This is a genomic window from Pseudomonadota bacterium (assembly GCA_023229365.1).
Classification (GTDB): domain Bacteria; phylum Myxococcota_A; class Polyangia; order JAAYKL01; family JAAYKL01; genus JALNZK01.
The window spans coordinates 54,174-105,939 of sequence record JALNZK010000009.1 but is presented as its reverse complement, the minus strand read 5'-3'; the positions used below and the strand labels follow the sequence as shown (position 1 = coordinate 105,939).

Here is a 51,766-nt window from a genome sequence, read left to right as displayed (position 1 = left end):
CCGCGGCAGGTAGTGCGCCTCGTCCTGCACGTCCTGCATGATCGCCAGCAGCGACGACGCCTCCGACCCGTACCTCTCCACGATGGCATCCACTTGCTTCAGCTCCATCAGGTGACCTCCTCGCGTGACCCGAACCCGCGCGCCATCAGGGCTTCTTTCCCTTGAGCTTCGCACCCTCGACGTACCCCGCCTTGAACGCCGCGACGTTCGCCGCGATGAACTTCGCCTTGCTCGCGAACTCCTTCTCGATCTCCTGCACGCACATGTCGTGCGACACGACGTCGGACCAGCCGACGTACGCGCCGAACATGACGAGGTTCGCGGCGCGCGCCGTGCCGGCCTTCGCGGCGATCCCGGCGGCATCGATGTACAGCACGGTGCAGTCGTCGCGGTTCGCCTGGATCGGGATGAGCGACGTGTTGACGACGATGAAGCCGCCCCCCTTGACCTTGTCGCCGAACTTCTCGAGCGACGGCTGGTTCATGACGAGCAGCGCGGCGGGCTTCGTGATGTACGGCGACCCGACCTTCTTGTCTGAGATGCACACCGTGACGTTGGCCGTGCCGCCCCGCATCTCCGGCCCGTAGGAGGGCAGCCAGCTGACCTCCTTGCCCTCCTCCAGGGCGGCGTGCGCGAGCAGCTTGCCGCTCAGCAGCATCCCCTGGCCGCCGAACCCCGCCATCAAGACCTCAGTTGTGGCCATGGGCGCCTCCCTTGATCTCGTCCGGGCGCTTCTTGATGCCCAGCGGGTAGTAGGGAACCATCTCCTTCTCGAGCCAGGAGGACGACTCGCGCGGCGAGAGGCCCCAGTTCGTCGGGCAGATCGAGAGCACCTCGACGAACCCGTAGCACTCGCCCGCCACCTGGTGCTCGAACGCCTCCTTGATGACCTGCTTCGCGCGGATCGTGGCCTCCGGCGTGTGGGACGCGACGCGCGCGACGAACGCGGGCGTCCTGAGCGACGCGATCAGCTCGGCCATGCGGATCGGGTAGCCGACCTCGTTCACGTCCCTCCCGGCCGGGCACGTCGTGGCCCGCTGGTTGGGCATCGTCGTCGGCGCCATCTGGCCGCCGGTCATGCCGTAGATCGCGTTGTTGACGAAGATCGTCGTGAACTTCTCGCCGCGGTTCGCCGCGTGGATGATCTCCGCCATGCCGATCGACGCGAGGTCGCCGTCGCCCTGGTAGGTGAAGACGATGATCTCCGGCCGCGCGCGCTTGGCCCCGGTCGCGACCGCCGGCGCCCGGCCGTGCGACGCCTCGAACATGTCGCAGTTGAAGTAGTTGTACGCGAGCACCGAGCAGCCCACCGGCGCCACGCCCACCGTCCGTTCCCGCAGGCCGAGCTCCGAGATCACCTCGCCGACCACGCGGTGGATCACGCCGTGCGTGCAGCCCGGGCAGTAGTGGGTCGGGAGCCTCGTGAGCCCGTCCGTGTAGGCGAAAACCTTCCTCATGCGTCCCTCCTCACTTGCCCTTCTTCCCGAGCGACTCGCGGATCCGGGCGACGACGTCCTCGACCGCCGGCACGATGCCGCCGGCCTTGCCGAAGAAGTCGATCGGCTTCGTCCCCTCGCCCGCCATGCGGACGTCCTCGAGCATCTGGCCCATGTTCATCTCGACGCACAGCACGCGCTTCGTCTTGTCCATGGCACCGCGCAGGTGCTCGTACGGGTAGGGCTTGATCGAGATCGGGCGGAACAGGCCGACGTCGATCCCCTCGGCCTTGAGCTCGTCGATGGCGGTCTTGCAGATGCGCGCCATCATGCCGAAGGCGGTGACGAGCAGGTCGTACTTGCCCTCGCAGTTGTACGTCTCCCACCTTTGCTCCGCGGCCGCGATGCGCCGGCTCTTGTCCTTGAGCTTCACGTTGTGCTCGTGGAGCTTCTGCGCGTCGAGGTACAGCGAGTTCACGATCCGGGTCGGGCGGCCCTTGCAGCCGGTCAGCGCCCAGTCGCCCGGATCGAGCGGCGGGCCGATCTCCTGGGCCGGGAACTCGACCGGCTCCATCATCTGGCCGATCATGCCGTCGCCTATCACCATCACCGGGTTGCGGTACTTCTCGGCGAGCTGGAAGGCGAGGATCACGAGATCGACCGCCTCCTGCACGGAGGACGGCGCGAGCACGACGAGATCGAAGTCGCCGTGGGCCGTCCCCTTCGTCGCCTGGAGGTAGTCGCCCTGCGACGGGAGGATGCCGCCCAGGCCCGGGCCGCCGCGCATGATGTTCACGATGACGACCGGGAGCTCGCACGCGGCGATGTACGAGATCCCCTCGGCCATCAGGCTGATGCCCGGCGACGACGACGTCGTGAGCACGCGCACGCCGACGCCGGCCGCCCCGTAGATCATGTTGCTCGCCGCGACCTCGCTCTCGGCCTGGATGAACTTGCCGCCGACCTCGGGGAGCCGCTTCGCGAGGTACTCGGGCACCTCGCTCTGCGGCGTGATCGGGTAGCCGAAAAAGTGGACGCACCCGGCGCGGATCGCGGCCTCGCCGATCGCCTCGTTGCCCTTCATCAATACCTTCGACATTCGGGCTCCTCCTAGTACGAGAAGAACTCGTATTGCGCGCCCTCGACCGACACCTCGATCGCAACGTCCGGGCACGAGATCGCGCACAGGCGGCACCCGAGGCACCGCGACTGGTCGACGACGGTGGAATACTTGTAGCCCTTGGCGTTGAGCCCGCTCGACATCTTCACGATGCCCTGCGGGCAGGCGTCGTTGCACCGCTCGCATCCCTTGCAACGCTCGATCATCACCTGAACTTTGGGCATGTCCTGACTCCTACGGCCTGAAGATCGGCTTGGTTCGCGCGGCGGGCAAAGGCTCGCCCTGCTCAACCGCATTATCGTCTTTTGTTGCCCGCTGCAACCACGGAGGCAACATGATCCGCTCGAGGCGGAGGACCGGCACCCCGAGGCCTAAAACACGGGGACTTTCGGCCAGTTCGCCCATCGCCGCGACGACCACGACCGGCCGTCCGCTCGCCCTCGAGACCTCGGCCGCGAGATTCACCCCTTCGACGACGATGTCGTCGGTCGTCTGCTCGATGAGGTGCGTGTTCACGATGTAGCCCGTGACCTCGAGCCGCGACGACTCCTCGATCCTGCGCTGCATCTCGAGGCACCCCGCGACCGTGCCGGTGAACGGCCTGCGCGCGTTGATCACCTGGAGGAGCGAGTACCTCCCCGCGCCGAGCGCCTCGTGGAAGGACGAGAGCATCTTCGCGCCCACGTCGTCGCCGCCCACGTCGAAGATCGAGAAGTCGTCGCCCTGGGGCTCGAGCATCGCCTTGATCTGCGGCACGACGATCGGGAGATCGGCGAACGCCTGGTCGCCCGGCGGGATCACGACGCGGATGCCGTGGGCCTCCATCGTCGCGCGCGCCTCGCGGCTGCGGAAGTACGGGTTGACGATGTCGAGGTCCGCGATCTGGACGCGCTTGCCGGACCGCGCGAGGCCGACCGCGAGGTTGACCGCGACCTCGGTCTTCCCGGAGCCGTAGTTGCCCACGATGATGACGAGCCTCTCGGGCGGTATCCAGGCGAGCGGTGACACGTCGATTGAGCTCCCGAGGTCGAGTTCGTGAAACGGCCCACGGGTGGCGTACGACGCCGCACGGCGCGGTTCCATGACAGGCATCATAAGCCGCGCCGATCCGGGGAGCGCGCCCGGCGCTCGCAAAGAAAAAGCCCGCGAAGTCTCCTCCGCGGGCCGGGGTGGGTATGCGGGGCGGGACGGGGCGTTACGCGGCCTCGGACTCTTCCTTGGACTTTCGGTTCCGACCGCTCGGACGCTTGAAGCGCTCGAGCTCGGCCAGCACCGCCTTGTCCTTGCGGAACGCCATGCGCGCCGCGTTGAGGACCGCCACGAACCGCGCGTAGCGCTCCTCCTGCCTCAGGCCGAACGTCTCGTGCAGGGCGAGGAACTGGCCCATCAGGGCGTCGTGCTCGGTGCGCTCGGCGAGCTGCGACTCGGCGTCGGATTTGAGCTGCTCGGTGCTCGCGCCCGGGAAGCTCCAGCCCTTGGCCAGGAGCAGTTGCACTAGGGCGAACAACATGTCCTCGAATGTCTTCGAGGGATAGAACGTTTTCTTCATCACAGACTCCTTCTTCCTTCTGTCCGCCCGCAGCGAACGATTCGAGAATCGCTCCTGCGGGCGGGGTTGTTCCGACCTTCCGGTCGGGTCTTTCTGCGGCCGCGCGCGTTTGGCCGTCGCTCAGGCCCTATTGCAATCGCGGTGCCAATGCGCTGTGCGCCCGATGAGCGCGACTGATCGGACTTGCATCACCGGCTGTTCCGCGTTGCAGTAGTAGATGTGTCGCGATGCAGTAGTGGCTGTTCCGCGTTGCAGTAGTGGCTGTGTCGCGATGCAGTAGTGGCTGTTCCGCTTTGCCACGCGACTGTTCCGAGTTGCAGTAGTGGCTGTTCCGCGCTGTAGTACTGGCTGTTCCGCGTTGCCATGCGACTGTTCCGCGTTGCAGTAGTGGCTGTTCCGCGATGCCACGCGACTGATCGGATCTGCCACTCTGTCTGTTCCGCGTTGCCACGCGACTGTTTCGCGTTGCAGTAGTGACTGTTCCGCGTTGCCACGCGACTGAGTGCCCGCGCTTCGCGTTGGATGATCGTCACCGTCGTCTCGTTCGGCGGATCGGCCCGGCATGTTCGGCGGTTCAGTGTGGTGGATCTTCACACGGTGTGGTGTGAAGACGACACCGGATCCTTTGAAATTGCACTGATCCTCATCCCCCTGTCTTTCCTTTTCTTGTATACTGACCCGCAATCGAACCCTTGAGAGCTTCTCGCAAAGGAGGAAGGAAATGTCCCAGCTCGTCAGACTGACGCTCGCTCTGTCCCTGGCGTTCGCGCTCGTCGGCTGCGGCGACGACGACGACTCGAACGGAGACGGCGGTACGGACACGGACACCGACACGGACACGGACTCCGACACGGACACCGACACGGACACCGATACCGACACGGACACCGACACGGACACCGACACGGACACCGACGGCGACTACTGGGTCGACGGCACCTGCCCGGGGCGGGTGTCCGAGTCCAGCCCGTGGACCCCGGCGTCCGCCGACTGCCAGGACGTCGTCTATGAGGGATGCTGCGACGACCAGCAGAACGTGATCTGGTGTGACGGCGACGTCCTCTACTGCAACCCCTGCGCGACGTTCGATCCGGCCCTGACCTGCAGCTGGGACGTGAACACGGACGGCTCCTACTACTGGTGCACCGAGACCGATCAGGGCGAGGATCCGAGCGGTATCTTCGAGGAGGAGTGCGGCGCCACGGACACGGACACGGACACGGACACCGACACCGACACCGACACCGACACCGATACCGACACCGACGCGGACGGCGGCGCGGCCGACGGCGGCACGGCGGACGGCGGCCTGGACGCCGGGAACTGAGATGCTCTCGAGGCTCGCACTCTCCCTGGCCCTGGCCGCGGCGCTCTCCGGCTGCGGCGACGACGACGGCGCGGACGGCGACGGCGGGGCGGACACGGATACGGACGCGGACTCGGACACGGATTCCGACTCGGATGCGGACACCGACACGGACACCGACACGGACTCGGATTCGGACGGTGACTACTGGGAGGACGGCACCTGCCCGGGCGGCGACGAGGTCGGTTGGATCCAGGCGTCGAGCGACTGCCAGGACGTCCCGTACGAGGGGTGTTGCGACGAGAGCGACAACGTCATCTGGTGCGAGGACGGCGCCCTCTACTGCCGGCCGTGCGCGACGTACGATCCGCCCTACACGTGCAGCTGGGACGTGAACGACGACGGCTCCTACTACTGGTGCACCGAGACGGACCAGGGTGAGGATCCGGCCGGGATCTTCCCTATAGAGTGCGGCGCCACCGACACGGACACGGATACGGATACCGACACGGACACGGACACGGACGCCGACGGCGGCGCTCCCGACGCCGGAGCGGATGCGGGCGACTGACCTCGGCCCCTTTTGTTTTGCGTTCGAAGGTCCGAGACCTTAAATTCTCACGCGATGATGCACGCAGTGACCAACGGGGCGTCGCCGAAAACCGGAACGCCCGCGATCGCCAGCCGCAAGCTGTGCGTCAAGTACGGCGATTTCGTCGCCGTCGACGGGCTCTCCTTCGAGATCGGCGTCGGCGAGTGCTTCGGCCTGCTCGGCCCGAACGGCGCCGGGAAAACGACGACGGTGGAGGCGTTCGAGGGGCTGCTTCGGCCTGCGGGGGGCGAGATCGAGATCCTCGGGACGCGCTGGCGCGGCGGCGGAGACAGGAAGCTCAGGCAGCGGATCGGCGTGGCGCTCCAGGAGACACGGTTCTCCGAGATGTTGACCGTGGAGGAGACCGTCCGCCTGTTCCGGAGCTTCTACGATTGCGGCCGCGACGTCGCCGAGGTGATCGCGCTGCTCGGGCTCGAGGAGAAGCGTCGCGCCCGCGTAGGCAAGCTCTCCGGCGGGCAGCGGCAGAGGCTTTCGCTCGCGTGCGCCCTGGTGAGCTCACCCGAGATCCTGTTCCTCGACGAGCCCACGACCGGGCTCGATCCGCAGGCGCGGCTGCGCATCTGGGAGGTCGTCGAGCGGTTCACGGCGGGCGGCGGCACCGTGCTCCTCACCACGCACTACATGGAGGAAGCGGCGCGCCTGTGCCAACGCGTCGCGATCGTCGATCACGGGAAGCTCGTCGCGCTCGACTCGCCCGAATCGCTCGTGCGAGCGCTCGGGGCCGAGGAGGTCATCGAGCTCGTGCCCGAGGGGAACGTCGACCTCGCGCCGCTCGAGGCGGTCGCGGGCGTCCGGCGCGCCATGCGGCGCGGACCGGTCATCGCGCTCGCGGTCGACTCGGTGACCGCGGTGCTCCCGGCGGTGCTCGCGGCGGCCGAGGCCGCGGGGATCCGGATCTCCTCGGTCTCGACGCACCAGGCGTCGCTCGAGGACGTGTTCGTCCACTTCACGGGCAGGGGGTTACGAGATGGCTGAGCCGCGAACGCCACGGCTTTTCCCCCTCTGGGAGCTCACGAAGGCGCGGATCCTCGAGTTCGTCCGCGATCCGTCGGCGATCTTCTGGGTCTTCGGCTTCCCGGTGCTGCTCGCGATCGTGCTCGGCGTCGCGTTTCGCGGGCAGGAACCCGAGCGACCGCGAGTCGCCGTGACGGGCCCGGGAGCGGCGGACGCGGCGCGCCGGCTCGAGGCGGACGGGCGCGTCGAGGTCGTCGACCTCGCGGACCGGGCGGCGGTGGACGCTTTGCGGCTCGGCCGCATCGATCTGCTCGTCGAGGCGGGCCGACGGGAGGCCCGAGCACCGGAGATCTCGTACCGCTTCGATCCCACGCGGCCAGGCGCCCGAGGCGCCCAGATGCTCGTCGACGACTCGATCCAGCGCTCCTTCGGCCGCGCGGACGTCGTGAAGGCCTCGGAGTCCCACGTCTTTGAGCCGGGAGGGCGATACATCGACTTCCTCCTGCCCGGGCTCATCGGACTGAACGTGATGGGCAGCTGCTTGTGGGGCATGGGGTACTCGATCGTCGACGCCCGGCGGCGGAAGCTCCTCAAGCGGTTCGCGGTCACGCCGATGCGGCGCGCGCACTTCCAGCTCTCGTTCATGCTCTCGCGGCTCGTGTTCCTCGCGGCGGAGGTCGCGGTGATCGTCACCTTCGGCTGGCTCGCGTTCGGCGTGAAGGTGCACGGCTCCATCGCCGCGCTCGGCGCGGTCGCGCTGCTCTCGACCTTCGCGTTCTCCGGGCTCGCGCTGCTGATCGCGGCGCGCACCGAGAGCACGGAGGTCGCGTCCGGCTGGATGAACTTCGTGCAGATGCCGATGTGGCTCTTCTCGGGGTCGTTCTTCGACTACTCGCGCTTCCCGGACGCCGCGCAGCCGTTCATCCGGGCGCTGCCGCTCACCGCGTTCAACGACGCGGCGCGGGCGATCGTGAACGAGGGCGCGTCGATCGTCGCCGTGGCGCCGCAGGTGCTCATCCTGTGCGCCTGGGCGGCCGTGAGCTTCGTCATCGCGATGCGGATCTTCCGCTGGCAGTAGGCGCTGAAAAGGTATAATAATTATCCCATGGGCGTGTTCGAGTTCGACGAGCGGAAGAGCGCCTCGAACAAGGCGAAGCACGGAATCGATTTCGTCGAGGCGCAGGCGATCTTCGAGGACGAGCGCAGGCTCGAGATCCCGGCGCGCACCGAGGACGAGCCGAGGTTCCTGGTCGTCGGCGTCGCCGGAGGGAAGCACTGGTCCGCGGTCGTCACGTACCGCGAGGGGAGGACGCGGATCATTTCGGTGCGGCGATCCCGCGCGGAGGAGGTCGGGTGGTATGAAGGCTAAGGAGTTCGACAAGCGGTTCGACGCGGGCGAAGACGTGAGCGCGAGCCTCGACCTCGCGAGGGCGCGGCGGCCCGGCGAGGATCAACGGCGCGTCAACGTCGACTTCCCGGAGTGGATGATCGACTCCCTCGATCGCGAGGCGCGTCGCCTCGGCGTCACGCGCCAGTCGGTCATCAAGATGTGGATCGCGGAGCGGCTCGAGCATCGCGTGGCATGAGGAAGCGGGGATTCGCGGCGCTCGGGGCCTTCTCGCTTGCGGCGATCGCGTTGGTTCTCGCGTGGTCGGCGTTTGCGGAGACTCTGCCTGCGGCCGACAGGAGCCCGCTCGAGCGGCTGGTCGCGGCGTACGGGGAGTCCATCGGCGCCGTGGAAGGCGCGGAGTGCGCGGCCACCGTCGTGATGGCCGACGGCACGCGGATTTCCTGGAACGACGGGCTCGAGAAGAGCTTCGAGGAGCGCCTCGCGAAGCCGGATCTCGAGGACATGTTCTACAGCCCGTATCCCAAAGGAGAGCTCGCCGCGCCTCCGGCCGAGAACGCCGATCCGGGGCGCGTGCGCGTCTTCGACTTCTTCGCGGCGGTGTACGGCGGATCGCCGAAGGCGGTGAAGGCGAACCTCGTCGCCGTGCCCTGGCTCCCGTCGCGGGGCGGGAAGAAGGTATGGTTCAACACGAAGAACGGCGCCGCCGACGCGCTCGCCCGGGTGAGCGCAGAGCTCGAGGCGCTGCCCGAGGAGATGATGCCGTACGTCGTCCGCCGCGGCGGCACGTTCAACTGGCGCAAGATCGCCGGGACCAACCGGCCGAGCGCGCACGGCTTCGGCATCGCCATCGACATCGCTACGAAACGCGCCGACTACTGGCGCTGGGCCAGGCGCGTAAACGGGCTGTTCGTCTACCGGAACCGCATCCCGCCGGAGATCGTCGCCGCCTTCGAACGCAACGGCTTCATCTGGGGCGGCAGGTGGTACCACTACGACACCATGCACTTCGAGTACCGCCCGGAGCTGCTGTAGGGCTTCTTTTCCCGATCCGGAACTGAAGGAGAGGCCGCCGCCGATGCTCTTCCGAGCGCTCGGCTCAGTCCGCGCGCGCTCCCCGGGTCGCGGGGGAGGCGGGGGGATCCACGTCGAGCATCGGCGGCTGCGGCTTGTCGGGCTGGATGCCGCCGATCGGCTGGACGGGATCCGGGGGAACCGGGACGTCCGGGCGGATGCCCGCGGGCGGGGGCGCCGGCTCGGCGAACGGCGGCTGCGGCTCGGGTGGGACCGAGGCGTCCGCCGCCACGTCGGACGGCCCGAGGAACGGCGCGCCGCCCTGCGCCTGCGGCTCCGAGGCCGGGGCGGAGCAGGCGCCGAGCGCTGTGCCCGCGGCGAGCGTGATCACCGAGCTCGCCACCGCCCGCATGAAGCCGCGTCGCCGGAGGTTCTCCTGCGACACGTCGAGCCTGTCGATCATCGCCTCGAGTTGCGCGCCCGGGAGGTGCCGGAGCACCGCGCGCTCGGAGGCGGTGAGCTCGATCCCCCGCGCCGAGAGCGCGGCCTCGCGTTCCCCGAGCAGCTCCGCCCGGAACCCCGGCTCGGCCGCCGCCGCGTACAGCGCCCGTTCGAGGCCGATGGGAACTCGCTGCCGCGCGCCGCGCCGCGTCTCGCTCGGTTGCCCGCCCACGATCGTGGTGCCCGCCGCGGCGTCGCCCTGAAGAACGCCCATTCCCATGTACGGTCGATCCTTCGTCTTGTCGCTCACGCTCGCTCTCCTCTCCCTACTCGATCGGGACCGTGCCCTGCTCCGGATCCTTGAGGAACTCGAACGCGTCCAGGATCACCTCGGAGTCGAAGACCCCGTCGCCGGTGTCGTGGATGTGGAAGGTGAGCGAGAACATCTCGCCGCCGTCGATCGGCCACGACGTCTGCAGCCACCCGGTCGACGAGCCGTACATGTCGCTGTCCTCCATGTCGCTCGCCGCGCACTCGAAGCCGGTGCCGCCGATGTCCGTGGTGCCTGGCCCGTCCGGGCAGCCGTCGTACCAGCAGCAGTCCGAGAGCGCCGAGTTGATCGCCACGTAGCAGTACTTCTCGCCCTCCTCGCAGCCGGGGTAGCCGGGCTCGCAGACGAAGTCCCAGTAGACGCCCGGCTCGCGGCAGCCGGTGAAGTTGATGAGGGTCAGCGCGCCGTCGTTCGTGCTGCCCGCCTCGAGGAAGACGTAGAGCTTGTCGTTGAACGTGCTCGAGATGTAGTCGTCGTACTCCTCGGAGAAGAACACGTACTTGAACCGGAACGCCTTGGCCTCCTCCGGGGCGACGAACGCGAGCCGCCACTCCATCCCGTCCCACGTGAGCGCGGTCTCGCTCTCCGCCCACGGATCGGCGATGCCGGCCGTGTACCCGCCCTGCGTCGAGTGCACCGTGCCGACCGCGTGCCCGGTGGCCATGAGGGCGTACGAGCCGTTCTTCTTGGGCGCGAGGTCGTTCGTCACCGTGCCGAACCTGTCGACCGCCTCGTACGCGTCCTCGACCGTGAAGTACTCGAGCGCGAGGAGCGACTCGAACTCGTTCTGCACGAGGTAGGCGTCGTCGCACATGTCGAACGCGCAGATCATGTTCTCGAGCGAGGGGCCGACGCCCGTGCAGGTCGAGCAGTCCATCTCGATCACGCCGGCGTCGCCGTCCGCGTCGGTGTCGGTGTCCGTGTCGGAATCGACGTCGGTGTCCGCGTCGGTGTCCGAGTCGGCGTCGGCGTCGGTGTCGGCGTCCGGCCCCGCGTCGCCCTGCTGGTGATCGTCGGTGTCGATCCCCTCGCACGCGGCGAAACCGAGCGCCAGGGCCGCAAACAGAATGGCCGTCGCTCTCATGTCGATCTCCTTCCCCGCGCGGATAGCGGGCGTCACTCGATGGGTACGGTACCCTGATCCGCGTCCTTCGTGAACTCGAAGGAATCGAGGATCACCTCGGAGTCGAAGATCCCGTCGCTCGTGTCGTGGATGTGGAACGTGAGCGAGAACATCTCGCCGGCCGTGATCGGCCAGGAGGTCTGCAGCCAGCCCGTCGACGAGCCCTTGTCCGAGCTGTCCATGTCGTAGCTCGGCGCGCACTCGAAGCCGGTCCCCGTGATGTCGGTGCCGACCTCGTCGCTCGTGCCGTCCGGGCAGCCGTCGTACCAGCAGCAGTCCGGGAGCGCCGAGTTGATCGCCACGTAGCAGTACTTCTCTCCCTCCTCGCACCCGGTCTGTCCCGGCGCGCAGATGAAGTCGTAGTAGGCGTCCGGTTCGCGGCACGCCGCGTAGTTGATGAGCGTCATCGCGCCGTCGTTCGTGCTGCCCGCCTCGAGGAGGACGTAGAACTTGTCGTTCACGGTGCTGCCGATGTAGTCGTCGTACTCCTCCGAGAAGAAGACGTACTTGAACCGGAACCCCTTGGCCGCCTCGGGCGCGACGAGGGCGAGGCGCCACTCCATGGCGTCGTGCGTGGGGTAGCCCTCGCTGGACCAAGGATCGCTCGCGCTCCCGGACGTGCAGTACCCGGAGTGCATCGTCCCGGTGGCGATCCCGCTCGCCATCAGGGCGTACGAGTCGTTCTTCTTGGGCTCGAGCCCGTTGCTCGTGGATCCGAACCAGCTCACGGCCTCGTACACGTCCTCGATGGCGCACCCGGAGAGCGGGATCAGGCTCTCGAACTCGTTTTGCACGACGACGTCGAGGTCGCAGATGTCGAACGCGCAGATCATGTTCGAGAGGGACGGTCCCACGGCCGGGCACTCGGTGCAGTCCATCTCGATCACGCCGCCGTCGCCGTCCGCGTCGGCGTCGGAGTCGGCGTCGGAATCGGCGTCGGCGTCGGAATCGGCGTCGGCGTCGGAGTCGGAGTCGGTGTCGGCGTCCGTGTCCGTATCCGTGTCGGAGTCCGCGTCCGAGCCGGGGTCCGCCTCCTTGATGCCCTCGCAGCCGAAGGCGAGCGCCGCCGCCAGCCCGAGCGCCCCGAACGAGAACAGGAACGGTAGTCTCGTGCTCATGTGACCTCCCTGGTCTACTCTATTGGCACGGTGCCCTGATCCGCGTCCTTGGTGAACTCGAACGAGTCGAGGATCACCTCGGAGTCCCAGACCTGGTCGCTCGTGTCGTGGATGTGGAACGTGAGCGAGAACATCTCGCCGCCCGTGATCGGCCAGGACGTCTGGAGCCAGCCCGTCGAGGAGCCGTAGTTGGAGCCGTCGGTTCCGACCGGGGACCCGCATTCGAAGCCGGTCCCGCCGATGTTCGTGCCCACGTCCGTGCTGTACCCGTCCGGGCAGCCGTTGTACCAGCAGCAGTCCGAGAGCGCGCTGTTGATGGCGATGTAGCAGTACTTCTCGCCCTCCTCGCAGCCCGAGTCCTCCGCGGCGCAGATGAAGTCGTAGTAGGCGTCCGGATCGCGGCAGCTCGTGAAGTTGATCACCTTGGCCGCGCCGCCGTCCGTGCTCGCGGCCTCCAGGACAACGTAGAACTTGTCGTTGACCGAGGTGCCGATGAAGTCGTCGTACTCCTCGGAGAAGAAGACGTACTTGAACCGGAACCCCTTGGCCGCCTCGGGCGCGACGAACGCGAGCCGCCACTCGAACGCATCGTAGGTCGGATATCCCTCGGTGGAGAAGGGATCCTCCGCGCTCGTCGAGTACGACGTGCAGCCGCCGGAGTGCATCGTCCCGGTGGCGATGCCGCTCGCCATGATCGCGTAGGAGTCGTTCTTCAGCGGCGCGAGATCGTTCGCCGTCGAGCCGAAGCGGTCGACCGCCTCGTACGTGTCCTCGAGGGTGCAGCCCTCGAGCGGGGTCAGGCTCGCGTACTCGTTCTGGACCACGACGTCCATGTCGCACATGTCGATGGCGCACAGCATGTTGCTCAACGTGGAGCCCACGGCCGGGCACTCGGTGCAGTCCATCTCGATGACGCCGCCGTCGCCGTCCGCGTCGGAGTCGGAGTCGGTGTCGGTGTCCGAGTCGGAGTCCGTGTCCGAGTCGGAGTCCGTGTCCGTGTCGGAGTCGGAATCCGCGTCGGGGCCCGTGTCGGCCTCGCGGACTCCCTCGCAGCCGAAGGCGGCCAGCGCCGAAGCGGCGATCGCGGCGGTGACGGTGACAGCCCGAAGGTGCGCGTTCATGGTAAAGGCTCGCCGTACCCCGTCTTGCGATAGCTGACCATCCCGAGGACGATCCCACCTCCGACGAGGAGGTGCGCGATGCGCGTGACGGTCGACCAGTTCCGGAAAGAGGCGATGAAGCGGAAGCGCGGGGTGCGGCGCGGGGCGAGCGAGTACCCGGCCGCGCTGCGGGAGTTCGCTGTGGCGTTCGTCCGCAAAGCCGTCGACGGCGGTGGGTCGAAGGCGGCGGCGGCGCGCGCGCTCGACGTTTCCGAGGTGACGCTCGCGAAGTGGCTCGGCGACGGTGAGGTCGAATTGGAGCCCGCGTTCCGCGAGATCGTCGTGGAGCCCGAGACAGCGACGCCGAGATCGCTCGTCCTCGTGACGCCGACCGGGATGCGCGTGGAGGGGCTCGACGTGGAGGCCGCGGCCGCGCTGCTCGTCAGGCTGCGATGATCGGCTGGACGCGGGCGGTGCGCGTGTTCGCCTTCGCCTCGCGGGTGGACATGCGCAAGTCGTACGAGGGGCTGCACGCCATCGTGCGCAACACGCTCGGGCAGGAGGTGACGCGGGGCGATCTGTTCCTCTTCGTCAATCGAAGGCGCAACCGGGCGAAGGTGTTGTTCTACGACGGGACGGGCCTTTGCATCCTGATGAAGCGGCTGGAGCGCGGGCAGTTCGCGGCGCCGTGGGAGGGCACGGAGGGGCCGACGCTGGCGCTCGCGCCGAGCGAATTGGGGCTGTTTCTCGACGGGAGCCGGGTCGTCGGAAAAATTCCGCTCGTCCCGCCGCGGATCGAGGTTGATTGTCCGAGATCGCCACTTGCGCCGCGCTGATGGATGATCACTTTTCTCACATGCTGAGCATCGAGCGCATCGACGACGTGAAGACGGCGAAGCAGGTGGCGCTCCTGCTGCAGGGAGAAAACGATCGTCTGCACAAGCGCAACCGCGAGCTCGTGGCGCGCATCGCCAAGCTGGAGGGACTCGACGAGGCGAAGCAGCTCGAGCTGGAGGTGATGCGCCTGCAGGAGCAGATGGACGCGCTGCGACGGCGGCTGTTCGCGGCGTCGTCGGAGAAACGCCCGGGGGACAAGGGCGACGAGGACAAGGAGAAAAAGGCGCCGCGGACCGGGCACGGACCCAAGGAGCAGCCGGAGCTGCCCATCGTGGAGCAGACGCACGAGCTCCCTGCCGACGAGATGACGTGCTCGTCGTGCGGCGGGACGCTCGCGGAGTGGGAGGGGCAGTTCGAGGAGTCGGAGGAGGTGACGGTCGTCGAGAGGCGGTTCATGCTCCGCAAGCACCTGCGCAAGAAGTACCGCTGCACGTGCGGGGCGTGCGTGAAGACCGCGCCGGCGCCGGAGCGCCCGATCCCGGGCGGGCGGTACTCGACGGAGTTCGCGGTGGAGGTGGCGGCGCAGAAGTATCTCGACCATCTGCCGCTGGAGCGCCAGGCGCGGATCATGAAGCGCGAGGGGCTCGCGGTGGACTCGCAGACGCTGTGGGACCAAGTGTGGGCGCTCGCGCGGCTGTACGAGCCGACGTACGAGCGGATCCGCGAGCACGTGCTCGCGCAGGAGGTGGCGCACGGCGACGAGACGCCGTGGTATCTCTTGAAGAAGGGCGGCCGCGAGAGATGGCATGCGTGGGCCGCGGCGTGCCACGACGCTGTCTACTTCCACATCGACAGGCGGCGGAGCGCGGACGCGGCGGAAGAGCTGTGGTCGGGGTACGCGGGGTGGCTCGTGGTGGACGGGTACCAAACGTACCTGTCGCTCGCGAAGCGCAAGCCGCCGGGCGCGCTCAAGCTCTCGTATTGCTGGGCGCACGCGCGGCGGAAGTACATGGAGGCCGAGCCGCACTACCCGGCGGAGTGCAAGGTCGCGCTGGATCTGATCCGCGAGCTGTACCTGGTGGAGCGCGAGGCGCCGGACCCGATGCCGCTCGCGGGCGAGGAGCGGACGCAGGCGCTCGAATTGCGGGCGCGGCTGCGGACCGAGCGGTCGGCGGTCATCGTCGAGCAAATCCGGGAGTGGGCGGCGGCGCAGCGTGCGCTGCCGGAGAGCTCGCTCTTCAAGGCGATCCGGTACATGACCGACCACTGGCACGGGCTGACGCGATTCCTTCACGATCCGCGGCTACCTCTCGACAACAATCTGGTGGAACGCGAGATCCGCAGCCTGGCCGTGGGCCGTAAGAACTTCTACGGCAGCAAGTCCGAGCGTGGGCTCAAGGCCGCCGCGATCCTCTACACGCTGATCGGCACCGCGAAGCTGCAGGGCGCCGAGCCGAAGGCGTACCTCCTGGAGCTGGCCCGCGCGGCCTTGCGCGACCCGGCGACGGCGTTGCTCCCGAACGAGATCGGCTGATAACGATCAACCGGCGACGAGATCGCGCCCTGGTGTGACCACGGGGTACGGCGAGGCTTTACGCTCCTTCCACGTCGACTACTGCGGCGGGCTGAGCCCCTGCATCATGGCGAGGCGGCCCTCGTACCCGCTCGTCGCAGGCTCGTTCCGCGAGGGCTGGGACGGACCTTTGCTGGAGACCATCTCCCAGCCCGCGTCCCCCGAGGCGCGGTGCGGCACCTGCCGTCTGCTCCCCCTGTGCCCGACGTGCGCCGGGTGGGGGATGTGGGAGCACGGCGACCCAGAGGCTGTGGAAGGATATTTGTGCGAGGTGGCGTCCTGCCGGGATGATAGTATTGTCATGCGACGGCTCGAGCTCGAGCGGAGACTTGCGGGTACGGAACATGGATGACACGAAGAAGACCAAGCGAAAGGCCTACCGCAAGCCCGCCGTCGAGCGCGTGAAGCTGGCGCCCGAGGAGACCGTCCTCGGCGCCTGCAAGAACCCTGGTTGGGGCGGTTGTCCGATCCCTCCCAGCCCCGGTGCGAGAAAACCGGGATCCTAGGCCGATGGCTCGGCCCGAAAGCACGCGCGCCGGGATCGTCATTGCGGACGGCGCCTCCGCGTTGCTCGACATCGCCGGGATTCGGATGAAGATCTCCTGCGATCGCCCGCTGGCGGCCGTGGGCCTCGATCCCGCCTACGGGAGGTTCGTCTCGTCCGGTCAGCCGCGTCTCAGCGTCGAGTGCTCGTACGTCGACGGCCCGCTCGAGTCACCGGCGGACGCGCGCCGCCTGTTCGACTCCCAGGGCCTGTGGACCCTCCACGAAGCGGGAGGCGACCTCGTGTTCGTGCTCGAGGATCTCGACGGCGGAGGCGGCCCGTATCGGATCGCCCGTTTCGACAGGGGCTTCGTCCGAGGGGAGATCACGAGCCGCGCCTGCGGTCGGGCGAGGGTCCGCGGCCCGCTGCTGCCGGATCCGTTCGAGTACCCGCTGGGCGAGGCCGTGACGATGTCCCTGCTCGGCCTCGGCCACGGGCTGATGGTCCACTCCTGCGGCCTCTCGATCGACGGCGACGGGGTGCTCCTCGTGGGTCACTCCGGGGCCGGCAAGTCCACGATCGCGAGGCTCGCCGCCGGCGCGGCGATCGTGCTGAACGACGACCGGATCATCGTGACGATGGAGGACGGCCGGCCGCGCATGTACGGCACTCCCTGGCACGGGGATCATCCCGGCGTGGATCCGCGCGGGGCGGCGATCCGGGCGATCTTCTTCATCGAGCACGCACGAGCGGGCTCCGTGACCCCGATCCGCGGGGCGGCGGCGGCGGCCGAGCTGATCGCGCGCAGCTTTCCCCCGGTGTGGAGCGCTGGCGGGATGGGCTTCTCGCTGGGGCTGGCCGCGGAGCTCGTGGCCGCTGCCCCCTGCTTCCGGATGGGCTTCACGCCCGACCGCGGCGTCCTGGAGTTGATGCGATGCGCCGTTTGAGGGCGCCCATCGGCGACATCCGCGCGCTCTCCCGCGAGGTGACGGAGCGGGGAGGGAGCATGCGCTTCGAGTGCAGGCTGTGGGGCACGAGCATGTCGCCGGGCATCCGCCCGGGAGACGTGCTGGTCGTGGAGACGGCGAGCCTCGAGGCGCTGAACGTCGGCGACGTGATCGTCTACCTCGGCGACGGCGGGCGGGAGGTGGCCCACCGCCTGATCCGACGCGAGGGCGGCGGCGGGACGCCCCGGATGATAGCGAGGGCGGACGTCCCCGGCGCGCGGGAGGAGGTCGTCACTCCGGGGGATCTGATCGGGCGCGTCGTGTCGGTCCGGCGCCTGGACCCTTTGCGCAGGGCCGTCGACCGCGCGGTCGCCGCGGTGCGCAACCGGCTGTCGCGGAGGCGGTGGTCGAGCGGCAGGACCGAGACCGGCTCGTGATCCGCGCCGGGCGCGCTAGCGGAGGTAGGCCTCGAACAGCGCGGCGAGCCCCTCGAGCGGCTCGTCGAGCTGCATCGGCAGGAGCTGCGCGAAGACGTCGAGGAGCACGACCGCGTTGAGCGGCGAGTCCTTCTCGCACGCGGCGCGCAGCCGCTCCGTCAGGTGGCGGTTCACGACGTTCAGCTCGCCGTAGATGGCGACGAGCCCGCCGAGCCCGTCGTCCGCGGCGAGCCCGCGGGAGCGGCGCAGGTGTTGCGCGAGCCGGAACATGGAGGTCGCGCGGTAGAGCGTCTCTTCCGGGCCGGAGAGCGGCGCGTGGAACCGCGCCATGGGTCGGAAGAACGCCGTGTGCGGGCAGCCGCTCGCGGGGATGAGCATGCCGATGAGCGATCGCAGCGCGTCCTGGGCGGGGACGGCGGCGGTCGTCGTGCGCCCCTCGATCGTCGCCGCGACCTCGACCGGCGTGTGCGAGACGAGCGCGCGCGTCGCCTCGACGACGTCGACGAGCCCCGCGGCGAGCGGGCAGAGCGCCGCGGCGTCCGTCGGGAGCGGGCAGTTCGCGCACTTCTCGAGCTCGAGCCGGGTCCAGGCGGGCCAGGCGCCCCGCTCCTTTCGCACGAGCGCGAACGCGTCGTCGAACTCGAACGCGAACTCGAGCCTCTCCCCGCCCTGCGGCGTGATCGCGTAGCGCACGGTGTGCATGGGGTCCCCCTTCGTGGCTTCGAGCCTATCATAGTAGAACAAGGAACAAGGACAAGGTGGACAAGGTGTCGTAACCTTCCAATTTCCAATTTCCGACGGTATGCTCCGCTCATGCCCAGACCACCCCGAGACGATTTCGCCGGCGCTCGTCACCACGTCATGAGCCGCGGCGCGAGGCGCCAGCCCGTGTTCCGCGACCCGAGGCACTGCGAGCTGTTTCTCGCGCTGCTCGGCGACCTGCCGCGTCGCTTCGCTGTGCGGATACACGGCTACGCGCTGATGCCGAACCACTTCCACCTGATGCTCGAGTCCGACGAAGGGCGCCTGAGCCGGGCGATGTCGTTTCTCCTCGCGCGCTACACGGTGGAATCGAACCGTCTCCACGACTGGGACGGTCCCGTGTTCCGCGGCCGCTTCCACAGCCGTCCGGTGTATGCGGACCAGCACTGGATGCACTTGCTCGCCTACGTGCACCTCAACCCCGTGCGCAGCCGGCTGGAGATGCGGCTCGGCCAGTACCGCTGGACGAGCCACCGGTTCTACGCCGGAACCGGGTCGCCACCCGCCTGGCTCACGACCGCCGAGCTGCTCGAGATGCTCGAGCCGTTCGGGGGCTACGCGGCTTACCTCAAGGGTGTTCGCGCGCGACGCGAGGAGGAGCCCGAGGGCTTCGATGCGGTGGTGTTCGCCGGGCGGCGCAAGGCCGACGCCGCGACGCCCGCGCCGAAACCGAGGCGGGCGCCGACGCCCGTTCCGGCCGAGGTCGTGTTGCGACGGGTCGCGGCCGTGGCCGGGTGTCCGGTGGCACAGCTCAAGGTGGTTGCGCGCGGGAGGAACGGGAACCCGGCCCGCACCGCGGCGGCCCACGCGCTGGTGCAAGACGCGAGGCTTTCGCACGGCGAGATCGCGGCGCTACTGCACATGTCGCCGACCGACGTGAGCCGCGCGCTGCTCAAGGTCCGCAACCGCACGCCTGGGCAAGAACAGCTCTGCCGGATCGTGGAGGAGCTGGAGGAGCGGGGGAGCTGATGGCCGCAGCAAGTGATCGAAAATTGGAAATTGGAAGGTTACGACACCTTCTTTCTTTCATCCTCGCGACGTTGCTCGCGTCCTGCTCGGGCTGCGGTGGCGACGGCGGGAACAAGGACACGGACACCGGCACGGACACGGGGCTCGACACGGACACGAGCTGGGATGGTGGCCCGCTGACCGACTGCGATGGAACAACGCCCCATACCGGGATGGTGTGCGTCAAGGGCGGGAAGTACCTGATGGGCTGCATGCCGTACGACCTCCAGTGCAAGCAGAACGAGACGCCGATGGTGGAGGTGGCGCTGTCGCCGTTCTGGATCGACGAGAAGGAGGCGACGCTCGAGGAGATCATCCCGTACCTGAACTGGCTGCTCACTCAGGAAGAGTACGTTTGGGACGGGTATATCTACCGGGTGGAGGGGCACGTGCCGATGTGGGTCGGGGGAGACGGCGGCGGTTCTTCGCCGATCGGCCTCGACGGGGAAACCGGCGATCTCGTGTACTACCCCGGCGAGGAAAACTGTGGCGCTCGTCCTATCGAGGCGGCGACTGGCGGATTGGGCTGGGAAGCCGCGAAGCTGTACTGCGAATATCGCGGGAAGCGTTTGCCCACGGAGGCGGAGTGGGAGGCAGCCGCGCGGGGGCAGACGAAGTGGATCTACCCCTGTGCGTGGGAGCACAAGGACTGCTGGTACGGTAGGTACGATTGCTGCGACCCCGAGCCGAGTTGTCCAGGCGTGTGTCAGGACCCGTGCTGCATCCCGTTTGCGCCATCGCAGACGGGATCGTGCGAAAGCCCCAACGGTGTTGTGAACATGTACGGCAACGCCGTAGAATGGGTGCTGGATCACAAGGACGCGGACCACTCCTGGTGTGCGGACGGCTGCACGGATCCTCCGCCGAGGATTGGTGATGGACCTTTGCTCAAAGGTGGCGGAATCAGCACAGAAGCGAGGACGACGCGCATTTCCGATCGCATGGGCACACTCGGTAGTCCCTGCTCTTCCTGTGGCGTCCGCTGCGTTTCCTCCCCGGTCGACTTCGTCCTCTCCGACGGCGGGGTCGTGTGGGGGGAGTGAGCTTCGAGGGGCGAAGGTGTCGTAACCTTCCAATTTCCAATTTCCAATTTCCGCCGCGCCTCGCACCGCTGCGCGCCCCGTTTGGCCCAGCGCCGAGTTTCGCGGTGTTGATCGCGCCCTCCCGTCAAGGGTCGGTCCTGCTCACTTGTCACTTGGGTTGGAAAGAACGCGCTATAAGGGGTCATGAGAACGTGCGCCTTTGTGCTGGCGTTCCTCCTGACGGGGTGCGACGCGCTGACGACGTTCCACGGACGAGTGCGGTCGGCGGTGGATTGCGGAGGTGCGGCAGCCGGGCCGGTGCGCGGAGCGTCGATCGTCGTCGAGTGCTCGCGAGGCGAGCCGAGTGGCACCGTAACGGATGGCCAGGGCGAGTTCTGGGTCAAGCGCCTGAGCGTGTCGTCCGGAGAGTGCGTGGTGCGAGCCGAGGCTGCAGGCTATCGACGCGCGACCGTTCGCCCGGAGAGCACTTGCGACGCGTGCACCGTTGAGGTTCCTATGACTCTCGAGTGCGCGGCCGAGCCGGCGCCGCCCCTCGGTCCCTGAGCGCCCCGCCCCATCCCCCTCTCGCCTCCCACGGGTTTTCGTGATAGTGATCGCGCCCTCCCGTCAAGGTCCGGCGCAGATGCCCGGAGTGGAAACCCATGTTCGAAACGCTGCAGAAGGGCTTTCGCAAGGCGCGCCAGCGGATGGCGGGCGTGGCCGAGATCGACGAGAAGGTCGTCGACGAGGCGCTGCGCGACATCCGCCTCTCGCTCCTCGAGGCCGACGTCGACCTCAAGCTGACCAAGGACTTCCTCGGCCGCGTGCGCGAGAAGGCGCTCGGCGAGATCGTCAAGACCACGGCGACCGTCAAGGGCAGGAAGCTCCAGATCTCGCCGACCGACGCGTTCGTCAAGATCTGCCAGGACGAGCTCGTCGCGATGATGGGGCCGGTCGACACCGAGATCGCGCTCGCGCCCAAGGGCACGCCGACCGGCATCATGATGGTCGGCCTGAACGGCGTGGGCAAGACCACGACGACCGGCAAGCTCGCCCGCTTCCTCGAGAAGAAGGGGATGAAGCCGCTCCTGTGCGCCGCCGACGTCTACAGGCCCGCGGCCATCGAGCAGCTCCAGGTGCTCGCGGGCCGGCTCAACCTGCCGATCCACGCGGACTTCGAGAGCAAGGACCCGGTCGCGATCTGCGAGGCCGCCATGCGCGAGGCGCGGCGCCTGCGCCGGGACGTCGTGCTGTTCGACACCGCCGGGCGCCAGACCGTCGACGAGGCGCTCATGCAGGAGCTGTTCGACATCAAGAAGACGGTCAAGCCGAAGAACATCTTCCTCGTGGCCGACGCGATGATCGGGCAGGACGCGGTCAAGACCGCGGGCGAGTTCCACAAGCGGCTCGACCTCTCGGGCGTCATCCTGACCAAGCTCGACGGCGACGCCCGCGGCGGCGCGGCGATCTCCATCAAGGAGACCACGGGCGCGCCCATCAAGTTCCTCGGCATCGGCGAGGGGCTCGACAAGCTCGAGGAGTTTCGGCCCGAGGGGCTCGCGTCGCGGATCCTCGGCATGGGCGACGTCGTCGGGCTCGTCAAGGACTTCGAGGAGGTCGTGGACGCCGACAAGGCCGAGCGCGACGCGCGGCGGATGCTCCGCGGCAACTTCACGATGATCGACTTCCTCGATCAGATGCAGGCGATCAAGAAGATGGGATCGTTCGGCGATCTGCTCGACAAGCTGCCGTTCTTCCCGGACGGCCTGCCGGACGGGATGAAGGTCGACGATCGCGAGATCGTGAAGATCGAGTCGATCATCCACTCGATGACACGCGGCGAGCGGATTGACGTCGGGCTGTTCGACAAGCAGCCCGGCCGGATCGAGCGCGTGGCCAAGGGCTCGGGCCGCGAGGCGAAGGACATCCGCAGCCTGATCGACCGCTTCAAGTCCGTGCGCGACATGATGGGCGCGATCGGGCAGCAGGCGGGTCTCCTGTCGAAGATCCCGGGCATGAAGCAGCTCGCGATGGCGCGCAAGCTGAAGGGCGCGATGGCCCAGGGCGGGATGCCCGGGCTCCCGGGGATGCCGGGGATGCCGGGGATGCCGGGCGGGCTGACCCAGGAGATGCTGCAGGCGGCCGTGGCCGACGCGCCGCCGCTCGGCAAGCGCCGGGCGCAATCGGCGGGCTCGAAGGCGAAGGCCAAGGCGAAGCGCAAGCAGGTGAAGAAGGCTCGGAAGAAGAGCCGCCGTTGAAGGAGGGGATGCCATGAGGGAGACGATGGCCCGCTCGGCGGGCGTGTGGATCGCCGCGGCCCTGGTCGCGACTTTGACCGCGTGCATCGAGAAGAGCTCGTACGTCACACCCGACGAGAGCGACAAGGTCGCGAAGATGATCCTCGGCAAGGCGCCCGAGAAGATCGAGCACCGCTTGGACGTCGAGCTCGAGGGGAAGATCGCGCTGCTCGGCTACGACCTCGAGCCGGAGTCGGTCGCGCCAGGCGGGACGCTCACCGTGACGTGGTACTGGCAGTGCAAGGAGGCGCCGGGGCCGGGGTACCGGCTGTTCACCCACGTCGTCGACGGCGACGGCGTCTCGCGCGTCAACCGCGACGGTGTCGGCGCGATCCGCAAGCACTACCAGCCCGAGCACTGGAAGGCCGGTGTCGTCGTGCGCGACACGCAGAAGATCTCGATCCCGAAGTCGTGGGACTCGAAGGTCGCGGATCTGCGCGTCGGCGTGTGGGGACGGAACGGGCGGCTCAAGGTGACGGTGGGCGCGGCCGATTCGGAGAACCGGATCAAGGCCGTCCGCGTCCCGATCGAGGAGGCGATCGCCGTCCCGCCGGTCACGATCCCGCGCGCGCCGCAGCCGCCGGCGATCGACGGCGCGTTCGAGGACGAGGCCTCGTGGAGCGGCGCGGTCAGGCTGGACGCCTTCGCCGACACGCTGACCGGCGAGAAGGCCCCGCGGCGGACCGACGTGCGCCTCATGTGGGATGACGCCGCGCTGTACGTCGCCGTGAAGGCCGAGGACGACTTCCTGCAGAGCAAGTACGAGAAGAACGACGACGAGCTCTGGCACGAGGACGCTTTCGAGATCTTCCTGGATCCGCGCGGCGACAAGAAGGACTACTACGAGATCCAGGTCAGCCCGGCCGGGCTCGTGTTCGACTCCTACCTGCCGCGCTACCGCAAGAACGACAACGCGTGGTCGTGCGGCGCGAAGGTCGCGGCGAAGCTCGACGGGACGCTGAACGACGGCGAGGGCGGCGACAAGGGCTGGACCGCGGAGCTGGCGATCCCCTGGAAGTCTCTCGAGAAGGGCGGCGGCGTCCCGCCCGGATCCGCCGAGGGGCTCAAGATCAACCTCTTCCGCGTCGACGTCGTAGGCGACAAGACCGAGTACTCGGCGTGGTCGCCGCCGCTCCGCGGGGACTTCCACGCGCTCGACAGGTTCCGCGCGGTCGCGCTCGCGAAGGCTCCGAAGCCCGCCCGCGCAGCGGACGCCGGGGTCGCTCGGTGAGAGCTCTTCTGGCGGCGGCCTTCGCCTGCGCGCTCGCGGCGGCGGTCCGCCCGGCGGCCGCCGAGGATCCCGCGATCCCGACCGACGCGCAGAAGGAGGAGGCCAAGCGCCACTTCCTCGACGGCCGGGCGCACTACGCGTCCAGGGAGTTCGCGGAAGCGGCCGAGCACTTCATCGAGGCGTACGAGCTCACCCAAGCGCCGGAGCTCCTCTACAACCTCGCGCGTTGCTACGAGCGCCTCGGCGAGGAGGAGCGCGCCGCGGAGCAGTACGAGATGTACCTGCGGATGAGCCCGGACGCCGAGGATCGCGTCGAGGTCGAGCAGCGGATCGCGGAGCTCGTCGGCGGGCCCGAGCGGAAGCCCGCGGAGGGGGGCGAGGTCCGGGAAGCCGCGCCCGCGGCGCCGGAGGAGGAGGGCAGGGAGATCCGGCTCCGCGTCGCGTCGGGCGTCGACTTCCCGATCACGGGCGAGTGGAGCCGCAAGTCGGTCCCTCTCGACGTCGCGCTCCTGTTCGGGATGAGCGACTGGCTGCAGCTCGGCTTCGGCCTCGCGTTCGTCGGGTTCGTCGGCGACGAGCCGGCGGGCGAGACCGGCTTCCCGACCGGCGAGTTCGCGTTGCAGGGCGAGCTCGCGGTGCGGGCGACGATCAAGGGCAGGTTCGCGTTCGCGGCCCGCATCGACGTCGCGCCCACGTGGATCTTCCGCGACCACCGCGACTCCGTCTTCTGGCTCGCCGGGCGCGGCGGGGTGGGGCTGCACATCGACCTCTGGAAGTCGTTCGGCGTCGTGATCGAGGGCGTCGCCGCGGTGGGGCCGGTGTTCAACCGGGACGCCGAGATCTGGGACGACTGGCCCAAGGTCTCCCTCGCCGTCGACGCGGGTCCGAGGATCGGGATCACGTATGTGTTCTGACGCGTCGACCCGCGCGTTCGTCGGCCTCGGCGCCAACCTCGGCGATCGCCGGGCCACGATCGAGGCCGCGCTCTCGCGCCTCGCCGCCCAACCCGGGATCTCGCTCGTCCGGCGCACCGCGCTTGTCGAGACGCCGCCGTGGGGAGTCGAGGATCAGCCGCCGTTCCTGAACGCCGTGGCCGAGCTGCGCACGACCTTGGAACCCTTGGCGCTCCTGGAATCGCTTCAGCGCCTGGAGCGGGAGCTGGGGCGGAGGCCGACTCGAAGGTGGGGACCGCGCGAGATCGACCTCGACATCCTCCTCTTCGGCGACCGCGTGGTCGACGCGCCGACGCTGGTGGTGCCGCACCCGCACCTCACCGACCGGCCGTTCGTGCTGTCGCAGCTCCTCGCGCTCGATCCGAGCCTCGTCCACCCGCGATCCGGGCAACGATTGTCCTCTTTTCAATCGAAAACCGAATTGCTGGCCAGGTAGAGATTCTCGACGATAACAACGGTGTAACTGTTTGATTTTGCTGATCGGAGTTCTTCAAGGTTGAAATTTCAGTTACAAATTTATTGTAACTACCAAAAAAATGACCTGATGATAAGATAGCAGGTTGAATCATTGTCAAGTCGTGTTATACAAATCCGACGCGGACCGAATCGGGCGTGCAGCCCGGTCGCCCCAGGTGCAGGGGAGGAAGGTGCGCGTCGAGGGAGAACCATGAATACGCCGAATGAAAACACGATGGAACCCGTCGACCAGATCGAGGAGCTCGCGCAGGAGCTGATGAGGCGCCTCGACCTCTTGAGCGGCAGCAAGGTTCAAGAGGACATCTCCTACGGCCAGTACAAGGTGCTCTCCGTGATCCACAACCACGGCCCGATCTCGGTCGGGAATCTCGGGAGGCTCGTCGGCTCGGCCCAGAGCACGACCTCCGAGATGGTGGCGCGGCTCACGAAGTCGGGCCTCGTCACGAAGGTGCGCGGCCCCTACGACGGGCGCGTCGTCATGGTCGAGCTCACGGATCAGGGGCGCCAGCTCCTCCGGCGGCGCCGCAAGCGCGTTCGCGAGGGGTATCAGACGCTGTTCAACCGGTTGTCGGTCGGCGAGCGCGACACGTTCATGAACGCCGTCAAGCAGCTCGACGAGATCCTCCGCAAGGCCACCGACTAGCGGTTCGCCGCCGGGCCCGACTCCCGAGGAGACGATCCCGTGCGCCGCAGGGCGCGTCCCAGCCAGCTGCGCGCGAGCCACAGGTAGAGCCGCGGCGCGAGCCAGTAGAGGGTCCACAGCGGACGCGCGGGTCCGGCGCGCACGACGAGGGTGCGGCGCTTGCGGACGGCGCGGACGATGTCCCGCGCCACTCTTTCCGGAGGCATGGCGCCCCGGGTGATGAGGTCGATGACCTTCTCGCGGGCGTTGCCGGGGAGCGTCATCGGTTTCGCGGTGTACAGGGCAGTGCGCACGGCGCCCGGGCACACCGCGGTCACTGTCACACCGCGGTGCGCGAGCTCCATGCCCATCGACCCGGACATGCCGACCAGCGCGTGCTTGGTCGCGGTGTACGGCGCGACGAACGGGAACGGGACGAGGCCGGCGAGCGACGCGACGTTCACGACGTGGCCGGTCCCCCTCTCCAACATGTCGGGGACGAACGCGAGGATCGTGTGCACCGCCCCGAAGACGTTGACGTCGAAGACCCTCCGCCACTCGCCGAGCTCGATCTCCTCCGCCGGCCCGGTGGCGAGGATCCCGGCGCAGTTGACGAGGATCCCGATCCGCTCGCCGCCGTCGCGCAGCGCGTCGGCCAACGCCGAGACCGCGGACGGGTCCGCGACGTCGACCGCGTGGCTCGTCGCGGTGCCGCCGGCCTCGGTGATCTCGCCGGCGACCGCCTCGGCGCGCGCCCGATCGACGTCCACCGCGTGGACCCGCACCCCTTCCCGGGCGAAAGCGAGCGCCGTCTCCCTCCCGATCCCGGCTCCGGCGCCCGTGATGAGCGCGGCGAGTCCCCTGAGCGCCAGCATGGGGACCGTGTTATCATCGGCGCCGGTTTTTCGTAAGCTCCCTTTCCCGGAGGTGGCATGATCGATCCCACGGCGCCGTCGCACCCCGACACGATCGCGTCCGACCCGCCGCCTCGCGGGTTCGCCTCCCGCGCCGGGAAGCGCGCCGTGCTGCGCGCCGTGCTGATCGTCGGCGGCGCGCTCGTCGCGATCCAGATCGTCCTGCCGCTCGTCTCGATGGTCGCGATGCTGCGCACCGTGTTCGACGGGTTCGGCCAGACGGTCCGCGTGGATCCCGAGCGCGGCGCGCTCTGGCGCGGCTCGCTGTGGCTCGTGGAGACGACGGAGACGCTCTCGCTCGGGAGAAGCTCGCTCGACGCGCCGCCCGAGGTCCGTTCGCGCCTCCTCGAGTGGTCGCCGAAGGCGAAAGGCGAGCCCGAGCTCGCGCCGCTCCACGACGTGGACGACGCCCGGCTCGTCGCCGCCGGCGACGCCCTGTGGGCGATCGGCCGGACCCGCTTCGTCAAGATGACCCGCGCCGGCATCGAGCAGAAGGCGATCGCGACGGAGCTCGAGACCCGCTTCTCCGCGCTATACTCCGACCGCGGCGGTCCGGCGGCGATCGGCACGATGGGCGATGCGGTGCTCGACGTCTACTCTCTGGGCGAGGACGGTGCGTGGAGGCCCGCGAGCGAAGGAGGGGCCGCGTCGGTCGTCGGCGCGTGGACCAACTCGGACGTCGTGGGCAAGGTCGTCGTCCTGCCGCCGCCGGATGGGGACCCGGGCGGGAGCTTGGTCGTCGGCCTGTGCCCGGACGGGATCGCGGTCGAGCGGCTCGCGGGGTTCGCCGCGATCCCGTGCGCGGACTGGACGCCCGTCGGCGCACGCGGCGCGGCGATCACGGCCTGGACCGCGGCCCGCGTGGCAGGGAGGGTCGCGGTGTTCACCGCGCAAGTGGACGGGCTCGACTTCCTGGTCGAGGGGTTCGCCGCGGACGATCGAGGCGCCTGGTCGCGCTTCTTCGAGACGCGCGCCGGCATGGTGTCGTCGCTCGCGGCGTTCGACCTCGGCGACGGGCGGCGGTTCCTGCTCGCGATCGAGGGGATGCCGGGCTCGGTCACGGTCCACGAGATCGCGGGCGCCGAGATCGCGGGCACGACGAAGCTGACGACGAGCGCCGAGGCCGAAAAGATGCGGAAGGTGAACGCCCTCTCCTGGGGGTCGAACCTCGCCGCGGTGCTGACACCGTTCGCGTTGCTCCTCGCCCTGGCGGGCCTCCTGCGCCGGCACAGGATCGCCGAGTACGCGTTCGGGGGCCGCGCGGCGAGCTTCGCGCCCCTCTGGCGCCGCTGCCTCGCCGGCGGGATCGACGTGCTCCTCGCGTACGGCCCGCTCACCGCGGTGCTCGTCGGCGCGTTCGTGCTGAGCGACATGCAGGAGGAGGGGGCGGTCGGGATGCTCCGCTGGATGGGCTGGATCGGGCTCGCGAGCCTGTGGTCGGTCCTGTGGCTGTTCGCGCTCGCCTACACCGAGGGGCGCTTCGGCTCGAGCCCGGGCAAGCGGCTCACGGGCCTGCGGGTCCTCGGCGTCGATCTCGCCCCGTGCGGCTTCGGGCGCGCGCTCCTGCGCAACGTCATCGAGCTCGTCGACGCGGTCTTCGGGTACGCGGTCGGGATCGCCCTCGTGGCGCTCACGCCGAACCAGCAGCGGCTCGGCGACCTCGCGGCCCGGACGATCGTCGTTTTTTCGCCGCGAGGACGGGATTGAAACTTGTCTTTTGACCTCGGGCATGGAAGGGATTATAGGAAGCAAACACGCAAACACAGGTAAGCGAGGCCAGCGGGATGAAGAACTTCGTCAAGACGCGGGAGATGGAGTTGGGGCCGGTCCGCGTGCCCGTGATGATCCAGAAGAACGTCGCCAACGAGCTCGCGACGTTCCTGCGCGAGCACGACCATGGCCAGGCCAAGTACGACGCGGCCATGGAGCGCATCATCCAGCTGGGCATCGAGGCCGCCAAGCGCGAGCGCGCCTACTGACGGCGCGATCTTCCCCCCGGAGAACACCAGCATGACGCGGCCGAGCGAGAGGGCCATGGGAATGCCTCCTTTCCTCGTGATGGAGGTGCTCGAGCGGGCCGCTGCGCTCCAGCGCGAGGGGCGATCGATCATCCACATGGAGGTCGGTGAGCCGGACTTCGACACGCCCGAGCCGATCCGCGACGCGGGCGTCCGGGCGATGGCCGAGGGGCACACGCACTACACGCACTCGCAGGGGCACCTGCAGCTGCGCGAGGCGATCGCGGCGTGGATGGATCGGCGGTACGGGGTCGAGGTGTCGCCCGCGCGGATCGTCGTCACGATGGGGACGTCGGGCGCGATGCTCCTCACCTGCGGCGCGCTCCTCGATCCCGGCGATCGCGTGCTGATGACCGACCCGTGCTACGCGTGCTACCCGAACTTCGTCCGCGCGTTCCACGGCGAGTCGGTGCGGCTCCGGGTGCGTGAGGCGGACGGCTTCCAGTACGACGCCGGCGAGGTGCGGCGCCACCTGGGCGGGAAGACCAAGGCGCTCCTCCTCAACTCGCCGGCGAACCCCACCGGCATCGTGACCTCGGAGGAGCGGCTGCGCGAGCTCGCGGACGCGACGCGCGGCGAGATCCAGGTGATCTCCGACGAGATCTACCACGGCCTGACCTACGGCGACCCCGCGCACTCGATCCTCGAGTTCGATCCCGACGCCGTCGTCGTGAGCGGGTTCTCCAAGCTCTTCGCCATGACCGGGTGGCGGCTCGGCTACGCGATCCTGCCGGAGGTCCTCGTTCGCCCGGTGCAGAAGCTGCAGCAGAACCTGTTCATCTCCGCCCCCGACTTCGCGCAGTTCGCGGCGATCGCGGCGCTCGAGAAGGCGGACGCGGACGTCGAGCGCATGCGGCGGTGTTACGACGAGCGGCGCACGCTCGTGCTCGCGCGGCTCAAGGGGATGGGGCTCGACGTGCTCGTGGAGCCGACCGGCGCGTTCTACGTCTTCTTCAACGTGGCGCGGTACACGGACGACGTGCTCGCGTTCGCGTTCGAGATCCTCGAGACCGCCGGCGTCGCGCTCACGCCGGGCGTGGACTTCGGCCCGGGCGGCGAGGGGTTCCTCCGGCTCTCCTACGCGAACTCGCTGGGAAACCTCTCCGAGGGGCTCGACCGCCTCGAGCGGTTTCTCGCCGGGCGGTAGGGCTCAGAACCCGAGGGCGTCCTTCGCGATCTCGAACTCCATGACCCGCCCGGGCTCACCGTCTCGCACGAGGCGCCAGGTGTACGTCCTCCCGGCCTCGAGGCCGTCGACCTTCCTGCCGGCGCCGCTCACGACCTCGTCGACGACGGGCGTCGCGAAGCCGGGATCGTCGGGCGCGACCTGCAGCCGGATCTCGCCGCCGCGCGTGCCGCGGCCCCACCTGAGCTCCGCGCTCGGGCCGTAGAGCGTCGCGCCGAACGGCGGGCTCTGCGGCGCCGGCGGAGTCCCGACGGTGTAGACCTCGACGGCCGACCACGCGAGCGTTCCGACGAGCGCCGCCGCGACGAGGTACCTGCGCGCGAGCCACGCGACGGAGACGGCGCCGGCGCCGCGCCGAATGGCGGTCGATCCCCCCGGTCTCCCGCGGATGCACAGGATGAGCACGATCGCGAGGGCGACGAGGCTCGCGAAGAGCGCGGCCAAGTGGGGCGCGGGCATCCGCCACTGGAAACGCAGCACGTGGGATCCCGCGGGCACCAGCGCGCCGACGAGATCCGGGCCGGAAGGGAAGAGATCCAGGTCTCGCCCGTCGAGCGTCGCGGTCCAGCCGGGGACCGCCTCGGTGGGCAGGATCGCGAGGAGCGGCTCTTCGGCGCGCACCTCGAAGCCGAACCGCTGGTTGGAGCGCCCCGCGTCGTCGAGGTGGACGGCAGCCGCGCGGGGGTCGGCCGCGCGCCAGCGCGCGGTGGCCAGCGCCCTCCACAGGCGCGCGCCCAGGCCTGCCGGCGCCGTCCGCACGCCGGGGAAAGGCCGCGTCGCGAAGACCGCTTTGCCGCCCGCTGCGAACTCCGAGATCGCCCGCGCATCCGCGCCGTCCGCCTCGCCGGCGTAAGCGATCGCCCGCGCCGCGCGGAGCAGGCCGCTCGACGCGAGCCCGCCGCGCGCGACCCGCACCGGCATCGGCGTGTCGGCCCCTCCCGCGCGACCGCCGTGCTTCGAGAGCCACGACCGGACGAGCCAGATCCACTGTGCGTCGTCGCAGACCACGGCGACGACGGCGCCGGCCGGCCGCAAGGCGACGCGCGCGTCGCGACCGGAGTCGAGGACGACGTAGCGCGAGTTGTCCGCCCCGGCGCGATCCTTCCCGTTCTCCATCCGGAGGTACAGCGCCCTTCCTCGTCGATCCGCGGCCTTCCGGAAGCCGTCGATCCGCTCGCCCTTGCCGGTGAACCAGCGGACCCCCGCGAGGGCGAACAGGTCGATCCGCTCGGGGTGCCGCTCCATGGACGAGCAGAGCTGCAGCCCCGCGCTCGGCCCGACGCCGAACCAGTGCGTGCAGACCGGCCGGAGGCCGCCCGACGCGAGCCAGTCCTCGAACACGTTCCACCGCTCGGTCGAATAGAGGCGGAAGGGGTAGCCGCGGTTCGGGATCGATCCCACCGCGTCGAGCGCCTCGTCGACGATCTTCTGATCGTGCGGGCGGACGAAGCGCGCGCCCAGCGACGCGATCTGCGCGCACGCGGCCGCGACGCCGGCGGCGAGGATCGCCGTCCAGGCGACCGCGAGGATCGCGCGGCGTGTCCCCCGCCTTCCCCGGACGAACGCGAGCGCGTGGCGCAGCAGAGCCTCGACGCCGACGCCGACGAGGCCGTAGGCGAAGAGCTCGAACAGGTAGGTGGATCGGAACGTCTGGAGGTGCTCGACGAACGGCAGGTGCCGCAGCCAGGCGAAGTCGTCCGGGCCGGCGAACAGGATCAGCGAAAACGCGAGCCCGGCCGAGAGGAAGCGGTGCCCCGACCGGCGGAAGCGGACGAGCGCGATCGCGAGGCCGATCGCCGCGAGGATCGTCATGACCGGCGGCCGCCCCCCGGTGCTCTCGATGCAGCTGATCTTGTCGAGCAGCGCGTCGAGGCGCGGCTTCGGCCCGGCCGCGATCTGGCGCGAGTCGTCGAGGAGGCGGCCCGAGGCGGCGAGCTCGATCATCTCGTCCTCGTCCACGCTCGTGAACCACCACAGCTTGGCGTCGCCGCGGAACACCGAGTCCGGCACCGCGCGCATCTCCGCCGTGTGAGAGAGGAACGGCAGCGCCCAGAACGCGACGAGCGCCCCGCCGAGCACGCCGAAGAGCGCGAGGCGCCGAAGGCCTGCCCGCAGATCCGAGGGCACGACGAGCAGGTACAGGACGGCGGCCAGCACGGAGTAGACGGCCACGGACGCGTGCGAGAGGAACGCCGCGGCGAAGGCGAGCGCGGCGGGCGCCCAGCCGTTGCGGCCTTGGAGCATGCCGGCGAACGCGCCGAGGAACAAAGGAAAGAACAGCGCCCCCATCGCCTGCGTCGCGATCCCGATGCCGTGGTACGCCTCGAAAGAGTTGCCGAAGGCGCCCACGGAGGCGAGCGCGGCGAGGGATCCGAACCCGGCCGCGAACCTCCGCAGCCCGAGCCGCTCGAGGCAGAAGCAGAGCGCGAACGGGGAGAGCGTGAAGCAGATCGCCACGAGGAGGTTGTGGACGAGGCGGACGTCCAGCCCCGAGGCGACGTGCACCCCGAGGCCGACGAGGTAGAAGAGCCCCTGGTAGAACCGCAGGAGCGGCAGCCCGAACTCGAGGCCCAGCGGGCCGAGGGGGTTGTCGCCGGCGGCGGCCGCGCTCGCGAGGGCGTACTCGTTCAGCAGGTGATCGGCGTTGTCGCCGCCCTGATCGATGACCGGCCCGAGGAGCGGGTGGTGCGCGCACGCGACGATCACGGCGCCGACCGCAGGGAGCGCCCAGTGCGCCCTCTCCCAGAGCCGGGTCGCGGCGTCCCCTCTCCTCCTCATGTCCCCTCTCTCATGGCGGGGATGCCATCACCTCGCGGCGGGGTCGCCGTCCTCGGTCGAGGGCCGATCCTTCCCCTCGCCGTAGTAGTAGCCGTACTTCTTGTAATAGTAGTAGTAGTGCTGCCCGTACTTCTTGTCCGCGAGGTTGAGGTCGTTCAGCACGACGCCGAGGATCGGCGAGTCGATGTCGCGCAGCACCCCCACCGCGTGCTTGGCCGCGTCGCGCGTCGTGCGCAGGCTCTTGATGATGAGCACGGTCCCGTCCACGAGCTTCGACAGGATCGCGGCGTCGGTCACCACGCCGATGGGCGGCGAGTCGAAGATCACGCGATCGTACAGCGCGGCGACCTCGTCGACGACGCGCTGGAACGCGTCGGTGTGGATCAGCTCCGACGGGTTGGGCGGCGTGGGGCCGCACACCAGGACGTCGAGGTTGGGCACCCCCGTCTGGCGGATGGTGGACGCCGCGTCGGACTCGCCGAGCACCATCGTCGACAGGCCCGTGCGGGGCCGCTCGATCCCGAACGCCTTGTGCACGCGCGGCCTGCGCATGTCGGTGTCCACGAGCAGCACGCGCGTGCCGGACTGCGCCATGACGATCGCGAGGTTCGCGGCGACCGTCGTCTTGCCCTCCTGCGGCGACGGGCTCGTCACGAGCAGGCGCTTCAAGTTGCGGTCGGTCGACATGAACATGAGGTTCGTGCGGATCGATCGCAGGCTCTCCGCGACCTGCGACTTCGGGTGCGTGTGGACGTACCTGTCGTAGTCGATCTTGGCATCGCCCTCGACCGGCGCGGCCTTCCTCCGCTTCACGCGGCGGAGGCCGTCCTTCTCGTAGTAGCCGTCGTGCGTCGTCGAGGTATCAATGGACGGGACGATGCCGAGGAACGGGACGCCGAGCGCGTCGACATCGTCCTGCGTCTTGATCGTGCGATCCGTGAACTCGAGCACCACGGCGAGGCCGACGCCGAGCAGGAGGCCTATCACCAGCGCGAGCGCCAGGTTAAGCGACACGCGCGGCGTGATCGGCGCCTCCGGGAGGAGCGCCGCGTCGAGCACGTCCACGTTGTTGACCCGGAGCAGCCGCGACAGATCCGCCTCGCCGGATCGGCCGAGGAGCATCTCGTAGACCTTGGCGTTGTTGGTCGCCTCGCGGGCCAGCGAGTTGTACGGGATCTCCTTCACCGCGAGATCCTGGGCCTGTGCCTTGAACTCCTCGAGCGCCGCGGTCAGCCCCGCCTCGGTGTTGCGCGCCGTCTCGAGCTCCGCGTCGACCGAGGCGATGATGTTGTGCACCTCGCGGCCGATGTCCACGCGGATCTGCTCCATCTTCGCGTTCAGCTCGACGAGCTTGGGGAACTTGTCGCCGTACCGCGACGACAGCTCGCCGCGCTCCTGCGACAGCTCCGCGTACTTCTGCTTGAGCTGCTGGACGAGGAGGTTGTCGTTGAGCGCCTCGATGGGCACCGCGAGCGGGTCCGCGACCTTGGCCGCCTGCGAGACGGCGGCCTTGCGCGCCTGGAGCTCGATCCGCTTGGCCCGCGTCTCCATCAGGCGCTGCGCGGCCTCGGTCATCTGCGCGGCGATGAGGTTCTGCTTGTCCTCGAGCGCGATCGAGAGGATGTCGTGCTCCTGCTTGTACGCGAGGAGCGCCTCCTCGGACTTGGACAGCTTGGTCCTGGCGTCGTCGAGCTGGCTCGAGAGCCAGTCCACGGCGTCGACCGTGCTCTTGAGCATCGTCTCGAGGTTCTTGTCGACGTACGCGGCGGCCACGGCGTTCGCGAGCATCTGCGCGCGCTTGGGATCCGTGTCGTCGATGTGGATGAGGGCGAGCCGCGAGTCCTTGATCGGCTCGACCTGGAGCATCGACTGCAGCACCTCGGCCGCGGCGTCGAACGTGTCCGGTTTGAACGCCGCGCGGGCCTCGGGCGGCACGCCGAGGAACGCGGGGTCCTCGTTGAGCTGGTGCTGCTTGACGACGCGCAGCGCCACGTCCCGGCTCGTGATGATCTTGTATTGGGTCTCGTAGTACTCGATGTTGGACCAGAACCCGCCCGCGCCCATCTCGACGACGTTCTCGACGCTCTCGCCGAGGACGCGCGGCGCCTGGGCCTCGATGCGGACCGTCGCGGTGGCGCGGTACACCTTGGTCGTGCGCAGCGTGACGAACGCCGCGACCCCGAGCGACACGACCACGACGAGCAGGATGAGCAGCCACCTGCGCCGGACGATCGCGAGGTACTCCCAGACGCCCGCCCCGAGATCGGAGCTCCCCTGGGCCGGCGGGGGCAGCGGGGAGAGGCTCGGGGTGGGGGGGTAGTTCCTCATCTATTCGCCAACGCGTGAGTTGCCCATACTGTGTCCGATGTTCATCGATTGTCCAACAACGAATTAACGCGGCTTCACGCCCGGCGGGCCCTGCTGGAGGGAGTCCTGGAGCTCGTCGATGCGCGCGCGCCACGCCGGGTTCTCGGGCTCGAGATCCTCGAGCTGCTGGAGCGCGCCGAGCGCGCGCGCGGTGTCGCCGTGCTTCTCCGCGACGTCCGCGATCCGCCGGAGGATGGCCGCGTCGTTCGGGGCGACGGCGTGCGCCTGCTTGAGCGCCGCGAGCGCCTCCTGGACCCGGCCGGCCCGGAGCTTGAGCGACGCCTCGAGCTGCAGCGCGGACGCGAGCGAATCCGAGCCCGAGCTCAGGCGCTTCAGGCTCGACACGGCCTCGAGCGCGCCGGGCAGGTCCCCGGCGAGCAGGCGCGCGTCCGCGAGCGCGGCGAGGAGGCCTCTGTCGATCGGGTAGATCGCCTCGGCCCGCTCGAGCACGGCGACCGCCCGATCCGGGGATCCCCTGGCGATCTCGATCTGCGCGACGAGCAGGGCGCGGACGGGGCCCGCCTCTTTTCCCGCGTCGAGGCGGGCGGCGAGCTCCAGCGCCTCGTCGAACTGCTTGCGCCCGGCGAGGCGACGAGCGTGGCGCGCCACCGAGCGCGGCTCCGGCGGCGCGAGCGCGAGGAGGGCGAGGTCCGCCTTCTCCGCCTCCTCGTCGTGGCCCTCGGCCGCGAGCGCCGCCGCGAGCGCCCCCCACAGGCTCCGCTTGTCCGCGTCGTCGGCTGCGATGCGCCGCAGCGCTTCGAACCGCGGCTGCGCGCGGGCGAGCACCCGCCCCACGGGGGCCGCCAGCCTGCGGTCGTTGAGCGCCGCGAGCCGGAGCTCGAGCAGCGCCTGTTCGAGGTGGCCGCTGCGCAAGAGGACGCGGCCGACGTAGAAGTGGGCCGGCGCGGCGGACGGGTTGAGCTCGAGCGCGCGGCCGAGCAGCGGCAGCGGGTTGCCGCGCCGCGTCTGGAAGCGCTGGACCCCGCAGAGGAACGGCGGGTACCACGCGGCCGGGTGCCGCTCCAGCACCGGGCCGATCCGCTCCGCGGCGAACGCCGCCTTGTCGCCCCGCCCCAGCGCCGCGCGCAGCTCCCGTTCCTCGCGATCGAGCTCGTGGCGCGCGACGTAGACGCCGACCGCGCCGGCCGCGGCGAACGCCGCGAGCGCGGCCGCCGCGAGGACCCAGCGCGGCACGATCGGGCCTGTGCGCCCCCGGGATCCCTCGCCGGATCTCCTGTCGGCCGCGTCCGCGCCGGCGAGCGCGCCGAGCAGCGCCACCGCGACCACGGCCACGCCGGCGATCTCGGAGTTGAAGTCCACGAGGTTGTGGATGCCGAACGCGACCAGGGCGGCGACCGCCGCGGCCGCGCGGGCCCGCCTGGGCGGGCGAACGAGCCGGCGCGCCACCGCGAGGCCGAAGCCGAGGAGCGCGAGGGCGCCCACCACGGCGCCCCAGTCCGTGAGGAGCTGGACGACCGCGTTCTCCGCGTGCGTGAACGTGTGCTGCGCGTCCCAGTCGCTCACGAGGGAGAAGCCGACCCAGAACGCGCCGCGGCCCACGCCCGTGGCCGGGAAGTCGCCGACCAGCGGCAGCCCCTCGGCCATGATGCCGAGCTTGCTCGCGTCGTGGTTCTGGAACTCGCCCAGGATCGCGTCCTGCGCCGCGAACAGGCCGAGCCCGAGCGAGACCGCGAGGCCGAGCGGGAGCCACGCCGCGCTCGGGCCGTGATCCTCCGCCGCGGCGTGCGTTCTCGATCGGCGCTCGAGGACCCGCAGCACGACGAACACGATCTGGCCCGCCGCGAACGCCGCCATGCCGCCGCGGGAGAGCGTCAGGAACAGGGCGCCGCCGATGAGCCCGGCGACGCCGATCAGCGCGATCCGCCGGCTGCGCTCCGCGATCGACACCGCGTACCCGATCGCGACCGCCGCCCCGATCCCGAGGAGCGCGGAGAGGTGGTTCGCGTTCATGAGAGGGGCGCTGATGCTGTCCGCGCGCGCGGGGGCGTGGAGCGGCACGTAGAAGCCGTACACCCGGTCGAGCAGCAGGATCTTGTGCGCGAGGAACACCGCGGCGACGGCGCCCCCGGCGATCACCACGAGCGTGAGGACGTAGCCGGATCCGTGCTTCCTCGTCAGGAGCAGCGAGACCCAGTACACGGCCGTGTAGAGGAGCAGCTTGGCGAGCTCGGCGGCCGTGAGCGTCGCGTCGAGCGTGAGCGGCATGAACGACGGCGCGGCGCGGCCCAGCGCCTCGACGGCGCCGGCCCGGATCTCGTAGGCGTTCGGCGACACCAGCTCCACGACCCCGGCCGGGAGCGGCAGGAGCTGCAGCCCGGTGAAGGCGGCGAGCCCGAGGAGGAGCGCGCCGACGAGATCGAACCGGAGGTGCGCGGCCTCGCGGCCGTCGAGCGCGAGGTTGGCGAGCAGGACGCCCCCGAGCGCCGTGAAGGCCGCGAGGACGACCGGGTGCACCGCGCCGAGGGCGAGCGCGGGCCCCACGATCGCGAGCGCGAGGAGCGCCTTGTTGAGAGCGGTTCGCTTCAAAACGGTTCTCCTGAGGGACACCCGACCCCAGTCGGTTGCCGCGATGGCGCGAAGCGATCACGGAACCCGCCGAATGCGACGTTACTACCTAAGCGCGCGCCGCGCCAAGTTCCTAAAGGTGCCGGTTTCTTGGACGCGCGGCGCGCACGGGGTAGCCTCGGGCGAGGAGGATCCCATGCAACTCGCGGAGAGGAGAGACGATCCCAAGCGGATCGACGTCGCCCGCCCCCTGGAGATCGTCGGCGCGGACGGTGCGGCGATAGACGGGTACACCCGCAACCTGTCCGCGACCGGGCTTCGGGCCCGCTTCGACGGCCACTGCTCCGTCGGCGCGAACCTGCTCGTGCGCATCGCGCTCGAGGAGGGCGCGCCGCCCGTCGAGCAGCGGGCGCGGGTCGTCTGGTCCGCGCCGGACGTCTACGGGGAGGGGATGGACGTGGGGCTGCGGCTCCTCGCGGGCGCAGGCGAGGCGGCGATCGAGGACGCGCCTCGGAACGAGCGGGCGCCGCTCCTCGCGGCCGGCGCGCGGGTCGAGGTCGAGTACGGCGGGATCGCCCTGCCCGCGATCGTGGCGCGCGTCGGCGAGATGTCGGACAGCGGCGTCGTCCAGGTGACGCTCCGGATGGTCGAGGACATCGTCCCTTTCGCCGACGGCGACGAGGTCGTCGTGGAGAAGGCGCCGATCGTCGAGCGCACGCTCCGCTACGCCGCCGAGGCGAGGCGGCTCTGGCTCCTGCACGGCCTGCCCGTCGCCCGGCTGGCGGCGGCCGCCGTCCGCACGTTCGCCCGGAGGATCGCCGCGGCCGTCTCCCACCGCCTCCGGGTTTCCCGCCAAGCGCCTTGATGCCCTGAAAAAGCGCGGTATTGTTCATGTGGGAAAAGGGCTCGCGCGCGGGACGGCGAAGGGCACGGCGAGAATCTCCCGGCAAACGAATGAAAACCTCAGATAGATCATAGCCGTCCCTCGTGAGCGTGCGATATGCAGGCGACGGTGAGCGGCGGGCCGCTGGCGGCGCCGCTCCGGAAGAAGGGTTGAACCGCATGAGCTCTCACGGAACCGACAAGAAGCGCACGTTGGCGGCGGAGGTCCGCGAGGCGACCGGCCTCAACGCGGCGAAGTGCTACCAGTGCGGCAAGTGCTCGGCCGGCTGCCCCATGGCCGAGGAGATGACGCTCCAGCCGCACGACATGATGCGGCTCGTCCAGAACGGCGAGCGCGCGCGCCTGTTCGAGGACGGCTCGATCTGGCTCTGCCTGACGTGCGAGACGTGCACGGCCAGGTGCCCGAACGAGTGCGACTCGGCGCGGATCATCGACTCCCTGCGCGAGATCGCCCTGAAGCAGGACCCGGATCTGGCGCCCAAGTCGATCCGCGCGTTCCACAGGGCGTTCCTCGATCAGATCCGCTCCCACGGCCGGGTGTTCGAGCTCGGCCTCATCATCCAGCACAAGATGACCGGCGGCCCGCTGTTCCAGGACGTGTTCGCCGCCCCGGGGATGCTCGCGCGCGGCAAGCTCGCGCTCACGCCCCGGAAGATCAAGGGCATCAAAGAGATCCGGCGCATCTTCGACGCCTGCGCGGCGGCCTCGAAGGAGGAAGCATGAAGATCGGCTACTACCCCGGCTGCTCCCTGCACGCCACCGCCCGGGAGTTCGACCAGAGCCTCAAGGCGATCTGCGGCCCGCTCGGCGTCGAGCTGACGGAAATCGACGACTGGTCGTGCTGCGGCGCGACGTCGGCGCACGCCACGAACCACCTGCTCGCGGTGTCGCTCGCGGCCCGCAACCTGGCGCTCGCCGAGGCGCAGGGCCTCGCGCCGATCCTGGCCCCGTGCGCGGCGTGCTACAGCCGCCTCGCGACCGCGCGCCACGAGATCGGCGAGGACGCGGCGCTCGCCTCGAAGGTCAAAGGGATCATCGAGCGCCCGGCCTTCGGCAACTCCGTGAAGGTGCAGAGCATCGCGGAGGTGCTGCGCGACCTGGAGGGGGCGATCCGGGGGAAGGCGGTGAAGCCGCTCCAGGGGCTCAAGGTCGCCTGCTACTACGGCTGCCTGCTCGTGCGGCCCCAGGCGGTGACGGGCTTCGACGACGTCGAGGCGCCCTCGTCCATGGAGACCGCGGTGCGGGCGGCCGGCGGCGAGCCCGTCGAGTGGAGGATGAAGCTCGAGTGCTGCGGCGGCGGCTTCTCGATGTCGCGCACGGCGTCGGTGCTCCGCCTCGGGCGCGCGATCATCGACGACGCGCGGGCGGCGGGCGCTCACGCGATCGCCGTCGCGTGCCCGATGTGCCACTCGAACCTCGACTTCCGTCAGGGCGCGATGGCGCGGGGCGACGGCGTGAGCGAGATGCCGATCCTGTTCATCACGCAGGTGGTCGGGCTCGGCCTCGGGCTCTCTCCCGAGGCGCTCGGCCTCAAGAAGCACTTCGTCGACACCGCGCCCGTGATGCACCAGATCGCGTCGGTCGCAACCGCGGCCGCGAAGGCGGAGGAGGTGGCCTGATGTCTCGCATCGGCGTCTTCGTCTGCCACTGCGGCGAGAACATCGGTCGCACCGTTGACGTTGCGCGCGTCGCCGAGGCCATGCGGGGCCTGCCCGGCGTGGCCCACGCGGTCGACTACAAGTACATGTGCTCCGATCCGGGCCAGGCGATGATCAAGCAGGCGATCGCCGAGAAGCAGCTCACCGGCGTCGTCGTCGCCGCGTGCTCGCCGCACATGCACGAGAAGACGTTCCGCCGGGCCGCCGCGGGCGGCGGGATCAATCCGTTCCTGTGCGAGATGGCGAACGTCCGAGAGCACTGCTCCTGGATCCACGAGGACCGCGAGAAGGCGACCGAGAAGGCGATCGACATCACGCGCATGATAGTCGAGAAGGTGAAGCGCAACGCGCCCCTCACGACGATCCGCATCCCCGTGGAGCGGCGCGCGCTCGTCATCGGCGGCGGCATCGCGGGCATCCAGGCGGCGCTCGACATCGCCGACGGCGGCCGCGAGGTGGTGCTCGTCGAGAAGGAGCCGTCCATCGGCGGGCACATGAGCCAGCTGTCCGAGACGTTCCCGACGCTCGACTGCTCGCAGTGCATCCTGACGCCGCGCATGGTCGAGGTGTTCCAGCACCCGCGGATCAAGCTGCTCACGTACTCCGAGGTCGAGTCGGTCGAGGGGTACATCGGCAACTTCAAGGTGAAGATCCGCAAGAAGGCGCGCTCGATCGACGAGTCGAAGTGCAACGGCTGCGGCGAGTGCCAGAAGACGTGCCCGAACAGGCGCATCCCGAGCGAGTTCGACCAGGGGCTCGGCAAGCGCACCGCGATCTACGTGCCGTTCCCGCAGGCGGTGCCGAACCTCCCGGTCATCGATCGCGAGAAGTGCAGCTACTTCCGCGGCAAGGCGAAGGGCTCCAAGAAGGAGGTCTGCGGCAAGTGCCGCGCCGCGTGCGGCCGCGGGGCGATCCTGTTCGATCAGGAGGACTCGTTCGTCGAGGAGAAGGTGGGCGCGATCGTCGTCGCCACCGGGTACCGGCTCTACGAGATCGGCAAGGAGCAGGACTCGGAGCTGCTCAAGGGGTACGGCGAGTACGGCTACGGCACGATCCCGGACGTCATCGACGGGCTGCAGTTCGAGCGCCTCGCGTCCGCGTCCGGCCCCACGTCCGGCGCCATCCAGCGCCCGTCCGACGGCAAGGTGCCGAAGCGGATCGTCTTCCTCCAGTGCATCGGCTCGCGCGACCCGGCCAAGGGGATCGAGTACTGCTCGAAGATCTGCTGCATGTACGTCGCGAAGCACACGATGCTGTACCGGCACAAGGTGCACGACGGGCAGGCGACCGTCTTCTACATGGACATCCGCGCCAACGGCAAGGGGTACGACGAGTTCGTGCGCCGCGCGATCGAGGAGGACGGGGCCAGGTACGTCCGCGGCCGCGTGTCGCGCATGTACCGCGACGGCGACGTCATCAAGGTGCTCGGCTACGACACGGTGAACGGGACCCCGCTCAGCATCGACGCGGACATGGTCGTGCTCGCCACGGCGATGCGGCCGCAGCCCGGGATCCAGGGGCTCGCGCAGAAGCTGTCCGTGTCCTACGACAAGCACGGCTTCATCAACGAGGCGCACCCGAAGCTCAGGCCGGTCGAGACGAACACCGCGGGCGTCTACGTCGCGGGCGCCTGCCAGTCGCCGCGCGACATCCCGGACTCGGTCGCGATGGCGTCGGCCGCGGCGTCGAAGGTCCTCGGGCTGTTCAGCAACGAGGAGCTCGAGCGCGAGCCGACCGTGGCCGTGGTGAACGCCGACCTGTGCACCGGCTGCTTCCACTGCGAGCGCGTCTGCGCGTACGGCGCGATCACCCGCAAGGAGATCCGCGACCGGAACGGCAACCTCGTCAAGGTCGTCGCCGACGTGAACAAGGGCGTCTGCCAGGGCTGCGGGACGTGCCAGGCGACGTGCCCGTCGAAGAGCCTCGAGCTCGCGGGGTTCACGGACGATCAGATCTACGCGGCGATCAACGCGTTCGCCGAGCTGTGAGGGAGAGATGAGCGAAGCGACAGCGAAAACCACCGAGGCGAAGGCGGGCGCGGCGTTCGAGCCCAGGATCGCGGCGTTCGTCTGCAACTGGTGCACGTACACCGGCGCGGACCTCGCCGGCACGAGCCGCATCCAGATGGCGCCGAACGTGCGCGTGGTCCGGCTCCCGTGCACGGGGCGCATCGATCCCATGTTCATCATCAAGGCGTTCGAGCGCGGCGCCGACGGCGTGATCGTGAGCGGCTGCCACCCGGGCGACTGCCACTACTCGGCGGGCAACTACCACGCGCGGCGAAGGTTCGCGATCTTCAGGGAGATCATGTCGTTCATCGGAATCGACCCGAACCGGATCACGTTCTCGTGGGTTTCGGCGTCCGAGGGGCGCAAGTGGGGCGACGTGGTGGACGAGACGGTGAGCCGGATCCGGGGGCTCGGGCCGTTCGCGGGCTACAAGAACCTGGTGGAGAAGACGCATGCAGGAGCTTAGGGAACTCGCCAAGAAGCTGCTCGCCGAGGGGGCGGTGAAGGTCGTCGTCGGCTACGCGGAGGGCCGGCAGGGGGTGCGCCCGATCTTCGCCGCGACCCCCGAGGACGCGGACAAGCTGATCTTCGATCCGAGGTGCGTGCAGAACCTCGCGACCTACCTGTCGCCCCGCCGCGCCCACGTCGCCGCGCTCGGCAAGCTCGCGGTCGTGGTCAAGGGGTGCGACGCCATGGCCGCGGCCGGGATGATCCGGGAGGCGCAGCGCAAGCGCGACGACTTCGTGCTCATCGGCGTGCGCTGCGGCGGCGTGCTCGCCGATCCCCGCGCCAGCGCCGCGGTGACCGAGGCGACGGTCGCCGCCCGCTGCCCGGGGTGCGAGGTGCGCGAGCCCAAGATCGTCGACCACCTGCTCGGGCCGCTCCCGCCGGCGCCCCCCGGCGCGTCGGCGCTCGACGCCCGCATCGCGGAGCTCGACGCGATGACGCCGGAGGAGCGGTTCGCGTTCTGGACGTCCGAGCTCGCGAAGTGCGTGCGCTGCAACGCGTGCCGCGAGATCTGCCCGATGTGCTTCTGCGTGCGCTGCGTGTGCGACAAGTCACAGCCGCAGTGGATCGAGAGCTCGCCGCACGCCCGCGGCAACCTCGCGTGGCACATGACGCGGGCGCTCCACCAGGCGGGCCGCTGCGTCGGCTGCGGCGAGTGCGAGCGCGCGTGCCCGGTGGGGATCCCGCTGAGCCTCCTCAACCGCAAGGTCGCCCGCGTCGTCGCGGAGCGCTTCGACTACGTCGTTTCCGACGATCCCGAAAAACCAGCTCCAATCGGCACGTACCGGCTGGAGGACGACCAGGAGTTCATCCGTTGACGCGCCAAATGTTCATCTCCGAGTCGGCCCTGAAATCGCTCGCCGAGGAGCTCGTGAAGGCCGGGACGCGTCTCGTCGGCCCGGCCAGGGAGCGGAACGGCGACCTCGTCTACCGCGAGGCGTCGGATCTCGGCGAGATCGAGCTCGGGGGCGATCCGCCCACGCGCTCGCTCAAGGAGTTCTTCCTGCCGCCCACCGAGGTGCTGCTCACCTACCGCCAGAAGCAGGGCGACGTGGAGGTCACCCCGGCGCCGCACGTCTTCGCGCCGCTGGTCGTGATCGGCGCGCGACCGTGCGACGCGGCGGCGGTCGCGGCCGTCGACAAGGTGATGGACTGGGACTACCACGACGAGCTGTGGTTCGGCCGGAGGCTCGCGACCACCATCGTCTCGGTCGCCTGCGGGGGCGGCGACGCGTCGTGCTTCTGCACCGCGGTCGGCCTCGCGCCGGACTCGGCGAAGGGCTCCGACGTCCTGCTCGTACCCGTCGAGGGCGGCTTCCACGCGGAGATCCTCACCGAGAAGGGCGAGGCGCTCGTCAAGGCGCACGCGGCGAGGTTCACCGAGGGCGGGAAGGCCGAGGCGGCCAAGGCGTACCGCGACGCGGCGCGCGGGAAGGTCCAGGCCAACCTGAGCGCCGACCCCGCGAAGATCCGCGCGTTCCTCGAGGCGGGCTTCGACCACCCCATCTGGAAGGGGATCGCGCTGCGCTGTCACGGGTGCGGCGCCTGCGCGTTCGTCTGCCCGACGTGCCACTGCTTCGACATCGTCGACGAGCCGGACTCGATCGAGAGAGGAACGCGGCGCCGCAACTGGGACACGTGCCAGGCGGCGAAGTTCACGCTCCACGGCTCGGGCCACAACCCGCGCAACGAGCAGAACTGCCGCATCCGCCAGCGGATGATGCACAAGTTCGCGATCTACCCCGCCCGCTTCGGCGAGATCCTGTGCACCGGCTGCGGCCGCTGCATCCGCGTCTGCCCGGGCGGCATGGACCTGCTCGAGACGCTCGACAAGCTCGGCCGCCTGCCGGCGGGCGCCCCGGCCGAGGCCAAGCGAGGTGCCCCATGACGCAAGGAAACCTGTACGCGCCGTACCTGATGCGCGTCGACGAGGTCGTTGAAGAGACCGTCGACACGCGCACGCTCAAGCTGTCGTTCAAGGATCCGGAGGTCGCGGCGAAGTTCGACTTCAAGGCCGGCCAGTTCGGCGAGTACTCGGTGTTCGGCGCCGGCGAGTGCACGTTCTGCATCGCGTCCGCGCCCACGCGCAAGGGGTACATCGAGTGCAGCTTCAAGAAGGTCGGGCGCGTCACCGCGGCGATGCGCGAGCTCAACGTGGGCGACACGATGGGCTTCCGCGGGCCCTACGGCAACTCGTTCCCGCTCGACAAGATGGCCGGCAAGAGCCTCGTCTTCATCGCCGGCGGCATCGGGCTCGCGCCGGTGCGGTGCGTGATCCAGAACGCGCTCGACCTGCGCGACAAGTTCAAGGACATCACGATCATCTACGGTGCGCGGAGCGTCGGGGACCTCGTCTACAAGCGCGAGCTCGACGAGTGGGCGAAGCGGCCGGACGTGAAGCTCTGGCAGACCGTGGATCCGGGCGGCGAGACCAAGGAGTGGAAGGGCCAGATCGGCTTCGTCCCCAACGTCGTCGAGAAGGCGCACCCGATGGCGCTGAACGCGTTCGCCGTGGTCTGCGGCCCGCCCATCATGATCAAGTTCACGCTGCCCGTGCTCGCCAAGCTCGGCTTCAAGGACGACGCGATCTACACCACGCTCGAGAACCGGATGAAGTGCGGGATCGGCAAGTGCGGCCGCTGCAACATCGGCCCGGTCTACGTGTGCAAGGACGGCCCGGTCTTCAACGCGGCCGAGATCAAGAAGCTCCCCCCCGAGTTCTAGCCGGCTGCGTCGCGCCTACGGGTAGGCCGAGCAGATCCCCATCGTCGCGAGGCAGGGCAGGCCGAGCTCGGCGAGCTGCGCCGCGAGGCATGCCGCGTACTCGGCGGTCTCGGGCGACGTGTCCTCGTCGGCAGGGAAGACGTCCGAGAGCCCGCCGTCCGCGGCGACGGAGACGACGAACAGCGGATCGTCGAGCCCCTCGACGGCGCAGGGCGGGTCGACGGGGCCGGCGTCGACGCCGGCGTCGGCGGGCGGGTCCGCGGGCTCCGTGACCGCGTCGATCGCCGCGCGCAGCGCCGCGACGTCGACCGCGCTGCCGCCCGAGACGTCCGTGGAGTTGCCGATGCACAGGAACTCGTCGTCGGCGAGCGCGAGCGCCGCGCCCTCCTCGAGCAGCTCCTCCGCGGTCGCGTTCCCGAGGAAGTCCTCGCACAGAACGAGGCTCGGCTCGTCCGGCGCGGCCATGAAGTACGCCTGCACCGACTCGACCATGGGCACGATCCCGCCCGTGAAGCACGGCACCGCCTCGGTGAGCGCGGCCTGGATCGCCGCGTTCTGCGCGTCGATCTCGTCCTGCGTGCAGGTGTAGCTGGTGTCGGAGTCGGTGTCGGAGTCGGTGTCGGTGTCCGTGCTCGCGTCCATCTCGTCCTGGGGATCGACCTCGTCACCGCACGCGGCGGCGAGGAGCGCGGCGAGCAGGCACGTCGCGGGCGCGATGAGGGTCGTCTTCGTCCTGGCGTCGAATCGCATGTGAGCTCCTCGTGTGTCCGCGCTCGCCTTGGAACGCGCGGAGGAAGCATACACCGGAACCACCCGTCGTCGCCCGGCTTTCGTGCTACCTTGCAGGACACGGCGCCGGGGGTCCCATGAGGCTCGTCTTCGTGAACATCATGCAGGAATTGCAGAGATTCGATTCGACGGCCTACATCACGCAGCCGCCCGTCCCGCTCGCGATTTTGGCTGCCGTGACGCCGAAGGGCATCGAGACGGCGTTGATGGACGAACAGACGGATCGATTGGGGTTCCGAGGAGATGCGTTCGCCTTCTCCGTCTCGACTCAGAACGCCGCCGCGGTGTACGGCCACGCGGATGCGCTGCGCGGCGCCGGGAAGAAGGTCATCTTGGGCGGCATCCATGTCACGGTCTGTCCGGACGAGGCGATGCGGCACGCGGACGCGATCGTGACGGGAGAGGCCGAGACCGTTTGGCCGGAAGTGTGCGACGATCTGCTCACCCGAAGGCTGAAGCCGCGATATGTAGGTTCTCCGACGGCGCCGGCGCAGATGAAGCCGGTCGACTACCGGTTCTTCGGAAAGCGGCGCTACCTGACGCCCGCCTCGCTCTTCGCCACGCGCGGCTGTGATCGCCTATGCTCCTTCTGCGTCAGCTCGCGCTACATGGGGCCGTATCGCACGAAGCCGCTCGAGGTGCTCGAGCAGGAGATCGAACAGCTCGCGGGGCTCTACCGCGGCAGGTTCCTGCAGTTCTCCGACGACAACCTCCTCGCGGATCGATCCTACGCGGTCGCGCTGCTGGCCTTGCTCCGGCGAAAGGGAAGCAGGTTCGTCGCGATGGTGACCGTCGACCAGTTCTGCGACGGCGCGCTCATGGAAGAGATGGCTGCCTCCGGTTGCCTGGGCGTCGCCGTCGGCGTCGAGTCGGTCGACGACGACAATTGCGCATCGGTGGACAAGGTCCAGAACCTGCGGCAGCCGTTCGCCGATGCCGTCCGGCACGCGGACGAGCTCGGGATACAGACGGGTGCGCTCATCATGGTGGGCCTGCCTCACGACACGCCCGCCCGGCTCGAGCGGACGCTGGAGCGGCTGCGCGAGTTGCCGTGCGCCGTGGTCGACGTCCGGATCCTCCGGATCTACCCGAGCACGGCGATGTACGAGCGGATGCTGGCGGCGGGGGAGGTGACCCCCGACTGGTGGCTCCGGGACGATCCGGGCGCGGCGTGCAACGACATTCTGCCGAGCTGCCTGAGCGTCAATTTCCGGCACCACGCATTCGGCGCGATGCAGCTCCAGCGTCAGGCGCTGCGGTTGGTGGCGGAGCTGAATGAGATACGGCCCGGCAGGGTCCCCCACAACCCCGGTGTCGGCCACCGCGGGCGCGGCGTGAAGTTCGCGGGGACGGTGCTCTTCGTCCGCCACCGACTGGCCAGGCAGGCCCGCGCCCTGCTCCGGCAGGTCGATAGGGCCGTTGCCGCCCGCGCCGCCGGCCGGTGATGGACCGGTCCCGGGCGAATGCTCGCCGGGACCACTGGGGAGGGATGTGTTTGAATCGGTCCGGTTTCGGCTACCCGCAGGTGGGAACGCGGCGCCTCTGCCGGCAGTTGTGAACGCGCCTAGGCGCTGCGAGTTTCGTGCCAATCCTCTGCAATGCGCGCGGGACAACGCCAACCCCTTCAATAAGCTGGAAAAAACGGATTGCGGGTCGTGCACCGGGTTTCACGGCCGTGGCGCTGCAGATTTCGTTTCTGCACGACGCTCGTTCTCGATTGCACGGGATATTGCCCGCCGCAGCAGCTATCCTGGGACTCGGGAAGGGTGCCAATGGAGGGGACCATGAAGACACCGACACTGTGGCTCTTGGCGGCGCTCGCCGCGTGGCTGCCGGGCTGCTCGTCCGCAGGCGGCGCGTCGAGCGGGTCGGACGCGGACGCGGACACGGACACGGACACGGACGCGGACTCGGACACGGACGCCGACACGGACACGGAGTCGGAGTGCGACGAGGGAGAGGTCACCTGCCTGGACGACATGACCGCCGCGACCTGCGCGGGCGGGGAGTGGGTCGTGTCCGCGGAGTGCGACGACGGCACCCAGCTCTGCCAGGAGGGCGCGTGCGAGGACTGCGAGGACATCGCGTTCGACATCGAGACCATGCAGTCGTGCGCGATCTCGATCCTCGAGGGCTTCGAGATGGACGCCGAGGGGTTCATCAACCTGTACGGCGACGACTACCGCGTGTTCGCCATGGACCGCTGGGGCGAGAGCGGTCACGTCCTGGCCTGGTGCGACTCCACGACGATCAACGCCCTGCTCGAGGCGTTCAACGTCGTCGGCTACCTCGGCCAGGTCGACGACCCGTCGGTGGCCTCGTTCGGCGACGCCTACCTGTGCAATCCCGACGGCCTCGAGGGCTACATGCCCGACTACGTGAGCTACCTCGGCGAGGATCTGCCGGCCGGGTACCAGGGCCACCCGGAGCTGATGGCCGCCGACTTCGACGTGCTGATCTTCTGCGGCTTCCGCATCGACTGGCCCTACGACTGGAGCGCGGAGATCCAGTCGTTCGTGGTCGAGCACGGCAAGGGGTTCCTCCCCGCGATGGACTACGAGAGCCTCGTGACCACCGAGGACTTCGAGAACATGAACCTGATTACCGACGCGGCCGGGATCCACTTCGAGCCGCTCAACCTCGAGTGGGCGGAGACCTCGGTCGAGGTCGTGCTCGACTGCGTTCCGGACGTGCCCCCGATCGTGGAGTAGATGAGACGCGCCCTGATCGTCGCCGCGGTGTTTCTCGTCGCGCTCGTCGCGGCGTACCTGCTCGGCTCCGGTCGTCTGGGAAAGATCGGGCACCCGCCTCGCGCCGCCGCCGCAGCGGCCTCGACCGCGCGAGAAGGGAACGCGAAGTCGAGGGAGGGAGAGGGAACGGTCCGCCGTTTGAAGAGCCGGGCGGAGCGCGATCGGCTCGTCGCGCTGATCGAGAACGCGCGGCGCGTGCGGGCGGCGAGAGGCGCCGGGGGAAGAGGCGGCGGAGGCGACACGGACTCGGACGGCGCGGAGGGCGCGCTGAGCAAGTCGATCATCCAGGAGGGCGTGCGCGCGGTCATCGGCGACATCCAGGCGTGCTACGAGGACGCGCTCGAGAGGACGCCGAACCTCGAAGGCAAGCTCGTCGCGCGGTTCGAGATCATCGGCGAGCCGGACGCCGGCGGCGTGATCGATCACGCGGAGATCGACGACGCGACCGATTCCGCGCTGCGCTCCGAGGCGGAGCTCACGGGCTGCATCATCGAGTCGATCTACACGATCGAGTTGCCGCGCCCCGAGAACGGCGGCCGCGTGACGGTCGAGTACCCCTTCTACCTGAGCCCCGGTTCGGACGAGAAGAGGTAGGGCGCACCGCCCTCGACGAGCTGCGCGGCTCGGGTGACGAGCGCGTGGTGGAGCGCGTGCGACGGCCGCACGAGCGACACGCGAGCCCAGGGGAGCCCGCCGAGGATCGCGAGATCACCCACCGCGTCGAGCAGCTTGTGCCGCGCCGGCTCGTCCGGGAACCGCATCCCCTCGGGGTTCAGCGGGCCTTCGGCGCCGAGCACGAGCGCGTTCTCGAGGCTCCCGCCGCGGGCGAGCCCCTCGCCGCGCAGGCCGGCTACGTCGCGCTCCAGGGCGAAAGAGCGCGCCGGCGCGATCTCGACCGCGAAGTCGCCGTCGAGCGGGCGAAACGACGCGCGCCCGGGGCCGACGTCCGCGCCGTCGAAGTCGATGCTGACCTCGTAGACCGGCGCGTCTCCGTCGTCGAGCGGCAGGATCTCGCCGGTCGAATTGCCGAGGGACGCGCGGACGGGCTCGCGGATCCGGAGGAACGCGGGGCCCGGGATCGCCCCGGCGCCGGCGAGCGCGGCGACCCACGGCGCGGCGCTGCCGTCGAGGATCGGGATCTCCGGCCCGCCCACCTCGATCCGCGCGTCCCGCACGCCGAACCAGGCGAGCGCCGCCGCGAGGTGCTCCACGGTCCGCACGCGAGCGCCCCCGAGTGCGAGATCCGTCGCGCGGCGCGAGTCCCCTGCTATCGACGCGGGGCAGAGCGGGACGTCCCCGCGCGCGGTGGCGAACAGCACGCCGCTCCCGGCCTCGCCCGGCGAGACGCGGACCGAGCAGCGCTCGCCGGAGTGGATCCCGACGCCGTCGCGCGAGAACGGGCGAAAAGCGTCCATCGTCAGCGGACTTCGATCGAGAGCGGCGCGTAGGCGAGCACCCGATCCTCGAGGAGGAGCCCGCCGAGGGCGAGGGCGCGGCGACCGGCCGGGTGACGCCGCAGGACCGCCAGCGTCGCCGACGTCTCCTGCTGCGAGAGCTGCTCGGCGAGCAGCTCCATGAGGCTCTGGGGCGGCGGGTACAGCTCGGCCGGTGCGCCCTTGGCGCCCGAGAGCCCGCGCGCCCTTTCGACGGCGTCGCGCAGCGTGCCCATCCTGTCGACGAGCTTCAGCCCGAGCGCCTGGCCGCCGGTCCAGACGCGCCCCTCGGCCGCGGCGCGCACGGCGTCCGGCGCGAGCGAGCGCCCCTCGGCGACCCGCGCGACGAACAGGTCGTACGCCTCCTGCATCTGGCGAGTCACGAGCGCGCGCTCGTCCTCCGTGAACGGGCGGAACGGGCTCGCGATCGAGGCGCGCCGTCCGCGCTCGACGACCGCCGTGGCCACGCCGGCCTTCGCGAGACCGTCCGCGACGACCACCTTGCCACCCACGACGCCTATCGAGCCCGTGAGCGTCGTGTCGGACGCGAACACCTCGGTCGCCGCGGCCGCGAGGTAGTAACCTCCGGACGCCGCCACGTCGCCCATGGACGCCACCACGGGCTTGCGTTGCGCCGCGGCGCGTACCGCCTCGTACAGGTTGTCCGACGCGAGCGCGCTGCCGCCGGGGCTGTCGACGCGGATCACGATCGCCTGGATCGAGTCGTCGCGGGAGGCGTCGGAGAGGGCGGCCGCGAGCGCGAGATCGTCGACGATCTCCATGCCGTCGAGCATCCCTCCGCCGCCGCCGCCGACGATGGGCCCCACCGCCGGGACGATCGCGATCCGCGGGTGCTTCGCCTCCGCCTTCTCGCCAGCGCCGCCGCCGAGCATCGAGAGGAGATCGGTGAAGGACAGGGGTTTGGCCGGCTCCTCGCCGTAGTCGTCGACCACGCCGCCGGCGTACTTGTCGCGCAGCTTCTCGAGCTGGCCGCCGAGCGTCAGCACCGCGTCGGCGAGGCCGGCCGCCACCGCCTGCTTCGCCGTGTACGGGCCCTCGTCGATCAGCTTCTCGACCGCGGCCTTGTCCTTCTTGCGCCCC

At 69.6% G+C, this 51,766-nt stretch carries 54 protein-coding genes (1 of these 54 running past the window's edge); 36 read left to right on the top strand and 18 right to left on the bottom strand.

Going from position 1 to position 51,766, the window contains the following annotated elements; genetic code table 11:
* Positions 1-145 precede the first annotated feature (145 nt).
* The 6 genes from M0R80_07510 to M0R80_07485 form a co-directional block, all read right to left on the bottom strand.
* The gene (locus tag M0R80_07510) at positions 146-703 is read right to left on the bottom strand and encodes a 2-oxoacid:acceptor oxidoreductase family protein (GenBank protein ID MCK9459468.1); all 558 of its coding nucleotides are present in this window, start codon (positions 701-703) and stop codon (positions 146-148) included.
* Positions 690-1,457, bottom strand: coding sequence for a thiamine pyrophosphate-dependent enzyme (locus M0R80_07505; GenBank protein ID MCK9459467.1), 768 nt, complete (start codon positions 1,455-1,457; stop codon positions 690-692). Before M0R80_07505 ends, M0R80_07510 begins: the two co-directional genes overlap by 14 nt.
* 10 nt (positions 1,458-1,467) lie before the next feature.
* Positions 1,468-2,535: a 3-methyl-2-oxobutanoate dehydrogenase subunit VorB gene (gene vorB / locus M0R80_07500; GenBank protein MCK9459466.1), complete on the bottom strand. Its 1,068-nt coding sequence runs from the start codon at positions 2,533-2,535 to the stop codon at positions 1,468-1,470.
* An 11-nt stretch (positions 2,536-2,546) separates the two neighbouring features.
* Positions 2,547-2,780 carry a 4Fe-4S binding protein gene (locus M0R80_07495; GenBank protein ID MCK9459465.1) on the bottom strand — a complete coding sequence of 78 codons (234 nt, stop codon included), beginning with the start codon at positions 2,778-2,780 and terminating at the stop codon, positions 2,547-2,549.
* Positions 2,781-2,790: 10 nt separating this feature from the next.
* Positions 2,791-3,639, bottom strand: a complete 849-nt coding sequence (locus tag M0R80_07490; protein ID MCK9459464.1) for a cobalamin biosynthesis protein CbiA — start codon at positions 3,637-3,639, stop codon at positions 2,791-2,793.
* Positions 3,640-3,751: 112 nt separating this feature from the next.
* Positions 3,752-4,105: a hypothetical protein gene (locus M0R80_07485; protein MCK9459463.1), complete on the bottom strand. Its 354-nt coding sequence runs from the start codon at positions 4,103-4,105 to the stop codon at positions 3,752-3,754.
* A gap of 721 nt (positions 4,106-4,826) precedes the next feature.
* Here M0R80_07485 and M0R80_07480 point away from each other — a divergent pair.
* The 7 genes from M0R80_07480 to M0R80_07450 are packed head-to-tail and all read left to right on the top strand — an operon-like array spanning position 4,827 to position 9,361.
* A complete protein-coding gene (locus M0R80_07480) occupies positions 4,827-5,432 on the top strand; it encodes a hypothetical protein (GenBank protein ID MCK9459462.1) in 606 nt (201 codons plus the stop codon).
* 1 nt (position 5,433) lies between these two features.
* Positions 5,434-5,982, top strand: a complete 549-nt coding sequence (locus tag M0R80_07475; protein MCK9459461.1) for a hypothetical protein — start codon at positions 5,434-5,436, stop codon at positions 5,980-5,982.
* Between the two features lie 54 nt (positions 5,983-6,036).
* Positions 6,037-6,999: an ABC transporter ATP-binding protein gene (locus tag M0R80_07470; GenBank protein ID MCK9459460.1), complete on the top strand. Its 963-nt coding sequence runs from the start codon at positions 6,037-6,039 to the stop codon at positions 6,997-6,999.
* Positions 6,992-8,056: an ABC transporter permease gene (locus M0R80_07465; protein MCK9459459.1), complete on the top strand. Its 1,065-nt coding sequence runs from the start codon at positions 6,992-6,994 to the stop codon at positions 8,054-8,056. Before M0R80_07470 ends, M0R80_07465 begins: the two co-directional genes overlap by 8 nt.
* Before the next feature lie 27 nt (positions 8,057-8,083).
* Positions 8,084-8,347: a BrnT family toxin gene (locus M0R80_07460; protein ID MCK9459458.1), complete on the top strand. Its 264-nt coding sequence runs from the start codon at positions 8,084-8,086 to the stop codon at positions 8,345-8,347.
* Positions 8,337-8,564: a CopG family transcriptional regulator gene (locus tag M0R80_07455; GenBank protein MCK9459457.1), complete on the top strand. Its 228-nt coding sequence runs from the start codon at positions 8,337-8,339 to the stop codon at positions 8,562-8,564. Before M0R80_07460 ends, M0R80_07455 begins: the two co-directional genes overlap by 11 nt.
* On the top strand, positions 8,561-9,361 hold the full coding sequence (locus M0R80_07450; protein MCK9459456.1) for a M15 family metallopeptidase: 801 nt from the start codon (positions 8,561-8,563) through the stop codon (positions 9,359-9,361). The genes M0R80_07455 and M0R80_07450 overlap by 4 nt, the downstream gene beginning before the upstream one ends.
* 64 nt (positions 9,362-9,425) lie before the next feature.
* Here M0R80_07450 and M0R80_07445 read toward each other — a convergent pair whose 3' ends face one another.
* The 4 genes from M0R80_07445 to M0R80_07430 are packed head-to-tail and all read right to left on the bottom strand — an operon-like array spanning position 9,426 to position 13,474.
* Positions 9,426-10,091, bottom strand: a complete 666-nt coding sequence (locus M0R80_07445; protein MCK9459455.1) for a hypothetical protein — start codon at positions 10,089-10,091, stop codon at positions 9,426-9,428.
* A gap of 16 nt (positions 10,092-10,107) precedes the next feature.
* The gene (locus M0R80_07440) at positions 10,108-11,196 is read right to left on the bottom strand and encodes a choice-of-anchor L domain-containing protein (GenBank protein ID MCK9459454.1); all 1,089 of its coding nucleotides are present in this window, start codon (positions 11,194-11,196) and stop codon (positions 10,108-10,110) included.
* A gap of 32 nt (positions 11,197-11,228) precedes the next feature.
* On the bottom strand, positions 11,229-12,353 hold the full coding sequence (locus tag M0R80_07435; GenBank protein ID MCK9459453.1) for a choice-of-anchor L domain-containing protein: 1,125 nt from the start codon (positions 12,351-12,353) through the stop codon (positions 11,229-11,231).
* A 14-nt stretch (positions 12,354-12,367) separates the two neighbouring features.
* Positions 12,368-13,474, bottom strand: a complete 1,107-nt coding sequence (locus M0R80_07430; protein MCK9459452.1) for a choice-of-anchor L domain-containing protein — start codon at positions 13,472-13,474, stop codon at positions 12,368-12,370.
* A gap of 78 nt (positions 13,475-13,552) precedes the next feature.
* On the opposite strand from M0R80_07430, the gene M0R80_07425 reads away from it, so the two are divergent.
* From M0R80_07425 to M0R80_07395, 7 genes are read left to right on the top strand one after another with little or no spacing between them, the layout of a single operon-like run.
* Complete coding sequence (locus tag M0R80_07425) at positions 13,553-13,909, top strand: hypothetical protein (protein ID MCK9459451.1); 357 nt, start codon at positions 13,553-13,555, stop codon at positions 13,907-13,909.
* Complete coding sequence (gene tnpB, locus M0R80_07420) at positions 13,906-14,289, top strand: IS66 family insertion sequence element accessory protein TnpB (GenBank protein ID MCK9459450.1); 384 nt, start codon at positions 13,906-13,908, stop codon at positions 14,287-14,289. The genes M0R80_07425 and tnpB overlap by 4 nt, the downstream gene beginning before the upstream one ends.
* A 20-nt stretch (positions 14,290-14,309) precedes the next feature.
* Positions 14,310-15,824 (top strand): IS66 family transposase, encoded by a 1,515-nt coding sequence (locus tag M0R80_07415; GenBank protein MCK9459449.1) that lies wholly within the window; start codon positions 14,310-14,312, stop codon positions 15,822-15,824.
* A gap of 34 nt (positions 15,825-15,858) precedes the next feature.
* Positions 15,859-16,215 carry a hypothetical protein gene (locus M0R80_07410; GenBank protein MCK9459448.1) on the top strand — a complete coding sequence of 119 codons (357 nt, stop codon included), beginning with the start codon at positions 15,859-15,861 and terminating at the stop codon, positions 16,213-16,215.
* Positions 16,208-16,369, top strand: a complete 162-nt coding sequence (locus M0R80_07405; protein ID MCK9459447.1) for a hypothetical protein — start codon at positions 16,208-16,210, stop codon at positions 16,367-16,369. Before M0R80_07410 ends, M0R80_07405 begins: the two co-directional genes overlap by 8 nt.
* A gap of 4 nt (positions 16,370-16,373) precedes the next feature.
* Positions 16,374-17,294, top strand: a complete 921-nt coding sequence (locus M0R80_07400) for a hypothetical protein (GenBank protein MCK9459446.1) — start codon at positions 16,374-16,376, stop codon at positions 17,292-17,294.
* Positions 17,282-17,731 (top strand): S24/S26 family peptidase, encoded by a 450-nt coding sequence (locus tag M0R80_07395; GenBank protein MCK9459445.1) that lies wholly within the window; start codon positions 17,282-17,284, stop codon positions 17,729-17,731. The genes M0R80_07400 and M0R80_07395 overlap by 13 nt, the downstream gene beginning before the upstream one ends.
* Positions 17,732-17,746: 15 nt before the next feature.
* Here the strand turns inward: M0R80_07395 and M0R80_07390 are convergent, their stop codons facing one another.
* Entirely contained in the window at positions 17,747-18,433 is a 687-nt protein-coding gene (locus M0R80_07390; GenBank protein ID MCK9459444.1) for a hypothetical protein, read from the bottom strand.
* Positions 18,434-18,544: 111 nt separating this feature from the next.
* Here M0R80_07390 and M0R80_07385 point away from each other — a divergent pair, with 111 nt between their 5' ends.
* From M0R80_07385 to M0R80_07350, 8 genes are all read left to right on the top strand, one after another.
* A complete protein-coding gene (locus M0R80_07385; protein ID MCK9459443.1) occupies positions 18,545-19,462 on the top strand; it encodes a transposase in 918 nt (305 codons plus the stop codon).
* Positions 19,462-20,544 carry an SUMF1/EgtB/PvdO family nonheme iron enzyme gene (locus M0R80_07380; GenBank protein MCK9459442.1) on the top strand — a complete coding sequence of 361 codons (1,083 nt, stop codon included), beginning with the start codon at positions 19,462-19,464 and terminating at the stop codon, positions 20,542-20,544. Before M0R80_07385 ends, M0R80_07380 begins: the two co-directional genes overlap by 1 nt.
* A gap of 183 nt (positions 20,545-20,727) precedes the next feature.
* A complete protein-coding gene (locus M0R80_07375; GenBank protein MCK9459441.1) occupies positions 20,728-21,087 on the top strand; it encodes a carboxypeptidase-like regulatory domain-containing protein in 360 nt (119 codons plus the stop codon).
* A 98-nt stretch (positions 21,088-21,185) separates the two neighbouring features.
* Positions 21,186-22,781: a signal recognition particle protein Srp54 gene (locus tag M0R80_07370; protein ID MCK9459440.1), complete on the top strand. Its 1,596-nt coding sequence runs from the start codon at positions 21,186-21,188 to the stop codon at positions 22,779-22,781.
* 13 nt (positions 22,782-22,794) lie between these two features.
* Positions 22,795-24,051 (top strand): carbohydrate-binding family 9-like protein, encoded by a 1,257-nt coding sequence (locus tag M0R80_07365; GenBank protein ID MCK9459439.1) that lies wholly within the window; start codon positions 22,795-22,797, stop codon positions 24,049-24,051.
* Positions 24,048-24,965, top strand: a complete 918-nt coding sequence (locus M0R80_07360) for a tetratricopeptide repeat protein (protein MCK9459438.1) — start codon at positions 24,048-24,050, stop codon at positions 24,963-24,965. Before M0R80_07365 ends, M0R80_07360 begins: the two co-directional genes overlap by 4 nt.
* A complete protein-coding gene (gene folK, locus M0R80_07355) occupies positions 24,955-25,440 on the top strand; it encodes a 2-amino-4-hydroxy-6-hydroxymethyldihydropteridine diphosphokinase (protein MCK9459437.1) in 486 nt (161 codons plus the stop codon). Before M0R80_07360 ends, folK begins: the two co-directional genes overlap by 11 nt.
* A gap of 231 nt (positions 25,441-25,671) precedes the next feature.
* Complete coding sequence (locus tag M0R80_07350) at positions 25,672-26,124, top strand: MarR family transcriptional regulator (GenBank protein ID MCK9459436.1); 453 nt, start codon at positions 25,672-25,674, stop codon at positions 26,122-26,124.
* Here the strand turns inward: M0R80_07350 and M0R80_07345 are convergent.
* A complete protein-coding gene (locus M0R80_07345) occupies positions 26,121-26,978 on the bottom strand; it encodes an SDR family NAD(P)-dependent oxidoreductase (protein MCK9459435.1) in 858 nt (285 codons plus the stop codon). The genes M0R80_07350 and M0R80_07345 overlap by 4 nt on opposite strands.
* A 57-nt stretch (positions 26,979-27,035) precedes the next feature.
* Between M0R80_07345 and M0R80_07340 the strand changes: the two genes are divergently transcribed.
* From M0R80_07340 to M0R80_07330, 3 genes are all read left to right on the top strand, one after another.
* A complete protein-coding gene (locus M0R80_07340; GenBank protein ID MCK9459434.1) occupies positions 27,036-28,724 on the top strand; it encodes an RDD family protein in 1,689 nt (562 codons plus the stop codon).
* A 77-nt stretch (positions 28,725-28,801) separates the two neighbouring features.
* On the top strand, positions 28,802-28,996 hold the full coding sequence (locus M0R80_07335) for a hypothetical protein (GenBank protein ID MCK9459433.1): 195 nt from the start codon (positions 28,802-28,804) through the stop codon (positions 28,994-28,996).
* 31 nt (positions 28,997-29,027) lie between these two features.
* Complete coding sequence (locus M0R80_07330; GenBank protein MCK9459432.1) at positions 29,028-30,182, top strand: pyridoxal phosphate-dependent aminotransferase; 1,155 nt, start codon at positions 29,028-29,030, stop codon at positions 30,180-30,182.
* A 3-nt stretch (positions 30,183-30,185) separates the two neighbouring features.
* On the opposite strand, the gene M0R80_07325 is transcribed toward M0R80_07330, so the two are convergent.
* From M0R80_07325 to M0R80_07315, 3 genes are all read right to left on the bottom strand, one after another.
* On the bottom strand, positions 30,186-32,999 hold the full coding sequence (locus M0R80_07325) for a hypothetical protein (protein ID MCK9459431.1): 2,814 nt from the start codon (positions 32,997-32,999) through the stop codon (positions 30,186-30,188).
* 27 nt (positions 33,000-33,026) lie between these two features.
* Positions 33,027-35,327, bottom strand: a complete 2,301-nt coding sequence (locus M0R80_07320) for a polysaccharide biosynthesis tyrosine autokinase (GenBank protein ID MCK9459430.1) — start codon at positions 35,325-35,327, stop codon at positions 33,027-33,029.
* 63 nt (positions 35,328-35,390) lie between these two features.
* Positions 35,391-37,913 carry a tetratricopeptide repeat protein gene (locus M0R80_07315; protein MCK9459429.1) on the bottom strand — a complete coding sequence of 841 codons (2,523 nt, stop codon included), beginning with the start codon at positions 37,911-37,913 and terminating at the stop codon, positions 35,391-35,393.
* Between the two features lie 175 nt (positions 37,914-38,088).
* Between M0R80_07315 and M0R80_07310 the strand changes: the two genes are divergently transcribed.
* The 8 genes from M0R80_07310 (at position 38,089) to M0R80_07275 (ending at position 45,693) form a co-directional block, all read left to right on the top strand.
* Complete coding sequence (locus M0R80_07310) at positions 38,089-38,757, top strand: PilZ domain-containing protein (GenBank protein MCK9459428.1); 669 nt, start codon at positions 38,089-38,091, stop codon at positions 38,755-38,757.
* 197 nt (positions 38,758-38,954) lie between these two features.
* On the top strand, positions 38,955-39,518 hold the full coding sequence (locus tag M0R80_07305) for a 4Fe-4S dicluster domain-containing protein (protein MCK9459427.1): 564 nt from the start codon (positions 38,955-38,957) through the stop codon (positions 39,516-39,518).
* Positions 39,515-40,414, top strand: a complete 900-nt coding sequence (locus M0R80_07300) for a CoB--CoM heterodisulfide reductase iron-sulfur subunit B family protein (GenBank protein ID MCK9459426.1) — start codon at positions 39,515-39,517, stop codon at positions 40,412-40,414. Before M0R80_07305 ends, M0R80_07300 begins: the two co-directional genes overlap by 4 nt.
* Positions 40,414-42,441 carry a CoB--CoM heterodisulfide reductase iron-sulfur subunit A family protein gene (locus tag M0R80_07295; protein MCK9459425.1) on the top strand — a complete coding sequence of 676 codons (2,028 nt, stop codon included), beginning with the start codon at positions 40,414-40,416 and terminating at the stop codon, positions 42,439-42,441. The genes M0R80_07300 and M0R80_07295 overlap by 1 nt, the downstream gene beginning before the upstream one ends.
* Before the next feature lie 7 nt (positions 42,442-42,448).
* Positions 42,449-42,928, top strand: a complete 480-nt coding sequence (locus M0R80_07290) for a hydrogenase iron-sulfur subunit (GenBank protein ID MCK9459424.1) — start codon at positions 42,449-42,451, stop codon at positions 42,926-42,928.
* The gene (locus M0R80_07285) at positions 42,915-43,787 is read left to right on the top strand and encodes a 4Fe-4S binding protein (protein ID MCK9459423.1); all 873 of its coding nucleotides are present in this window, start codon (positions 42,915-42,917) and stop codon (positions 43,785-43,787) included. Before M0R80_07290 ends, M0R80_07285 begins: the two co-directional genes overlap by 14 nt.
* Positions 43,784-44,857, top strand: coding sequence for a 4Fe-4S dicluster domain-containing protein (locus M0R80_07280; protein MCK9459422.1), 1,074 nt, complete (start codon positions 43,784-43,786; stop codon positions 44,855-44,857). Before M0R80_07285 ends, M0R80_07280 begins: the two co-directional genes overlap by 4 nt.
* On the top strand, positions 44,854-45,693 hold the full coding sequence (locus M0R80_07275) for an FAD/NAD(P)-binding protein (GenBank protein MCK9459421.1): 840 nt from the start codon (positions 44,854-44,856) through the stop codon (positions 45,691-45,693). The genes M0R80_07280 and M0R80_07275 overlap by 4 nt, the downstream gene beginning before the upstream one ends.
* A 15-nt stretch (positions 45,694-45,708) precedes the next feature.
* Here M0R80_07275 and M0R80_07270 read toward each other — a convergent pair whose 3' ends face one another.
* Positions 45,709-46,443 (bottom strand): hypothetical protein, encoded by a 735-nt coding sequence (locus M0R80_07270; GenBank protein ID MCK9459420.1) that lies wholly within the window; start codon positions 46,441-46,443, stop codon positions 45,709-45,711.
* Between the two features lie 116 nt (positions 46,444-46,559).
* Between M0R80_07270 and M0R80_07265 the strand changes: the two genes are divergently transcribed.
* The 3 genes from M0R80_07265 to M0R80_07255 all read left to right on the top strand — a co-directional run bounded on the left by M0R80_07265 (position 46,560) and on the right by M0R80_07255 (position 49,826).
* Positions 46,560-47,927 carry a radical SAM protein gene (locus M0R80_07265; protein ID MCK9459419.1) on the top strand — a complete coding sequence of 456 codons (1,368 nt, stop codon included), beginning with the start codon at positions 46,560-46,562 and terminating at the stop codon, positions 47,925-47,927.
* A gap of 339 nt (positions 47,928-48,266) precedes the next feature.
* Complete coding sequence (locus M0R80_07260) at positions 48,267-49,193, top strand: hypothetical protein (GenBank protein MCK9459418.1); 927 nt, start codon at positions 48,267-48,269, stop codon at positions 49,191-49,193.
* Positions 49,194-49,826, top strand: coding sequence for an AgmX/PglI C-terminal domain-containing protein (locus M0R80_07255; protein MCK9459417.1), 633 nt, complete (start codon positions 49,194-49,196; stop codon positions 49,824-49,826).
* Here the strand turns inward: M0R80_07255 and lpxC are convergent.
* Both lpxC and sppA read right to left on the bottom strand, forming a co-directional pair.
* Positions 49,793-50,647, bottom strand: coding sequence for a UDP-3-O-acyl-N-acetylglucosamine deacetylase (gene lpxC / locus M0R80_07250; GenBank protein MCK9459416.1), 855 nt, complete (start codon positions 50,645-50,647; stop codon positions 49,793-49,795). The genes M0R80_07255 and lpxC overlap by 34 nt on opposite strands.
* 2 nt (positions 50,648-50,649) lie before the next feature.
* A protein-coding gene (gene sppA, locus M0R80_07245; protein MCK9459415.1) for a signal peptide peptidase SppA crosses the window boundary here: on the bottom strand, positions 50,650-51,766 show its 3' portion. 641 nt of this gene lie beyond the right edge of the window; 1,117 of the gene's 1,758 nt are visible here — the last part of the coding sequence; its start codon lies beyond the right edge, outside the window; its stop codon occupies positions 50,650-50,652.

Coding starts and splice junctions, on each gene's coding strand:
- M0R80_07510 (MCK9459468.1), bottom strand. CDS start 703: ATGGCCACAACTGAGGTCTTGATGGCGGGGTTCGGCGGCCAGGGGATG.
- M0R80_07505 (MCK9459467.1), bottom strand. CDS start 1,457: ATGAGGAAGGTTTTCGCCTACACGGACGGGCTCACGAGGCTCCCGACC.
- vorB (MCK9459466.1), bottom strand. CDS start 2,535: ATGTCGAAGGTATTGATGAAGGGCAACGAGGCGATCGGCGAGGCCGCG.
- M0R80_07495 (MCK9459465.1), bottom strand. CDS start 2,780: ATGCCCAAAGTTCAGGTGATGATCGAGCGTTGCAAGGGATGCGAGCGG.
- M0R80_07490 (MCK9459464.1), bottom strand. CDS start 3,639: ATGGAACCGCGCCGTGCGGCGTCGTACGCCACCCGTGGGCCGTTTCAC.
- M0R80_07485 (MCK9459463.1), bottom strand. CDS start 4,105: ATGAAGAAAACGTTCTATCCCTCGAAGACATTCGAGGACATGTTGTTC.
- M0R80_07480 (MCK9459462.1), top strand. CDS start 4,827: ATGTCCCAGCTCGTCAGACTGACGCTCGCTCTGTCCCTGGCGTTCGCG.
- M0R80_07475 (MCK9459461.1), top strand. CDS start 5,434: ATGCTCTCGAGGCTCGCACTCTCCCTGGCCCTGGCCGCGGCGCTCTCC.
- M0R80_07470 (MCK9459460.1), top strand. CDS start 6,037: ATGATGCACGCAGTGACCAACGGGGCGTCGCCGAAAACCGGAACGCCC.
- M0R80_07465 (MCK9459459.1), top strand. CDS start 6,992: ATGGCTGAGCCGCGAACGCCACGGCTTTTCCCCCTCTGGGAGCTCACG.
- M0R80_07460 (MCK9459458.1), top strand. CDS start 8,084: ATGGGCGTGTTCGAGTTCGACGAGCGGAAGAGCGCCTCGAACAAGGCG.
- M0R80_07455 (MCK9459457.1), top strand. CDS start 8,337: ATGAAGGCTAAGGAGTTCGACAAGCGGTTCGACGCGGGCGAAGACGTG.
- M0R80_07450 (MCK9459456.1), top strand. CDS start 8,561: ATGAGGAAGCGGGGATTCGCGGCGCTCGGGGCCTTCTCGCTTGCGGCG.
- M0R80_07440 (MCK9459454.1), bottom strand. CDS start 11,196: ATGAGAGCGACGGCCATTCTGTTTGCGGCCCTGGCGCTCGGTTTCGCC.
- M0R80_07435 (MCK9459453.1), bottom strand. CDS start 12,353: ATGAGCACGAGACTACCGTTCCTGTTCTCGTTCGGGGCGCTCGGGCTG.
- M0R80_07430 (MCK9459452.1), bottom strand. CDS start 13,474: ATGAACGCGCACCTTCGGGCTGTCACCGTCACCGCCGCGATCGCCGCT.
- M0R80_07425 (MCK9459451.1), top strand. CDS start 13,553: ATGCGCGTGACGGTCGACCAGTTCCGGAAAGAGGCGATGAAGCGGAAG.
- tnpB (MCK9459450.1), top strand. CDS start 13,906: ATGATCGGCTGGACGCGGGCGGTGCGCGTGTTCGCCTTCGCCTCGCGG.
- M0R80_07415 (MCK9459449.1), top strand. CDS start 14,310: ATGCTGAGCATCGAGCGCATCGACGACGTGAAGACGGCGAAGCAGGTG.
- M0R80_07405 (MCK9459447.1), top strand. CDS start 16,208: ATGGATGACACGAAGAAGACCAAGCGAAAGGCCTACCGCAAGCCCGCC.
- M0R80_07400 (MCK9459446.1), top strand. CDS start 16,374: ATGGCTCGGCCCGAAAGCACGCGCGCCGGGATCGTCATTGCGGACGGC.
- M0R80_07395 (MCK9459445.1), top strand. CDS start 17,282: ATGCGCCGTTTGAGGGCGCCCATCGGCGACATCCGCGCGCTCTCCCGC.
- M0R80_07390 (MCK9459444.1), bottom strand. CDS start 18,433: ATGCACACCGTGCGCTACGCGATCACGCCGCAGGGCGGGGAGAGGCTC.
- M0R80_07385 (MCK9459443.1), top strand. CDS start 18,545: ATGCCCAGACCACCCCGAGACGATTTCGCCGGCGCTCGTCACCACGTC.
- M0R80_07380 (MCK9459442.1), top strand. CDS start 19,462: ATGGCCGCAGCAAGTGATCGAAAATTGGAAATTGGAAGGTTACGACAC.
- M0R80_07375 (MCK9459441.1), top strand. CDS start 20,728: ATGAGAACGTGCGCCTTTGTGCTGGCGTTCCTCCTGACGGGGTGCGAC.
- M0R80_07370 (MCK9459440.1), top strand. CDS start 21,186: ATGTTCGAAACGCTGCAGAAGGGCTTTCGCAAGGCGCGCCAGCGGATG.
- M0R80_07365 (MCK9459439.1), top strand. CDS start 22,795: ATGAGGGAGACGATGGCCCGCTCGGCGGGCGTGTGGATCGCCGCGGCC.
- folK (MCK9459437.1), top strand. CDS start 24,955: ATGTGTTCTGACGCGTCGACCCGCGCGTTCGTCGGCCTCGGCGCCAAC.
- M0R80_07350 (MCK9459436.1), top strand. CDS start 25,672: ATGAATACGCCGAATGAAAACACGATGGAACCCGTCGACCAGATCGAG.
- M0R80_07345 (MCK9459435.1), bottom strand. CDS start 26,978: ATGCTGGCGCTCAGGGGACTCGCCGCGCTCATCACGGGCGCCGGAGCC.
- M0R80_07340 (MCK9459434.1), top strand. CDS start 27,036: ATGATCGATCCCACGGCGCCGTCGCACCCCGACACGATCGCGTCCGAC.
- M0R80_07335 (MCK9459433.1), top strand. CDS start 28,802: ATGAAGAACTTCGTCAAGACGCGGGAGATGGAGTTGGGGCCGGTCCGC.
- M0R80_07330 (MCK9459432.1), top strand. CDS start 29,028: ATGACGCGGCCGAGCGAGAGGGCCATGGGAATGCCTCCTTTCCTCGTG.
- M0R80_07325 (MCK9459431.1), bottom strand. CDS start 32,999: ATGAGGAGGAGAGGGGACGCCGCGACCCGGCTCTGGGAGAGGGCGCAC.
- M0R80_07320 (MCK9459430.1), bottom strand. CDS start 35,327: ATGAGGAACTACCCCCCCACCCCGAGCCTCTCCCCGCTGCCCCCGCCG.
- M0R80_07310 (MCK9459428.1), top strand. CDS start 38,089: ATGCAACTCGCGGAGAGGAGAGACGATCCCAAGCGGATCGACGTCGCC.
- M0R80_07305 (MCK9459427.1), top strand. CDS start 38,955: ATGAGCTCTCACGGAACCGACAAGAAGCGCACGTTGGCGGCGGAGGTC.
- M0R80_07300 (MCK9459426.1), top strand. CDS start 39,515: ATGAAGATCGGCTACTACCCCGGCTGCTCCCTGCACGCCACCGCCCGG.
- M0R80_07295 (MCK9459425.1), top strand. CDS start 40,414: ATGTCTCGCATCGGCGTCTTCGTCTGCCACTGCGGCGAGAACATCGGT.
- M0R80_07290 (MCK9459424.1), top strand. CDS start 42,449: ATGAGCGAAGCGACAGCGAAAACCACCGAGGCGAAGGCGGGCGCGGCG.
- M0R80_07285 (MCK9459423.1), top strand. CDS start 42,915: ATGCAGGAGCTTAGGGAACTCGCCAAGAAGCTGCTCGCCGAGGGGGCG.
- M0R80_07275 (MCK9459421.1), top strand. CDS start 44,854: ATGACGCAAGGAAACCTGTACGCGCCGTACCTGATGCGCGTCGACGAG.
- M0R80_07270 (MCK9459420.1), bottom strand. CDS start 46,443: ATGCGATTCGACGCCAGGACGAAGACGACCCTCATCGCGCCCGCGACG.
- M0R80_07265 (MCK9459419.1), top strand. CDS start 46,560: ATGAGGCTCGTCTTCGTGAACATCATGCAGGAATTGCAGAGATTCGAT.
- M0R80_07260 (MCK9459418.1), top strand. CDS start 48,267: ATGAAGACACCGACACTGTGGCTCTTGGCGGCGCTCGCCGCGTGGCTG.
- M0R80_07255 (MCK9459417.1), top strand. CDS start 49,194: ATGAGACGCGCCCTGATCGTCGCCGCGGTGTTTCTCGTCGCGCTCGTC.
- lpxC (MCK9459416.1), bottom strand. CDS start 50,647: ATGGACGCTTTTCGCCCGTTCTCGCGCGACGGCGTCGGGATCCACTCC.